Source organism: Mycobacterium sp. IDUB_21 (assembly GCF_055419425.1).
The window spans coordinates 168,772-222,049 of sequence record NZ_JBVAXQ010000005.1 but is presented as its reverse complement, the minus strand read 5'-3'; the positions used below and the strand labels follow the sequence as shown (position 1 = coordinate 222,049).

The window sequence follows — 53,278 nt, the reverse complement described above, 5'->3', positions numbered from 1 at the left end:
CCGCCACCCAATACGACTTTCGTCCTACCGTGATCCCGCGGTCACCGGCAGCGGGGTAGTAGCCGGGCGGGGGTGTGGGGTGAGCCGCACCCGTTGCGGCCACCAGAACCACCGGCCGAGCAGCGCGGCTATCGCGGGGGTCAGGAACGAGCGCACGATCAGCGTGTCGAACAGCAGACCGAGCCCGATCGTGGAGCCGGCCTGTCCAATCGAGTACAGGTCGCTGGCGGCCATCGACATCATGGTGAACGCGAACACCAGGCCCGCCGCGGTGACCACCGACCCGGTCCCTCCGATCGACCGGATGATCCCGGTCTTGATCCCGGCACCGATCTCCTCCTGGAATCGCGAGACCAGCAGCAGGTTGTAGTCGGATCCCACCGCCAGCAAGATGATCACGCCGAAGACCGGCGCGATCCAGTTCAGTTCCAGCCCGAGGAGGTGCTGCCAGACCAGCACCGTCAGCCCGAACGCCGCGCCCAGCGACAACAGCACGGTCCCGACGATCACCGCCGAGGCCACCAGTGCCCTGGTGATCAACAGCATCACGATGAAGATCAGCGTCACCGCCGCCACCCCGACGATCAGAATGTCGTAGCGCGACCCGGTCTGGATGTCGTGGTACACCGCCGCCGTTCCGGTGAGATAGAACGTGGCGCCGGTCAGCGGCGTGCCCTTCACCGCGTCGTGTGCGGCGGTCAGCATCGGTTCGACGAAGGAAATCCCTTTGGGCGTAGCCGGATCCGCGTCGTAGGTGACGATGAAACGCGCCGCGGTGCCGTCCGGGGACAAGAACAACTTCAGGCCTTTTTGGAAATCCGGATTGTCGAACGCCTCCGGCGGCAGGTAGAAGTAGTCGTCGGCCTTGGAGGCATCGAACGCCCGGCCCATCTCGGCGGCGGTGTCGGTCATCCGCGCCATCTGGTTGATCAGTCCCGAGAAACTCGCATGCATCGAGAGCAGGCTGCCCCGCATGGACTGCGCGACTGCGATCATCGGGTCGAACTGCCCGACGAGCTGCGGCATCACCGCGTTCATCTCGGCCATGTCGGCCAGTAGTGGCTGCATGTTCTCGCTGAACTTGTCCATCCCGTCGTAGGCGTCGAAGACCGACCGGACGGCATGGCAGACCGGGATGCTCGCGCAGTGCTGCTCCCAGTAGAAGTAGTTGCGGACCGGCCGGGCGACATCGTCGAAATCGGCGATGTGGTCCCGGATCTCGTCGACGGTCTGCTGGATTGTCACCATGTCGGCGGTCATCTTGGCGGTGGTGGCGTCCATGTGGCCGACCAGGTCCCGCAGCCGCACCATGGAGTCGATGGTGGCGCCGAGGTCGTCGCTCATCCTGATCATGTCCGACATCCGATCGGTCATGAACTGCAGATTCTCGGTGATCGGGACGGCCTGCATGCTGAGCTGGAAGGGAATCGAGGTGTGGTCGATGGGGCTGCCCAACGGCCGGGTGATGCTCTGCACCCGTTCCACGCCGTGGGAGCGGAACATGTTCTTGGCGATCCGGTCCAAGATGATCATGTCGGCGGGATTGCGCAGGTCGTGGTCGGCTTCGACCATCAGCACGTCGGGGTTCATCCGCGCGGCGCTGAAATGGCGTTCGGCGGCGTCGTAGCCGACGTTCGCCGGCAGGCCGGCCGGGATGTAGTGGCGGTCGTTGTAGCTGATCTTCATGGTGGGCAGCACGAGCATGCCGGCCAGCGTGACCAGCAGCGCCGCAACGAACACCGGTCCCGGCCAGCGGACGTTGGTGGTGCCGATGCGCCGCCAGCCGCGTCCTTCCACTCGTTTGGGATCGAGGGCGGGGGCGGCGACCGCGACAACGGCCGGAGCGACGGTGAGCGCGCCGGCGATCACCACCAGCAGGCCCAGGGCCGAGGGGATGCCAAGTGCCTTGAAATAGGACAGCCGGGCGAAATGCAGGCACAGGGAGGCCCCGGCGATGGTCAGTCCCGAGCCCAAGATCACATGCCAGGTGCCGCGGAACATGGAGTACCAAGCGGTTTCGCGGTCTTCGCCGGCGTTGCGGGCTTCGTGGTAGCGACCGATCAGGAAGATGGCGTAGTCGGTCCCGGCGGCGATCGCCAGCGAGGACAGCATCGCGACCACGAACGTCGAGAATCCCAGCAGCCCCGCATCGCCGAGTAGCGCGACGAGGCCTCGTGCGGTGCCCATCTCGAAGCCGACCATCACCAGGGCCAGCGCCACGGTGGCCGCCGAGCGGTAGACGATCGCCAGCATGACGATGATGACCAGACCGGTGACGGCCATCATTTTGAGCATGCTCTTGTCGGCGGCTTCGGTCATGTCGGTGGTGAGCGCGGCCTGTCCGGTGACGTAGGCCCGCACACCGGCCGGCGGTGGCACCGCGGCGACGATGGTGCGCACCGCGTCGACCGATTCGTTGCCCAGGGTGCTGCCCTGGTCGCCGGAGGTGTTGATCTGCGCGTAGGCGGCGCGCCCGTCGCTGCTCTGCACACCGGCCGCGGTGATCGGGTCGCCCCACAGGTCGGCGATGTGCTGGACGTGGTCGTGATCGGCGGAGAGTTTCGCGACCAGGCCGTCGTAGTAGCGGTGCGCATCCGGGCCGAGTTCGGTGTCGCCCTCGAGGACCAGCATCACCATGGAGTCGGAGTCGAATTCGTCGAACGTCTTGCCGATGTGTTTGGCGGCGATCATCGACGGGGCGTCCTGCGGAGACATCGTGACCGCATGGTCGCGGGCGACCGATTCGATCGGCGGGACCAGCACATTGAGGCCCACGGTCAGTAGCAGCCAGCCGATGATCAGCGGCCACGCCAGCCGGCGGACCAACCGCATGTACACCGGGCGGGGGTTGCCGTGGCCGCTCATGCCGCTTTCACCAGACAGAAGACCTGGGCATGATGCCCGGTCGCGACCTGCTCATCTTTGATCTCACCGTTGACCGTGATCCGGCAGCCGATCCGGTCGCCGTCGCCCTGAGCCACCACGTTGCCGATCACGGCCGGGCTCGTGGTGGTGATCATGTAGCTCCACGGCAATCCGGTGAACGAGGCCCCCTCGGGCTGGGTCTGCTCGTTGAGGTAGCTCACACCGCCGGTGGCGCCCTCGGGTCCGAAAACCTGGTACACGACCTGCTTTTCGTTGATCGATTCGATCACCTGGGAACCGCTGCCGTCCCAGCCGAAGATCTCATCGGAGCCGAATGCGCCGCGCAGGTTGACCACGGCCACGGTTCCGGCAACCGCCGCCGACGCCACGGTCAGAGGCACCCAGGCCCGTTTCAACGTCGCACGCATTGTGGCTTCCCTCTGTCGGAGTCTTTCGACCAATATATACCCCGGGGGGTATAAAAATATTCCGACAGAACTTCCGGGGTGTGCCCGAGGGCTGGTTGACCTAGTTGACGGAGTGTTGCTGCTGGGCCGCGACGGCTTCGCCCAGCCAGCGCCGCAGAAACCGGCGCAGGCCGTCGGCGGGGCGATCGGGATCGTTGGGTGCCACGACGAACGACAGCATGACCCGCAAGGTGAACTCGACGAGTTCGCGCAGGCTCGCCTCGTCGTAGCCGTGCAATTCCCAGTCGACGTCGAAACGCTCGATCATCCGCATCCCGAAAGCCCGGGCCTCCTCGGAGGCCATCTCCTGGGCGTGCGGCGACGAGGAGGACAGCATCGCGCCCAGATGGGGGGAGTGAGCCACCGCGTCCAGGGTGTAGAGGGTGCCTTCGGTGAGTGCGTCGGCCGGATCATGAATGCCCCGCACGTGTTCGGTAAGCCGGTTGAGGAAGCCGTCGACCGAGGCGATGGCCACGGCGCGCATCAGGGCGTCGGCGGTGGGGAAGTAGCGATACACCGTCTGTCGGATGACGCCCAGTGAGCTGGCGACGTCGGCGAGCGACACCGCCGATCCCGTCTCGGCGACCAGGTCGACGGCCGCGGCGATGATCCGCCGGCCGGCCTCTTCGTCGCTGTGGGGCGGGTTGCCGCCCCAGCCACGTCGGCGTGCCATCAGTGCTCTTCTTGACAACCGTGACGCATCGAACAATCATACGCGAAGACGTTCCTTTGTATGTTGATAGTCGAGGTGGCCATGACCGACCTGATCGTGCGCAAGTTGCGGTTCGCATTCGCCGAACATCCCGTTCCCTTCCTGTGGAACGAGGCCAACCCGGCGTTCTCGTCGATGGCCAATGCGGTGTCGCTTCTGGCCATCGGGTTCGAGAAGATGATCGGCAGCATGATCGCCGAGGCCATGCCGCTGATCACCGACCCGGTGGTCGCCGAGGAGGCCGACGCCTTCGTCCGCCAGGAGGGCCAGCATTCGATGGCCCACCGCGGCCATGCGCGGGCGCTGCTCAAGGCCTACCCGGCGCTGAAGGAGACCGTCGACGAGTGCAATGCGATGTTCGACGCCATGACCGCCGAGAAGTCATTGGACTATCGGCTGGCCTACACCGCCGACCTGGAAGCGACGTTCACCCCGGTCTTCAAACTGATGCTCGACCACGACGACACGCTGTTCGCCCCGGGGGACGACCGGGTCGCGTCACTGTTCCTGTGGCACTTCGTCGAAGAGGTCGAGCACCGCAGCTCCGCGTTGATCATCTACGACCACGTCATCAACGATCCGTGGTACCGGATGCGGATGGCGCCGTCGATCTTCAAACACGTGATGAGCGTGATCAAGGTGGCGTGCCTGGGATTCAACAAGCACATCCCGCTGGAGGACCGCAAAGTCGATGCGCTGTCCATGTTCACCACCTACCGGGGCAAGCAGTCGTGGCGACGACGCCTTCCGTTCGGCTGGCCGGCCGATCAAGGGCCGGTAGTGGACGCCTTCAAACATCTGCCCAAAGGTGAGCTGCTCACCGCCGTGAACGGGATCGTGCGCAGTCAGCTGCCCAATCACAAACCGGCGCACGAGAAGATCCCCACCTTGGCGCAGGAGTGGTTCGCCCGATACGACCAGGGCTACGACGTGACCAAGTGGTACACCGCCGAGGAGAAGAGCGCCTGATGTCGTGTGCACCGACTTTCGAGCGTCTCGCCGAGTCGCTGGGCTTCTCGTGTTCGGAGGCCGGCGGGCTGGTGGAGTTCCGCAACCCGCTGCACCTGGAGAACGCGACACTGCCGGTGCTGGAGATCACCGTGATCATCGGGGCGGTGCTGGCACTGGTCTACGCGATCAACCGGTTCCGGCGCCACGGGGATGCCACCAACCTCGCGCTGTGGTTCGGGGCGATCGCCTACCTGCTGATCATCGAGCCGCCGCTGTACTTCCCGGCCGCGTTCGGGATCGCCGAGCATGTCGACACCATGTTCGCGCACAACGTGTTCAGCGTCGCTTTCCTGTGGGGCCGGCTGCCGCTGTACATCATCGCGATCTACCCGATGATGGCGACCGTTGCCTTCGAGATCGTCCGGATCCTGGGGGTGTTCCGCCGCTACGGCGTCGTCGTCGGCGCCGTGTGCGTGGGCTTCGTCCACCACGCCTTCTACGAGATCTTCGATCACCTCGGTCCGCAGCTGCGCTGGTGGGAGTGGTCGGTGGACAACCCGCTGAACCAGCCGATGTTCACCTCGGTGCCGATGGGCAGCGTGGTGGTGTTCGCGGCGTTGTGGCCGGCGTCGCTGGCGTTCTGCGTGCAACTGCTGGTGGGGCGCCACGTCGACGCGGGAAGGCGATTCAGCGGGCCGCAGGTGGTGTGGCGGACCATCGTCATCGGAGTGTTGGCATCGCTGGGGACGGGCATCCTGCCGCTGCCGGCAACACTTCTCGGTGCCGCCACCAACGGCAGGCTGATGGGGATCGCCTATGTCGCAGAGCTTCTGGTCATCGTGGCGGTCGCCGTGCCGGTGCTGGTCATGCAGTGGCGGCGGCTGCGGTTGAACCTGATCATCGGCGACCGCCACGACAATCCGCTGATGGTCCGCTATGCGGCGGGTTATCTGTCGGTCATGGCGGTGCTGTGGCTGACGGCGCTGCCGGCCCACCTCGATGCGGTGGGAGGGCTGACCGCCAACGGCGACCCGGTGGGAAGTCTGTGGTACACGGTCGCCTGCTTCACGGTGGCCTACCTATGTGTCGCGGCCGCGGCGACGGTCCCGCCGATCCTGCCGGAGGCACCCGAGCCGGCGGCGCAGGTACCCGCCGCGTTCTGAGGTCAGCGGCCTTGCCAGCGCGGCGGTCGCTTCTGGCGCCAGGACTGCAGTCCCTCGACGACGTCGTCGGTCGCCCCGGTCACTTTGCGCATGGTCTCGCCGAATCGGACGGCGTCGATCCAGCTCATGTCGGCGCTGCGCCACGCCACCTCTTTGGTGGCACGCTGGGCCAGGGGAGCGGCCTTGGTGAGCGTGCGCGCCCAGGACCGCGCCGTCTCCTGCAGGTCGGCCGGTTCGACCACCTTCCACACCAGCCCGATGTCCTTGGCCCGCTGCGCGGTCATCGGTTCGCCGGTCAACAGCAGCTCCATCGCGTTGGCCCAGCCGACCCGTTGCGGTAGCCGGATGGCGCCGACGATGGTCGGCACTCCGAGCAGGACCTCGGGGAAGCGGAACACCGCCTCGGTGCTGGCGATCACGAAGTCGCAGAACAACAATCCGGTCAGCCCGTAGCCGACGCACGGGCCGTGCACCGCGGCGATGGTCGGCTTGAAAAGCTCCATGCCGGACTCGAAGGAGTTGATGGTGGGCTTCTCCCAGAAGGTGCCGGCGAACGTGCCCACTGCGCCTTCGGAATCGGCGAGGTCGGCTCCGGCGCAGAAGACCTCCCCGTTGGCGGTCAGGATCCCCACCCAGGCGTCCTCCTCGGCACGGAACCGCTCCCAGGCCGCGTTGAGATCGGTGCGCATCGCCCCGTTGATGGCGTTGCGGGCTTCGGGCCGGTTCAGGGTGATCGTGGCGACGTGGTCGTTGCACTCATAGGTGACTGTGTTCATGGCGCCACTCCTCCTCATCGCTGGCGTCCCCCTCGCCGCTCCGCGGCTGGGGGTGCCCCCACTGCATCGTCGTGGCGCAGACTCATGGCTGCACCGTACCGTCGGAAGGATGCGGTGGGTCGTCGACGCGATGAACGTGATCGGTTCTCGCCCGGACGGCTGGTGGAAGGACCGCCACGCCGCGATGCTCCGGTTGACCCGACAGGTCGAACAGTGGGCGGCAGCGGAAGACCGGCGCGTCACCGTGGTGTTCGAAAGGCCGCCGTCCCCGCCGATCAGCTCGAAGATGATCGAGATCGCCGCGGCTGCGCGAGCCGGCGCGAACTCCGCCGACGACGAGATCATCCGGATAGTGCGCGCCGACCAGCAGCCGCAAGACGTCACCGTCGTGACGTCCGATATCGCCCTGCTCGGCCGGGTCCTTGACGCTGGAGCCAACACATACCCCGCCAGGCGATTTCGGGACCTGATCGACGAGACGCCGCGATAGCGCTCAGTCGGGAAGCTGACCGGCCGCGCTGGCTCCGGCGCGGCGACCGGCGAACACGCAGTCGGCGATCGACAACCCGCTGACATACGACCGCGACGCGATGCCGATGGCGGTGCGACCGGCGCTGTAGAGCCCGGGAATCGGTGTGCCGTCGGCGTCGACGACCGCTCCGGTGTCCTCGGCGACGCGCACCCCGCCCAGGGTCAGCATCGGGGTCGGCAGCAAGACGTTGGGCCGCACCGAGATGTCCAAGAGGGTGAACGGCGCCCGGTCGATACGACGGCGGAAGTCGGCCGGCTTGCCGACCGGATCCTCGGTTCCGGAGTCGATCGCGTCGTTGTGCGCGGCGACGGTGGCCTGCAGGCCGTCGGGGTCGATGCCGGCGGACCGGGCGACCTCCGCCAACGTCTTTCCGCGCGCCGCGCCGGTCAACATCAGTGCGGCGGCCTGGGCGCGCTGAAACCACAGGGTCTGGGTGAGCAGCTGGCGCCGGGCCTCCGACATCAGAGTGGCATCGGCCAGAATCCAGCCGTTGCTGCCGTGATCCTTCACCAACGCCTGACCCAGGGCCGCACCGTAGCGGGTCTCGTCGATCACCCTGCCGCCCTTCTCATCGACGACGATCGAGGAGATGAACGCGCTCGGTGGGGTGATGAACCGCCACGCCGAGACGTTGTCCATCCGGTCGGTCACCGCGCCGGCGCTCTGGGCCAGCGCAATACCGCTGCCATCGTCTCCGCTGGTGCCCAGCGGCAGCCCGCCGTTGAATTCCGGTGCGTAGCGCTTGCGCCACTCGGTGTTGGCGATGAAGCCGCCGGCGCAGATGATCACCCCGCGTCGCGCGATGATCTCGATGGGCCGGGCGTAACGGCGCTCCAACTTGTTCAGCCGACGATCCATCGCGGCGCGCAGTGGCGGGTAGTAGACGCCGGGCTTCGACGAGACCGCGGCCAGCCGCGCGTAACGCCGCTGGATGCGCCGCGGCGCCTGGCCCATTGTCAGGGCCCGCACCCCGATCACCCGCCCCGATGAGTCCTGCAGCAACTCGGTGACGCCTGTGTGCGGCCGGAAGTCCACGCCGAGCTTGCCTGCTGATTCAGCCAGCGGCGCATAGATCTTCTTCCCCGAGGTGCCCCGGCCGTAGGCCCGGTGGCCGCGTTGCACCGGTGGAGTGTGGGCGCGGAACGCCCCGGCGTTCTCGCTACCCGAGTGATACAGGTAGTAGCGGTTGTTCGGAAACGAGGTCTTGTACGGGCACAGACCCGCGTTGAACGGCACTCCGTGGCGTTGCAACCACTCGATCATCTCCGGGCTGGTGTCGACGAACCGCCGCAGCGTTTCCGGGCTGACCGCATCACCGACCTCCAGACGCAGATAGTCCAGCATCTGCTCGGGGGTGTCCTCGACGCCGGCGTCCTTTTGGACCGACGTCCCGCCTCCGGCGTAGATGATGCCTCCGGAGATCGCGGTGGCGCCGCCGCCATTGGCGCGATCCACGGCAATGACCTCGGCGCCCAGTTCGCTCGCCGTGATCGCGGCGGAGGTACCGGCTGCGCCGAATCCGACGACGATGATGTCGGTGGTCACACTGGTGGCAGTCACGCGCTGTCTCCTCGATGAAATGGGCTGATCGGCCCCCAATGTAACAGCACGTAGTTGGCTCCAGACGATGGTGACCAGCACGTATGACTTTCCGTCCGAGTAGGAGCGGAACGTGTTCTAGTCAGCCGGGAACGCTCCGGCCGGCCCGCTTGCGACGTTTCGACCGGCGCAGGGGCGAAGATGATCGGTATGGCTGTTCGGTTACTGCGCGTTGTCCTCGCCCCGGTGCTGGCCCTCGTCTTGGCGATGGCGGCGGGGGCTCCAGTCGGCGCGGCGCCGGGTGCCGATGCAGGCGCGCTGGCCACCGATCTGGTCTCCGCCGATCAGGCGCTGCGCAACCCGTCGTCGCCGGAGCAGGTGCTGGCGGCCGCGGCCCGACGCCAGCAGGTCGCCTACCGCACCCTGGGCGCGCACCCCGAGTGGGACGCGATCGCCCGCCCGCAGATCCCGCCGGCGCTGCTCGAGGTCTACGACCGCAACATCGACGCCCGCCGGCAACTCATGGCGCTCACCGACCCGAAAGACACCATGCCGCCCTGGCGGGTGGTGCCACCGGTACCGGCGAACGAGTTGGTGGCCAGCTACCGCGCCGCCGAGGCCGCATCCGGGGTGCCGTGGAACTACCTGGCGGCGATCAACTTCGTCGAGACCGGCTTCGGCCGCATCAACGGTGTCAGCGATGACGCCGCGCAGGGCCCGATGCAGTTCCTGCCCTCGACCTTTGCCGCCTACGGCAACGGGGGAGACATCCACTCACCGCGGGACAGCATCATGGCGGCCGGTCGACTGTTGGCCGCCAACGGTTTTGCCACCAATCGGGACAAGGCGATCTGGGGGTACAACCATTCCGACCACTACGTGCGGGCGGTCAACGACTACGCCGCGGTCATCGGAGGCGACCCGGCAGGGTTCGCCGGCTACTACCGCTGGGACACCTACTACCGCACCACCGCCGGGGATCTGCTGCTGCCGATCGGATATACCTCGAGCACACGGATCCCGGTCAGCGAATACCTGGCCACACATCCGCAGTGAGATGCCCCGGCTCGGCCGCGTCTGTGACGCGGCTCAGCGTGTCGCGTTGAGGATCTTGATCGCGAAGACGAGCGTGTCGCCGGGCTGGATGCCGGCGGCCGGCTGCCCTTCGGGATAGCCGTCGGCCGGGATCATCGCAACCGCTACCGTCGACCCGACCTTCTGGCCCGCAATGGCTTTCTGGAAGCCCGGCACGACCCGGTCGAGTCCGAACTCGACCGGTTCGCCTCGTTCGTAGCTGCTGTCGAACACCGACCCGTCACGTCCGTTAACGCCCATGTAGCAGACCGATACCGTCGCATTGTCGGCGACGACCCGCCCTTCGCCGGCGTGCAACGTGTGGACCTCGGTCTGGGCCACCTTGAACGGCGCTTGCACGGCGACGCGCGGCGCGGCGCTGTCGGTGGAGCCCGTCACCGCGACGCTGCCGGTGGCCCCGGTCAGGGTCCAGTCGGCGGCGGCGTCCTCAGCCGGGGCCGACGAGGGGCAGGCGGTTACCGTCTCGGCGGTGGGCGGCATGAACAGGTCGGTGACCGAGGACGTCTGCGTCGAGGATGTGTCGGTGTCGGAGCCACCACACCCGGCGAGCGTCATCGCCAACGACACGGCACCGGCGGCGAGCCCCACGACAAGCACACGGGAGGAATTCATCTGGGTCACGCTACCGTGTGGTCGTCGGCCTCAACCGGCGGTGGGTTTGCGATAGCTGACCAGGCTGACGTCGAGCATCTCGTCGGCGAAGTAGTGCTGGCAGCCCCGTAGGTACTTCATGTAGCGCGCGTAGACCTCTTCGGACTGGATCGCGATGGCCTTGTCCTTGTGGGCTTCGAGGGCGTCGCCCCAGATCTGCAGGGTCTTGATGTAGTGCGGCCGCAACGAGATGGCTTCCGGGACGACGAATCCGGCGTTCTCGCCGTGCTGAACCATCATGTCGGTGGTGGGCAGTCGGCCGCCGGGGAAGATCTCTGTGACCATGAACTTGATGAAACGCGCGGTTTCGAAGGTGATCTTCTTGCCGCGGGCGTTCAGGTCGTAGGGGTGGTAGCTGACGCTGCTCTGGATCGCCATCCGGCCGTCGTCGGGCAGGATGTCGAAGCATCTGGCGAAAAACTCGTTGTAGCGCTCATGCCCGAAGTGCTCGAACGCCTCGATGGACACGATGCGATCGACCGGGAGACTGAATTCCTCCCAGCCGTGCAGCAATACCTGGCGGTCGCGATCGGAGTCCACGGCGTCGACTACTTGCTGCGTATAGGCGCGCTGGTTTCTCGACAAGGTCAGGCCGATGACGTTGACGTCGTATTTCTCGACGGCACGTTTCATGGTGGCGCCCCAGCCGCAGCCGATGTCGAGCAGTGTCATCCCGGGCAGCAGGTTCAGCTTGTCGAGATTGAGGTCGATCTTGGCGATCTGCGCGTCCTCCAACGACAGGCCAGGTTCTTCGAAGTAGGCGCAGCTGTAGGTGCGGGTCGGGTCCTGGAACAGGCTGAAGAAGTCGTCGGACAAATCGTAGTGGGCCTGAATGTCTTCGAAGTGCGGCCGCATTCGCCCGGTGTCGCTCGGTGCCTCGGTCATGGTCAGTCCTATTTCTGCAGGGTGAACTGGTTGACGTCGATGTAGCCGTCGCGGAATGCGTTGGCGCAGCCGGTCAGGTAATGCATGTAGCGGGCATAGACCTCCTGGGACTGGATCGCGAGGGCCTCCTCGCGGTGAGCTTCCAACGCGCCTGACCAACAGTCGAGGGTTCGGGCGTAGTGCGGCTGCAGGGATTGGCGGCGGGTCAGCGTGAACCCCGCGCTCGCAGAGTGCTGTTGCACCATTTCGATGGTGGGTAGCCGCCCGCCCGGGAAGATCTCGGTGACAATGAATTTGATGAAGCGGGCTATTGAGAAGGTCAACGGCAGTCCGAGCTCCGTCATTTGCGGAAGCGTCAATCCGGAGATGGTGTGCAGCAGCATCACCCCTTCGGGCGGCAGGACCTCGTAGGCCATGGCGAAGAAGTCGTCGTAGCGCTCGTGGCCGAAATGCTCGAACGCGCCGATGGAGACGATCCGGTCGACAGGTTCGTCGAAGCCTTCCCAGCCCTCCAGCAGTACCTGCCGGCGGCGGGAAGTGTCCATCGCGTCCAGGGCCGCCTGGGCATGGACGGCCTGGTTCTTGCTCAGGGTCAGACCGATGACATGGACGTCGTATTTCTCGATGGCGCGGCGCATGGTGGCGCCCCAGCCGCACCCGATGTCGAGCAGCGTCATCCCCGGCCGCAAGCCCAGCTTGCCCAGTGACAGATCGATTTTGGCGAGCTGGGCCTGTTCGAGTGTCATGTCGTCGCGTTCGAAGTAGGCGCAGCTGTAGGTCTGGCTCGGATCCAAGAACAGCCGGAAGAACTCATCGGACAAGTCGTAGTGGGCTTGCACGTCATCGAAATGCGGTTCGAGATCTTTGGGCATAAGTCAGCTTCTTTCTCGTAGGTACCCAAGGCCAGCGCCACGTTGTGGCCGCCGAACCCGAACGAATTGCTGATCGCACAGCGGTAGCCGCCGGGCCGTGGCTGGCCGGCTACTACGTCCAATACGATTTCCGGGTCGATATGGTTCAAGTTCAGCGTGGGTGGGATCACCCCGTCGCGTGGTTGCAGCACCGTCAGGACCGCTTCGACCGCGCCCCAGCGCCGACGGAATGGTCCAGCGCAGTTTTCCCCGGTGAATTCCCGCTCAAACGCTGCGTCGAGGTTTTTCTTTGCGGCGAGACGGCGGATCGACGCCGTCTTGGCCGGTCAGCCGGGCACCGGTGCGTTGAGCACAGAAGATTGTGGGGTCTTCAACGCGGAGATCTCCGCAGCCATCGAGGCGAACCCTGCCGCGCGCGGCATCGCCACGGTCGCCCCTGACGACCTAGCCGGACGTCTTCACCACGAGCTTGCCGACGTTCTTCCCGTCGAACAGCATGTTGATCGCCGTCGGCAGCTGCTCGAAGCCCTCAACGACGGTCTCGAGCGGCGTGAGCTTGCCCGCGACGATCAGGTCGGAGATCTCGCTGTTCGCCTCCGGCGCACGCAGGAAGTGATCGAGCACAATGAAGCCCTGCAGGGTTGCGCGCTGGATGAGCAGGTTCCCGAATGCGCGCGGCCCGGGCGGTGGGTCGCTCAAGTTGTAGCCGGAGATCATCCCGCACAGCGGGATTCGCGCGCCGACATTAACGCGCGCAAAGATCGCATCCATGATGTCGCCGCCGACGTTCTCGAAGTCGACATCGATGCCGTCGGGGGTCGCGGCGGCAAGCTGGGCGGCCCAGTCGTCGGCGCGGTAGTCCACGGCCGCGTCGAAGCCGAGCTGATCGGTCAGCAGTGCACACTTCTCCGGCCCGCCGGCAATTCCGACGACACGCGCGCCGTGGGCCTTGGCAAGCTGACCGGCGACCGAACCGACCGCGCCGGCCGCAGCTGAGACGACGACGGTCTCACCCGGCTGCGGCTTGCCGATGTCGCGGATCCCGATCCACGCGGTGAGCCCGGTCATTCCGAGCGCGCCCAGGTACACGCTCAGCGAGACACCCTCGGCGACGTCGACCGGGAACAACGGCATCGCGTCCGAGACGACCGCGTAATCCTGCCACCCGGTCAAGCCCTGCACGATCTGACCAACCGGATAGTTCGGGTTGTTCGACGCAACGACTTCCCCGAGTCCGGCGGCCCGCATGACCTCGCCGATGCCGACCGGCGGCAGGTAGGACGGAGTGTCGTTGATCCAGATCCGGTTGGTCGGGTCCAGTGAGATCCAGTCGACGCGCACCAACGCCTCGCCGTCCCCGATAGCCGGGACCGCCTGCTCGCTGAGTTCGAAGGTTTCCGGGCCGATGCGGCCGGTGGGGCGTTCGCGCAGGAGGAAGCGACGGTTTCGATCGGCCATGAGCGCACGCTACCGGATGTGGTGGGCCATGGCAATGGCCATTAAATCAATTGGCGGACAATGGTATTGAATGCCCTGAAGTGTCCGGGTCCAGAAACTGCCCTGCGGCGGCCCAATCTCACACGTGGCCCCCGAACGTGCGCAGCGCCTGCACGTGGGCATCGGGGCCCCTGATGGCGACATCGGCTCGCGCCCGTCGCCCAGCCAACCACCGCACCGCGTTCGCCGGTGTCCCCTGGACGATCACCTCGGGACCCGATTCGGGCCCGACCGAAGACTGAAGTCCGCCATCCTCGGTCCTGACGGTCACCCGGACGCCGGCGGGCAGTTTCTTGAGTTGATAGCGCAGCAGCAGGGGAATGACCTCGTTCAGGGTTGCCGGCACCGGATGGGTGACATCGGTGGCGCCGGTGAGATCGTCGTGGTGAGTCCAGTACTCGAACAACGTCAGCGGTGCCACCCGCGACCGGAGCAGCGACCGCGGCACCGGGCGACGCAACCGGTCGATCAGTGCCGCGAATCCGTGGCGGCGCTCAAGGCGAATCGCGGTGGCGACCAACGTCGGCGGGCCGGGCCAAGGAAACACCACGCACCACCAGGGACCGCGCGATGAAGGTCGTCAGACCACCGAGGCGTTCCTCGGCTACCAGATGCGACGCCAGGTCCAGCGCAGTCCACTCACCGCATCCGGCGGAAGCAGAAGCGCCTGCCGCGAGCAGCGGTTCCGCAAGCGCTGCCCGTTCAGCCTCGATGTCGGCGGTGAGCGGGTTGCGCACGACGTGAGATCAGCTTGAGGCGCTGAGGATCTTGATCGCGAAGACGAGGGTGTCGCCCGCGCGGATTCCCGCGCTGGGCTGACCATCGGGATACCCGTCCGCGGACGTCATTGCTACGCCGACCGTGGAGCCCACGTGCTGTCCCGCGATCGCCTTCTGGAATCCGGGCACGACTCCGTTGAGCGGGAAGTCAACCGGGGCGCCCCGCTTGTAGCTGCTGTCGAACACCGAGCCGTCACGCCCGTTGACGCCCATGTAGCAGACGGACACCGTGGCCGTGCCCGGGACCACCGGTCCATCGCCGGCCTGCAACGTATGCACCTGGGTCTCGGTCACGCTGAACGGTGTCGACACGTTGACCCGAGGTGCTGCCGCCTCGGTGGATCCTGTGACTGCGACGCTGCCGGTCGCCCCGTCCAGCGTCCACTCCGGCGCGCCGGCGTTCGCCGGTGCCGCGGTGGGGCACGAGGGGGCCGCCGTCGCCGTACCGGCTCCTGCCAGGGGGAGAACGACTGCGGCCGCACAGGCGGCAAGCGAAACCAAGGAATGCAAACGAGTGGAATTCACGCTCGTCACGCTACAGGTGATCGGAACAGTGGACGCCGATGCCGGCGATTTTCCCAGCCAACATCGACGCCGTGCGGATGCCCGATGCACCCAGGTCGATGACGACGCGACTGTCACTGCGCACGGCCGAGGAGACCATCTACCCGGCCGCTGCCGCGGTGGTCGCCATCGCCGGCTAGCTCGCCTGGCTCGAGGCCGCATGTCAGCTTGATGTTGCGCGTACGATTTCCCCGTGCAAGTTGACGTCATGACCATTCCGCAGCACTTAGGGCAGGTCGGCGAATTGGCCCGGCGCACCCAGGCTGCGGGTTTCTCCGGCCTGCTGTTCACCGAAGCCGCTCGCACGGCATATCTCAACGCGGCCATCGCATCTCAGTCCGCTCCCGGTCTCGAGTTGTCGACCGGAGTCGCGGTGGCCTTTCCGCGCAGTCCCTTCGTCACGGCGGCAACAGCCTGGGAACTGCAGGAGGCCACCGGCGGAAGATTCCGGCTCGGTCTCGGCACGCAGGTCCGTACCCATGTGGTGCGCCGCTACGGTGCGGCGTTCGAACATCCCGGTCCGCGTCTGCGCGACTACGTTCTCGCCGTGAAAGCGTGTTTCGCCGCATTCCGGACGGGGACGTTGGATCACCACGGACCGTTCTACGACCTCGACTTCATCACCCCACAGTGGAGCCCTGGACCGATCGACGCACCCGATCCCAAAGTCGATATCGCAGCGGTGAATCCATGGATGCTGCGCATGGCAGGCGAAGTGGCTGACGGCGTGCATGTCCATCCGCTCGGCGAGCCCGGCTATCTCGCGCGTCATGTTGTGCCGAAGGTGGCCGAAGGTGCCGCGAAGGCGGGCCGCTCACCGTCTGACATCGCCATCATCGTTCCCGCGATGACCATCGTCGGCGACAGCGACGAAGAGCGGCACAAGGAACGAGAGCTCGTGCGGGCCAGCATGAGCTTCTACGGGAGCACGCCGAACTACGCCTTCATTTGGGATGAGGCCGGCTTCGAGGGCACGACCGCGCGTATCCGCGAGAAACAGAAGGCCGGCGACTTCGCGGGCATGGCGGCGCAGATCACCGACGAGCACCTAGCCGTCTTTGCGACCGAATCGACGTGGGATGAGTTGGCAGACAATCTGATCAGCACATACGGGGGAGTGGCGACTCGCCTGGTCTTGTACAACGCCCTCGGCGACCCTGAACGCTTCGAGCGGTATGGCGAGATCGCGCGACGAATTTCGAGCGGGTAGAGCTACGGCCGGGATCTGTCATCGCGTGGGCGCGGAGCGTCGCCGCCGGCACGCGCTCCAGGCGCGGCGCAGACCGTAAACCGCGGCGCCGCAACCGATTACCGCGGCGCCTGCCACCGTGGAGGCCAGCGGGAGGGCGAACGCCAAAGCCATGCACCCCAACACTCCCAGAACCGGGATCGGGGGAGCCGGGCGCCCTTCCTCGGGGCGCAGCGTCAACGCTGATGCGTTCGCGATTGTGTAGTAGATCAGCACGGCAAAGGACGAGAAGCCGATCGCACTGCGCAGATCAGCGGTGGCCGCCAACACCGCTACTGTTACGCCCACCAACAGTTCGGCCCGGTGTGGTACCTGAAATCTCGGGTGCACCGCGGCCAATACGTGCGGCAGGTGGCGGTCACGTGCCATGGCCAACGTGGTGCGAGACACCCCCAACAACAGCGCCACCAGCGAACCCAGCGCCGCGACCGCCGCGCCCACACGTACCACCGGCACCAGCCAATTCGCCCCCGCGGCCTGCGCCGCCTCCGCCAAAGGGGCCACCGAATCCGCCAGGCGCAGCGGCCCCAATGCCGCCATCACGGCCACCGCCACGACGGCGTAGACCGCCAACGTGATACCCAAGGCGAGCGGGATCGCACGGGGGATGACGCGAGCGGGGTCGCGGACTTCCTCACCGAGGGTGGCGATGCGGGCGTATCCAGCGAAAGCGAAAAACAGCAGCCCCGCCGACTGCAGCACACCACCCACCGGGGCGTCCGTCAGATCGATGCGAGAGACGGCCGACCCGTCGGCGCACAACGATGTGCCGACCACCGCGCCCAGCACCACCATCACGAAGACGACGATCACGCGCGTGAGCCGCGCTGACTTCTGCACCCCGGTGTAGTTCACCGCCGTCACCGCAAGCACCGCCGCCACCGCGATCGCATGGGCGTGCGCCGGCCACACATACGCCCCGACCGCCAGCGCCATCGCCGCGCACGAGGCGGTTTTGCCCACCACGAAGGCCCATCCCGCCAGGTAGCCCCAGAAATCACCGAGGCGTTTTCGCCCGTAGAGGTAGCTGCCGCCCGAGGCCGGGTAGCGGGCCGCCAACCGCGCCGAAGACGTCGCGTTGCAGTAGGCCACCAATGCCGCCACCGCCAACCCGATCAACAGCCCGCCACCCGCCACCCGGGCAGCAGGGCCCAGCGTGACGAAGATCCCGGCGCCGATCATCGATCCCAGCCCGATCACGACCGCATCGCCGGTGCCGAGTCGGCGTGCCAACGTCTGATCGCTGCTTGTCATGTCTCTGCCGGTGGCTGCTCGACGCCTGGGTGATACTTCGGAATCGGCCGCTCGTCCGGTCCCGACCGGGCCGTCCGCCACGGCTGCTCGTTGCGGTGTTGCCGGTCCCGCTCGCGGGCCTGATCCTGGACCCAGAAATCCTCGAAGCGTTCTCCCGGATGCACGTTCGGCATCCTGTCCATCAGGGTGCTGAGCCAGCGCGGCGGACGATCCGGCTCCCATTGGGGAACCACGGCGCTGAGCGAGGCGAGCGTCTTGAGCACAACGAATACCCCGAACAGCGTGCTGGGAGCATCCGTTGCGGCGATCCCGGCTAAGCCGAGCAGCAACGTCAGATGGACGACCATGATCCGGCCCAGCCCGATATTGGCGGTGCGCTCGACGTCTCGGAAGGACCAGCGGCGCAGATCGACCAGATCGAGGATGAAATCCAGTGCCAGAAACAGCAATACGCACAGACATCCCCATCCGACGCTGTGCCAATCGAGCTTGAGGAGGGCAAACGCGGGCGCATCGTTGTGAGCAAGGAGAGCGAGAATGGCGCCGAGGAAGATCCCGTGCGCGGCGCAGAAGGCGAGGCTGACGGTGGCAAAGCCGGCTAAGAACGAAGAAGTGCCCAAGCCGCTGGCTTGAGCCGCCCGATAGCGGAAGTGGCCATACGTGGGGGTCCAGCGCCGGTGCACAGCGATGCGAGCCACCACGAACAGGCACATCGCGACGGTCTCGAACCAGTACACCACCAGGGTCGTCGCCCCGGACCAATCGCGAGCGAACCAGCCGAAGGCCGGGACTGCGATCACCCCGAGCGCAGTGAACAGCTGCACTCGGGAGATCGCGGTGCCGCGTCGCGAAGCCGGCGCGGTCACGATCCGGTCCGCGACCGCGCCTCGTTGAGCACAGCTTCGATTTCGTCCCATGTCCGGCGAATGATCTCGGCCACCGGCAACAGTTCGACAATCCGGGACGACACTTGACCCGTGTTGGCGACACTGGCGTCCATGTCGCCGCCGAAGTACAGCTCAGTGATCTTTCCCAGCAGCTGGGCGGCGGGATCGTGTGCCGCAACGCGGGCCGCCAGCCCGGTCCGCAATACCCGCATGGTCGGGTTGCCTGGAATATCGAGAAGTACTGTCCCGGAGTCGTTTGCGGCCACGATCGCATCCTTGAAATTCGTGTGCACTGCGGACTCATGGCTGGCCAGCATCCGGGTACCCATCTGCACTCCCTCGGCGCCCAACACCAGCGACGCCGCGGCCGACCGCGCATCGCACATGCCACCCGCGGCAATGATCGGCAGGTCCACATTCTCGGCCACCAGGGGGAGCAGCACCATCGTCGAGGCGCCGAGCAGTGACTTGAAACCGCCGCCCTCGACGCCCTCGACCACCAGCGCGTCGACACCGGCGTCGGCCGCTTTCTGCGCGCCCTTGAGTGATCCGACAACATGCACCACCGTCATGCCGGCGTCGTGCAACCGCGTAGTGAACAGCGCCGGGTCACCGGCTGAGGTGAAGACATGGCGCACACCGGCTTCGGCGAATGCCTCCACGATCGACGGGTCCTTCTTCCAGCCCTGGATCATGAGGTTGGCCGCCACCGGCTTGTCGGTGAGATCGCGCACCCGCTGCAGGTCGGTACGCCCCTCGGGAGTGAGGGTCTCGATCACGCCGAGCCCGCCTGCCTCCGACACCGCGGCGGCGAGTTCGGCGCGGGCGATGTAGGTCATCGGCGCCTGGACGACGGGGTACTCGACGCCGAGCAGGGACTGGATGCGGTTGGCCACGGCTCATTCAAGCACTCGCAGCGCGAACCGCGGGCCTGTCTCAGGGCATACCGGCGGCTGTTACGAGGCTTCGGCCTGGGTGCTGGGCGTGCTGCCGTCGAGCAGTACTCGTGCGACGAGCTCGGGATCATCGGCCATCGGCACGTGGCCACACCCGGGCAGCCGGATGTGGCGGGCCTGCGGGAGCCGCCGCTCGGCGATACGCGCTTGGTAGGGCAGCAGGATCCGGTCACGCGCGGCCCATGCGACGGTCACCGGGATCTCCACCGGAATCTCACGGCTGAACACTTCGGCAGCCGGGAAGATCTCCTTCATCGCGGGAATTGCCCGCCGCATACCGGTGAGGTCGGAGACGAACTCGTCGGCAGGGATCCGCTCCGGGTGGGCCGAGACCACCGCGCCCATCATCCGGCGGGCCCGCGCGGAACGTGCGAGCTTCGGCACCACGGGCGCCACCATTCGGGCGCTGGTGGTCAGACACCAGAAGACGAGACGGACATAGGCGAAATCGATGGAATTGTGCCAATACGCCGCGGGCGACAGCACGGTCGCGCTCGCGACCAGCTCATCCGCGGCGGCCTCCAGCGCGATCCGGCCGCCGAGAGAATTCCCGGCGATGTGCGGGCGCTCCAGACCCAGCTGGTCCAAGAGCTCCACCAGCTCGGTACGCAAGGTTGCTTGCACGTCGCCGTCACGGACCACCAGGTCGTGGGACTCGCCGTGCCCGGGCAGGTCGAACAGCAGCACGGTGCGATGGTCGGTCAGGTGCTCGAGCACCGGGTACCACGCCTGCCGGCGATGGGTGATGCCGTGGACGAGTACCAACGGTTCACCAGTGCCGTGGATCTCGTACTTCAGCATGTCGGTGCTCCCTCGTGGTCGGCGATGTGGTTTCGACGTGAGGCAACCGTAGCGTCTCCGATACCCGCGGGGCCGGGGGATCAGCGGGTCGCGCCGTGCAGATTCTTGGCCGTCGGGGACGTCGGCACCGCGGACTGATCCGGGTGCGTGCCGAGCAGGCGATCGGCGGTGCCGGTGGTGGTGATGGTGAACCAGTAGTTTTCGTTCTTGAAGTGGTGCCGCCGGTGATTGCGCCAAATCGCGCGATATGCAGTGGTTTTCGGCTTGTAGTCGGTGTGGATGAGGTAATGCGTCCACTCGTAGACCAATCCGACGCCGGCCAAGAAGACCACTGACGTCAGCCCGAGGCCGAGTCGGCCGAAGGTCAGCAACGGTACAGCGACAGCAGCCGGGATCAGCCAGCGCAATGTTTGTCGCGGTATGAAGATGAGCTCGATCTTCCGCGGGTCATGGTGATGCTCACGGTGTTTGCGCGCCAGCAACGGATCCAGGGTGAAGCGGCCGGCGGAGCGGGGCCGCCAATGCAGGATGACGACGTGGACGACCCACTCGAACACCGGAAAAGCGACGATCATGAGCGCTGGGAGAACGAGGTCGGTAAGCTGCCAGTCGCCGACGGCGACCCGGGCGGTCAGCGCCCCGATGAACGTCAGTGCCAGCCACCAGGGGGAGGGGTGACGCCAAAACTCCCGGCCCGCGTCGGGCAGCGAGAAGCCGCTGCGCAGCTGTGTCGTCATTGCTGTTCGTCCAAGCCGGCCAGCGCGCTGAGCAGGGCGTGGGTAGCCGGCTCGAGTAGTTCGATCGCAGCGCTCCTGGCCTTCATCGGGTCGCCGGCGGCGATCGCCTGCGCCACCTGCTGGTAGGGCTCCGGGCGACTGACCTCGGCGGCCATCACGGTGGCGAGGGCTTCCAGGGCCGGTTCGTAGGCGGCCCGCAGTGTGTTGAACATCAGCCGGAAGACGATGGAGTCGGCGGCATCGACGACGTGGTCCCAGAACGCCAGGGCCGCACGCTGACGCTGCACCGGGTCCTCTTCGGCGGCCAACGCGGCCACGGCACCGTCGAGTATCGCGGCCGCGTGCCGGCCGCTGCGTCCTGCAGCCAGTTCGGCGACCTTGGGGCCGTTGTGCAGCCGGGCCTCCAAGATGCTGCGCACGACCCTCAGGTCCAACTCATCGCCGCGGAGCAGCAAGCGGGGCAGTAGGTCCAGTCCCGCGTGACGGCGATAGTCCCGCACAGTGGTGGCATCGCCGTGCCGAATCTCGATCAGTCCGGCGGCGTTGAGGCGGCCGAGTGCCTCTCGCACCGCCGGCCGCGACACACCGAGAACCTCGGCAAGCCGGCGCTCATTGGGCAGCACTTCGCCGGGCGCCATTTCACCGCTGAGCACCTCGGACATGATCTGCTCGAAGACGTGCTCGGGGACCGAGCGTCGAGGCACCTGCCGCAGAGCCATACGGTCAACTTGCCAGATCGCTGGCCAGAGGTCAAGTGGTCAGACCAGTGTGCGATGGGCGTGCGGGCGGGGACGCCGTCGTTCCGGCGACCGAACGCCGGAGCACCGGGCGAAAATGTCATGACGATTTCGGTTGGGACAACGTCTGGCAGCGTCGCCGCGCGGCGACGGCCGAAATCGCCCGGGTGGTTTTAGTGTCGGCTGCTATGGCCGCACTGGACAGTTTCGTGAAGCGCGCCCCCACCGCGCTTCACCTCGCCGTGTCGGCATTGATGGTTGTCATCCTCGGACTGGCCACCACCGTCGTGGCTCATGCGGCCGCGGCCGGCGCGACGCTCTCGGTGACCTCGACGTGGCAGACCGGCTTCATCGCGCGCTTCGTCATCACCAATCGAAGTGCCGTTCCGCTGACCGATTGGCGGCTTGAATTCGACTTGCCGGTGGGGGAGTCCATCTCGCACAGCTGGAACAGCACCTTTGCGCGGTCGGGTACGCATTATGTCCTTGGACCCTCCAATTGGAATCGCATCATCGCGCCGGGTGGTTCAGCCAACGGCGGTTTCCGGGGCGTGCTGAACGGGCCGTACTCGCCACCGGTGAACTGCATGCTCAACCGGCAATACCTGTGCGCCTGATGGCGATTGCGCACTGACTGGACCGCTCTGAATCCTTTAGTTGACCGTTGGAGGCGCTTGCGGTTGATACGGCTGGTACCACCACCAGTCGGCTCGTTCACCGGTCGGTCCGGGGTAGGGCGCAACCGTGGGCGGCGGGCTGGTGGGTGGTCGGGCCAGTGATCCGGGATGCAGTTCCTTGCCATCGTCATCGGTCACGACGAGGTGACCGGCTGGGCCGGTGATGGTGATGATGCCGCGATGATGCAGCCGGTGATGATAGGGACACAGCAGCACCAGGTTGCTCAGCTCGGTCGCGCCGCCGTCTTCCCAGTGCTGGATGTGATGGGCGTGCAGTCCGCGGGTGGCTGCGCAGCCGGGAACCGCGCAGCTGGGGTGGCGGTGCTCGAGTGCGCGGCGGAGCCGACGTCCGATCGTGCGGGTCGATCGACCACAACCGATGACCTCACCTTGGCGCTCGAACCACACCTCACACGTGGCGTCGCAGGTCAGGTACTGCCGCTCGGCCTCTGACAGCAGGGGGCCCAGATGCAGGGCGCCGATCTGCTGCTCGACATCCACGTGCACGACCACGGTGGTGCGCTGGCCGTGCGGCCGACGCTGCACCTCGGCATCCCATGCGCTCTCTATCAGCCGCATGAACGCATCGGGGCGTGTCGGCAACGGGGGCTGTTGATCACGTGTGCCGCCGCTTTCGTCGCGGTCGTGTTTCCACTCGGTGATGAGGGCGTCGTGATGCGATTGCAGCGCGGCTTCGAACGTCGCCGATTCGGCGTGCGGGAGCGCGATGCGCCAGAAATCAAACTCGGCATTGCTGGTCTTGGTGATCGTGGGCTGTGGTTGGGGCCGCGGATCGGGTTCGGGACGTGGCTCCAGCTTGATCGCGGTGCGCAGCTGGCTGACGGTGGCAACACCGGCCAACTGCGCATAGTGCTCGTCGGATCCATCGGCTGCTCGCTGCGCGATAACTCCAACCTGATCCAGCGACAAGCGGCCCTCCCGCATCCCGTCGGCGCAGTGGGGAAACGACTCGAGCCGGTGTGCCACGGTCGCGATCGCGTGGGCGTTGCTCGGTGACGAACCGGTCTTCCAGGCCACCAGCGCAGCGACAGACCGGGCACCCGTAGCACCCCACAGTTGGTCGCGTTCGATCTCGGCAACGATCTCGACGACGCGGCCATCGATCGCGTTGCGCTGACCGGATAACTCGGAAAGTTCCTCGAAGAGCACATCGAGACGTGCGCCCGGACCCGCTGGGGTGCCGGCTGTGGTCGCGATCGAGGACATGACATCAGCATTGCACTGGGGTCTGACATTGATGATGGAAGAGCGTTACCGCGCAGGTCGTGACTCTGGGTAACCGTCAGGTCGACTCGTGATTGATGTTCAGGTGCTGCAGGACTCGTTCATTGAGGGTGGCGAGCATGTCGAGCTCAGCCGGGGTGAACAGGTCGACGAAGTTCCGGCGGACGTCCTCCACATGCCCGGGTGCGGCCCTCTCGATCGCGGCGCGGCCAGCCGGCAGCAGGCAGACCATGGTGCTTCGGGCGTCGTCGGGGTTGGGCTCGCGGCTGATCAGCCCGTCCTTCTGCATGCGCCGCACCTGATGGGAGAGACGACTCTTCTCCCAGCCCAGTGCGTGGCTCAGGTGGCGGGCGGACATGCGGTCTCCGTCGAGAGTCGAGAGCACCGCCAGGACCGAGTAGTCGGCCCCGGACAGGCCCGATTCCTGCAGTCGTCGACTCAGGTGGACTTCGATCTGTTGATGCGCGTCTATGAACGCTCGCCAGGCACGGTCTTCACGGGGGTTCAGCCAGTTCGGTTCCACCGACCTCATGTTACGCCAATTGGTTGACTCATCACCCAAATCAATCTAAGGTTGAGGCGTCAACCTTTTTGATTCACCAACCGAGACGGGATACCTCATGAGCAGCATCAGCATCATCGGCCTGGGGAACATGGCCAGCACGATGGCCGGCCGGGCGCTCGCCGGCGGCAACACCGTCGAGATCATCGGGCGCGACCTGGTCAAAGCCATGGAACTGGCCGCCGCGCTCGACGGCGCCACTGTCGGGACGGCCGGTATCGCCCCGGCCGGGGACATCGTGATCCTCGCCGTGCCGTACACCAGCGCAGCGGCGGTACTCAGCGAGTACGGGGAGACTTTGCGCGGCAAGATCGTCGTCGATATCACCAACCCGGTCAGCCCCGACTTGACGGGTTTTGTCACCCCCGAGGGCAGTTCCGGCGCCCAGGAGATCGCCAAGGCCGCCCCCGCCGGCGCGCATGTCGTCAAGGCGTTCAACACCTTGTTCGCCAATGTTCTGGCCGACGGTCGCCCGGTCGACGTGTTCATCGCCGGGGACGACGCGGCGGCCAAGGCAGACGTGTCGGAGTTCATCGAGAGCCTGGGACTGCGTCCGCTGGACGCCGGGCCGCTGCCGATGGCGCGGGCACTTGAGAACGCCGGCCTGCTGGAGATAAGCCTTATCAACCACTCCATCAAGCACACCGACTTCTTCCTCGGCGTCAACGTTCTCAGCTGAGCTCGCCTACCCTGAAAAGGACAGTCACATGCGCGTTTTCGTCACTGGCGGGACCGGCCATTCCGGTTCGTACATCATCCCCGAGCTCATCGCCGCCGGGCACGAGGTCACCGGCCTGGCCCGGTCGGACTCGGCAGCGGCGGCGGTGTCCGCGCTCGGCGCGAAGGTGCGTCGCGGCAGCCTCGAGGATCTCGACGGGCTCAAGGAGGCGGCCGCGGACTCCGACGGCGTCATCCACGTCGCCCACCGGCAAGACCTGCTTCCGACCGGCGGGATCGACGCCGTGACCGCCGCGGAGGTCCCGATTATTCTCGCGTACGGCGAGGCACTCGCCGGAACCGGAAAGCCGTTGGTCGCGGCGGGCAGTATGGCCTCGTCATCATTTGGCACCCTGGGCCGACCGGCCACCGAGGAGGACCCGGCGCTGCCCAGCGGCGATGAGTACCGGGGCACCCTGCGGTTCCGTAACGCCGTGGAGCTGGCCGTAATCGGCCTCGCCGAGCGGGGAGTGCGGTCTTCGATCGTGCGGTTTCCCACCATCGCGCACAGCGGGACCGATCGTGCCGGCTTCCTCCCGGGGTTGATCGCCCTGGCGAAGGAGAAGGGCTTCGCCGGGTACCCCGGCGACGGTGCGAACCTGTGGGGCGCCGTGCACATCCGGGATGTCGGTTCCTTGTTCCGCTTGGCGCTGGAGAAGGGGGCGGCCGGCAGATATTGGCACGCGATTGAAGACGGGGGTGTCCCGTTCCGCGAGATCGCCGAGGCCATTGGCAGCCGTCTGGGCCTGTCCGTGGTGAGCATTCCCACGGACGAACTGATGCTGCGGGGATACTTCGGCATGTTTACGAATCTGGTCACGATGGGCTTTCCGGCCTCCAACCTCATCACGCGCCGAACCCTCGGTTGGGAACCCACTCAGCCCAGACTCCTCGCCGATCTGGGCAACGGCAATTACTTCTCCGATCGGCTGACGGTCTAGCTGCGAACCGGCCGAATCTCTCCCACTACGAGGAGTACTCATGACCACGTTCGCCCCGCACCGCGAAACCTTGGAGTCCTTCGTCGACTGCATTAACGGTGGCGCAGACAAAGCCACCCTGACCCGGTTGCTCGCCGAGGACGTGGTTCTCTACGGCCCGTTCGGCGATGAGCCGATCACCGGCCGCGAGATCGCTGCGGAGACCATAAAGGCCGTCAACGGACTCTCTTCCGACGACACTTATTTGGAGGTTCTCAGCGGCGAGACTCACCACGCCGCACATTTCCGGCTGCAAGTCGGAGACGCCGCGGTCAACGGCATCTTCTTCGTCCTGCTCAACCCGGGCGGCAAGATCGTAGAGGTGAGCATCTTCTACCGCACACTGCCGGCCGGGGTTGCGCTGCAGCGCAACCTCGCCGATGTAATCGGCATGCAGCCCTGGGAGTTACGCACGAAGGGGGAGTGACTACCAAAGCCCGTCAACTCGTCGGGCGGCTACCCCATGTGGTGATCACCTGGCCGGCGAAGTCGAGCAGCTGCTCAAGGCTGGGGAACAGTGCGATGGCATCTACGACCGCCTCGTCGACACCGTCCGCCGCGAAGCGTTCGAACTTGTCGACCACCGCGTCAACGGACGTTCCGGGTTCGAGGCTGATTCGCATGGCCGTCTTCAGCGCGTCAGGATCGCGGCCGGCTTCTTGCGCCGCACGGCGCGCAATCGGCCACAGCCGGTCGGGATCCTGCAGACCCTCGACCCCGAGCCAGCCGGTGCCGATGCGGCCGACCCGACGCATCGCGGCCTCGCTGGCACCGCCGATCCAGATGGGCGGACCACCCGCCTGGACCGGGCGCAGGTCGACATGGACCGCCGGCAGCGAGAAGAACTCGCTGTCCCAGGACACCGGAGTGGTCGTCCACCATGCCTGCAGGAACGCCAGCACGTCGTCGAGCATCCGCCCGCGGCGGCGCCAGTCGGCACCGCGGGCGATGTCATGTTCGTCCTTCATCCAGCCGACTCCCACGCCAACGTCGAGGCGGCCGTCGCTGAGCACGTCGAGCGTAGTCAGCTGGCGGGCCAAATGTGTTGGCTCGTAGTAGAACGTGCTGAGCGTGCTGGCGTTGAGTCGCACCCGGCTGGTCGCCGTGGCGGCGACCGTCCACAGCAGCACCGGATCGAGATAGCGGGTCATCTGCGGCGGCGGCTTTTTACCCGGATAGGTGGACTGCATGTTCACCGGCGTGACCAGTCGATCGCCGACCCACAACGTGTCATAACCAAGGTCCTCGAGCCCTCGGCAGAATGCGCTCAGGCCAACAGCGCTGGTAATAGCTGGCCCGACAATGGGAATGACGAAACCAAGCTTCATGGCGTGAATCCTCTCCAGGCGCAAAATTATCGGTCTGCGTTGACATCTGACATAGCCATACCTCTCGGTGAGCCGACCCGGGTCTCAGCCGAGGTTCACGCCAAGAGAGAAGTTCAAGTTGAAAGCCCTGACGACGTGGGCGCTTTCGGGTCTTAGGTCTCGGGGTCAGATCACCGTGGTGCCGCCGTCGACCACCAGTTCCATGCCATTGACGTAGCTCGAGTCGTCGGAGGCGAGGAACAACGCGGCCGACGCGATCTCCTCGGGTTGGCCCATCTCGCGCCGCGGGATCACCGACTCGAACTGCGCCTTCATCTCCTCGTCCATCACCTTCGCCAGCATCGGCGAGGAGACCTGACCGGGGATCAGCACGTTCACCCGGATCTTGCGGTCGCGCAACTCCGACACCCACACCCGTGCGTAGGCAGACAGCGCAGCCTTGCTCGCTGCGTACACACTCCAGTCGGGGTAGCCCCGCAGCGATGCGTTCGACCCGGTCATGAAGATCGAGCCGCCATCGTTGAACAGCGGGAGCGCCTTCTGGACGGTGAACAGCGTGCCGCGTGCATTCAGCCCGAAAGTGGCATCGAAGTGCTCCTCGGTGATCTCGCCGAGCATGGCCTGCTCGCCGATCCCGGCACTTGCCCACAACACGTCGATCGAGCCCTTTTCCTGCTTGACCGTGTCGAACAAACGGTCCAGATCGTCGAGGTCGGCCGAATCGCCCTGCACGCCCGTCACGTTCCGGCCGATCAGCTCGACGGCCTCATCCAGCGCGTCTTTCTGTCGGCCCGAGATGAAGACGTGAGCTCCTTCCTCAACGAACAACTTGGCACCGGCCAGCGCCATACCACTCGTCCCGCCAGTGATCACCGCGACCTTGCCATCGAGCTTTCCCATGATCCGCTCCATTCATTTCGTTGAGACTATGTATACCGTTCTGTGTACGTACGGTATCGGAAGATGACGGCGATGACAAGCTATGCACACCGATCAGTACCCAATTGGGTTATGCTGGGCGTATGACGGAGCTCGAGAAGGGGCCGCAGGGTCTGCGCCGCGGCAGGGGTGCACGAGAGCGCATCCTGAGCGCTTCACGACAGCTGTTCCGCGATCAGGGCATCAACAGCACCGGCATGGACCAACTCTGCGCGGTGGCCCAGGTGTCCAAGCGCACGTTTTACCAGCACTTCAGTGGCAAGGACGAGCTGATCGCCGAGCACCTACGCCGATTCGATCCCGACGTGCTGCCCGAGGTGTTCGACCGCACCGACCTCACACCCCGCGAACGGCTCCTTGCCGCCTTCGATATACACGGGCCGCTGTGCCCGTTCATCGCGGCGGCCGTCGAGATCAACGACCCGGACCACCCAGCCCGCCTACACGCCCGCGACTACAAGAAGGCCTTTGCCGCGCGACTCAGCGCGACCGCACGCGAGGCCGGTGCCACCGACCCCGACCTGCTCGGCGAACAACTGGCGCTGCTGCTCGACGGTGCCTCGGCGCGCAACCGCGTCCTCAACGCCGAGGGCTTCGCCACCGCTGCCGCCATCGCCGCCGTCCTCATCGACAACGCCATCCCCGCGGCAGCGACCCGGCCGCCGCGTGGTGCCGCCGCAACACTGACTGACTGAACAAGGAGGCGACAATGCGCGTTGGGCGCTCGGTCGCTCGGTTCAATCGCCGGTTCACCAATCGGGCGGCGCTGCGTGTCGTAGGGCGCATGCCTGCCCTGGGAATACTGGAACATACCGGGCGCCGAACCGGAAACCGTTACCGCACACCGTTGCTCGTTTTCGATACTGTCGATGCAGGTCTGGGTGCCTGACGTGCGCACGGAGACTTTTGCCGCCGAGGCGCATCGTCAGGCTTCGTTGGTTGCACGAGCGGACGCAAGCGCCGATGACCAGGACTTCATTGACGCTATCTCGACGCCGTGGGAAGAGGAGTGAACAGAGGGGAGATCTGGACCGTAGCGGCGGGCGTCTACGCGACCGAACCGCGTCCAGCAGTCATTGTTCAAGACGATCTCTTTGATGCCACGAGTTCAGTGACTATTGCTCCGATGTCCAGCACGCTGTTGGATGCGCCGTTGATGCGCATCCGGATAGCTGGCGGCGACGGCCGGTTATCCGGACTTGATCACGACAGTGATGTGATGATCGACAAGCTCACAACAGTCAGCTGTCAACGGCAACCGAAAACTGACCAGCTGTCGGCAATTGAATATTGACCAGCTTGGGTTCATTGGTCGTCGGCCGTGACGGTGGGGACGCGGCCGAGGTCTCGGTCTTTGATGCGGTAGCTATCTCCTTTGAGCGCGATGACTTCGGCGTGGTGGACGAGGCGGTCGATCATGGCGGCCGCGACGACGTCATCGCCGAAGACTTCGCCCCAGCGTCCGAAGGGCTTGTTGGAGGTGACGATCAGGCTGGCGCGTTCGTAGCGGGAAGACACCAGCTGGAAGAACAGGTTGGCGGCTTCGGGTTCGAACGGGATGTAGCCCACTTCGTCGATGACCAGCAGTGGGTAGCGAGCGAGGCGGACAAGTTCGGTTTGCAGGGTGCCGCTGTGGTGAGCGGCGGCCAGGCGGTCGACCCATTGGCTGGCGGTGGCGAACAGGACCCGATGTCCGGCCTGACACGCCCGGATCGCAATGCCGATCGCCAGGTGGGTTTTGCCAGTTCCGGGTGGACCCAGGAACACCACGTTGTCTTTAGCGGTCACGAAATCCAGGGTTCCCAGGTGGGCGATAAGGTCACGCTTGAGGCCGCGAGCGTGGTCGAAGTCGAACTCCTCTAACGATTTGCGGGACGGAAACCGGGCGGCCCGGATGCGTCCCTCGCCGCCGTGGGACTCACGGGCAGACACTTCCCGCTGCAGACACGCTGCCAGGAATTCCTCGTAGCTCCACGTCTCGCTGCGGGCACGCTCGGCGAGCCGGTCGATCGCCTCACGCAGGGTCGGCGCTTTCAAGACCCGGGTCAGATAGGCCAGCTCCGCGGTCACGTCGCGACTGCCAATGGTCGTTTTGGTGGCCATCACGCCACCGGCCCATCAAGACCGAGGACGGCGTCGTAATCGGTGAGCCGGCGTTGTTCTACCTCAACGTGGGCTGGCACGGTAAGGACCTCGAAGCGGTTGCGGCGCAGCAGCTTGGCCGCATCGACGTGATCGGGATCGGAAATCGTCTGGTGTTTGGCCCAGACCCGAACATGGTCGGCGACCAGGGCGCCGTCGCACCAGACCCGGACCCGGGACAGATCGGCGGTGACCTCGATGCGCCGCCCGACCGCAGCTGGGTGCACCGAGTAGTCATTGCCGTCGAGTCGGACGTAGTGATCGCGCGGCAGCCGGCTCGAATGGCGCCACCCGAGGGCCGGAGGCACCGGCGGTAGGCTCAGCATCGCCGCCTTGTCGGCCTCGATCCGATCAGCCGGGCGACACCCCAGCGCCCGGTGCTGGCGGTGATTGGCCCGCACTAACCAATCCTGCAGTTGTGTGTTGAAGTCCGCCGGTGAGCTGAACACCCGGCCCGGTAGGAACGCGCGTTCGAGGTAGTCGTGGAACCGCTCGACGAGACCCTTGGCTTCGGGGTCGCGGGGTTTGCAGATCAGCACCTTGGTCGCCAGCGTGCCGCGAAACGCCTGGCATGCCGCGGTCAGTTCAGGTCGTCGTGCCCGCCACCGCCCGATCGCGCCTTCGCCGTCCCACACCAACACCCGCGGCACCGCTCCCAGCGTCCAAAGATGCTGCCACCAACCGGCATAGAGATCTTCAGCGGTCCGCGTAGGGATTAGGGCCCCTGACGCCCACCGTGAATATCCCGACACCATCGTCAACACCGGCAGCGCGGTGGCCGTGCGGACCTGGCCGTACCCGACCGGCACCGTCACATCGGGAAACCAGAAGTCGCATTGCGCGATCTCGCCCGCAACATAGGTCGTGCGTGATGCCGGGTCCGGCGGCAGATAGACCGGCCGCAACTCCCGCACCCGCTCACTTAATGTTCGGATCGAATACGACCAGCCGATCCGCTCGGCGATTACCGTCGCCGGCATCCGCGGAAAGGCCGCCAACAGCTCACGAATCCTGGGCTCGGCCTCGTCAGCCACCGACCCCGCCGGCGCCCGCTGATATTTCGGCGCACCGTCTGAGGCCAACGCCGTCTTCACCGTGTTCCGCGATATACCCATCACCCGTGCGATCTCCGCGATCGGCAACTGCTCCGACCGGCGCAGTCGCCGGATCTCTGCCCAGTCCTCCACGTTCAACACTCGCTTCCTCCCTTGGCCTATAGCCAAGGGTCTCTAGGAAGCTGGTCAATTTTCAGTTGCCGCGCAGTGGTCAGTATTCAGTTGCCGCCGACATCAGCAGGCCGAACTTCCACGCCCGAGTCGGTCGGCTGACAGCTGAGCAACTCGTCGAGGTCGAGCGAGCGATGATGGCATTCCTCGGTCTTGCGCGATAGGCGAGAGCCGTTGCCCGGCAGTGCAATACCGCGTATTTTACTGATAACCCGCCATATTCGATTCCGTCCTATTCCTCTCCGGACATAGACCGGAGGTGTGTCGTCGTCGAGTGCGTTCGCCGAAGAGACCTAGCGGCTGTCTTACAAAACGTCGTACACTGTCGCTATGGCCGACACGATCACCTTCCGTCCGGACGAAGACACCTCGAAGGCGTTGGAGGTCTTGACCAAGGATGGCACGGCCGTGTCTGCAGCTGTTCGATCTGCTCTCATCGATGCGGCACGACGGAAAGCCAACGCAGCGATTCGCGCCGAGGCGGAATCGCTTGCTGAAGACGAGTCCGATCGCGCCGAGGCCATGCGGGTACTGCGCGACATGGAGACGCTGCGTGCGTGGTGAGGTCTTTAAGTTGCCTGCCCGGCGGGGGAGCCGCGGTCATGAGCAGTCCGGCTCCCGATACGCCGTAGTCGTCCAGTCGGATCATCTGCCCCTGTCGACCTGGCTGGTTGCGCCAACGTCCACATCGGCTCGTGCCGCCAGCTTTCGCCCCGAGATTGAAATCGGGGGCGTGAACACCCGCGTGCTTGCCGAGCAGGCCTCAGCGGTCGACCCGGGACGGCTCGGCAAGAGCGTCGGGTTCCTCAGCTTCGATGAGATGCGCCGCGTTGATGCGGCGCTGCGCATCGTCTTGGATCTGTGAGCTTCCGGACCATCGTTCCTATTATCAATACGATTGGCGGGCTCAGACGTTCACGCCAATAGCTCGGGCGTGAAGGTGACGTCGACTCCGCCTACGGTCATCGTCACCTGACCTTCGATCACCATCACCTGTGCCGAGACCCGTCGATCGACAGTCCGGGCCAGTTGCTGCACCGATGCGTGCGGTATCTGCACCACCGACAGATTCTGCAGCCCCGCCACTTTGGGGCCGACGGTGCGCCACCAGGTGGGCACGCCGGCGGCGAACGGGAAGAGCAGCACCTGGTCGGCCTGGCTGGCCGCCTTGCCCAAGGCGCGTTCGTCGGGCTGGCCGACGTTGATCCACTCCAGGATCCGGCCCGTGTAGTCGGCGAACGCCAAGTCCGGTACGCCAGGGGTGGACAGGCCCGCCCCGAACGTCAACTCACCATCGATGTCGCTGAGTCGATGCGCGCGAAGCCCAAAAGCCAGCAACCGCACTATCATCCGCTCATCGGTCTCACTGGGATGACGGGCCACGGTCAGCGTGTGATCGGCGTAGTAACCGTGATCGATATCGGAGACGCCAAGTTCGACTTTGAATACTGTTGCAGAAAGGGCCACGTCCATAGTGTCCACTCAGGTGGTGCCTCCCGGGCAGTCGGGCCACGTTGAGTGCTCAGGCCGCCGAGCCGGCTGTCAGTTCGAGTCGCCACCGATAGGCCACCGACTGAGTACTGTCCGACGATGGTGGTCTATGCGAGAGCGATTGGGGCGCAGCGTAATCTGCTGCAAGATTACCGGAAACCCGCCATATTCGATTCCGCCGTATTCCTCTCCACATGGAGCAGCGCATCGAGCTGTCCTGCACAGAACATGCCTCGCCCGGCGCTGAGTCGCCCGTGGATGCGGACACACCGGCGAAGTACTCCCGACCGCGGTGTTTCCTGTCGACGCTGGGACTGATGAGCCTGTCTGGGAGGCCTGGGCTGGTGACCAGCGGACCCACCCCGCTTTCGTGGCTTCGAGGCGGCGGTTGAGACTTTTGGTTGCTTTTCGGTGGCTTTCTTGTACCCTTGACGGTGTAGACCCTGCAAAAAAGAGGTTCGAGACACCAGAATAAGTTGGGACGTGATCACGATGGCTGTAGCGAACGGAACGGCCATCCACGCCCGTGCGGTGCGCCTTGACCCGCCAGAATTGGTGCGTGAACTTCTGGACCACTTGGGGCCGACCGTGGTGGCCGTGTTGGCCGGAGTGCGTGATCGCAAGCAGCCCTACAAGTGGGCCATTGACGGCGGCGCTACGCCTCGCGATGAGTCGCTGTCTCGACTGCAAGTGGCGTATCGAGCCTGGTGGACGATCGCCGACGTCGATGGCGAGAAGATCGCCCGGTCGTGGTTCATCGGGGCTAACCCGCGCTTCGGTGAGAAGCCCCCGTACATGGCGATCCGCGAGGACCAGTTCACCGACGTCCTGGCGGCCGCCGAAGAGTTCGTCGACCACTAGAAGTTCCCGGAAATCACCTGTCTCCCTTCTCGGATACGATCAGGTCTCCAATCTGAGGTAACCGTGCAGGGGGTTTACCGGTCGTGGAGCGCGACGTGCTGATTTGCAGCACAACACAATTGGCATTGCTTCCAGCCAACGCACAGACGGTTTACCGCCTGGCGGATCCACAGTACGGGCCACTGAGGCCCAGGTTGCGGCCCACCGATGCATCCGACGATCGCTCCACCTGGCACCGGTAGGACCTGGCAGGGGAGCGCACCATCTACGCAGCCTCCAGCTTGGAAGGCATGTACGCCGAGATACTGCAGCCGTTGAAGAAGCCTGAGCCGATCCCGGCCCGCGAGTTGTTCGACGACGTCGGCGAAGGCGAAACCGTACAAGATCTCATCGCGCACGACTTTGCCGAGGACGGCAAGGAACCCCCGCACGAAATCGACCTGGACTGGCTGCTCAAGCGCCGCCTCTACACAATGCTGCTACCCACTGCTGCTACCCACTGCTAGCTGGTTCATCGATGCTGAGCACTCCAACACCATCGCCTACCTGAACCGCAACCGACCGGCGGTACTGCTCGAGGAGGGACTGCAGCAGGTGACCGTGGCCGAGCTGCGCGGCGAAGATCGCTTCGTGACTAGCCATCTGGCCGAAACGAAACGATGGCATGGCCGCGCCTACAGGATCAGAGCAGCCCGATCGGGCTGCTCTACGGCTCCAAACTCGGCAGTGACTGGGAGTGTTGGACCGTGTGGCTGCGCGACGGCGTGCAGGCTGCGATCAGCATCGATGCTGGCCAACCCGTCCTGCACCCAGGCAAAAACCCGGTACTGCTCAAGGTCCTCAAGAAATACGGACTTGCAGTACCAGACATGTGAGGCGAATCGACCCACGTTGATCTGCAAACTCTGGGCCATCGTGCCTGTTCTCAATGCAGCTGGGGCACAATGCAATAAGGCGAGGTTTACTGGTAACCCTGCATATTCGATTCCTGCATATTCGCGGCGCGGGTTGGGCAGCTACGCAACTCGCACCCTTGTCTCACCGGTGATACACTTGCTCCCATGGACACGGTGACGGTGCGCGACCTTCGGAACAACGGGGGAGAAGTCCTGCGCCGCGTTGAGCACGGCGAACGCATCGTCGTCACTCGCGACGGTGCGCCGGTGGCTGAGCTCCGCCCCCTGCCCCGATCCAGCGCCGGCCCAGCCGAACTCATTCGTCGCCGCAAGAATTTTCCGCAGGTGAGCCCAGATGCGCTCCGGCGCGACATCGACAATCTGATCGACCCGTCGCTGTGACAGAATCTTCGAGCCAGGGGATGCTGGACACCTCGACGGTGATCCTCCTCGGCCAGATCTCCGACCCATCCGAGCTTCCCGACGAATCGGTTATTAGCGCGATAACGCTCGCCGAGCTTTCCGTAGGTCCGCACGTAGCGCGCGACGATATCGAGCGCAGTGCCCGTCAGCAGCACCTGCAGCAGGCCGAGGCGGACTTTGATGTTCTTCCGTTCGATGGTGATTGTGCGCGGGCATTTGGCGCCGTCGCGGCGGCACTGCGCGCATCGGGGCGTAAGCCCGCGGCGCGCGCGTATGACGCACTCATCGCGGCGAGCGCGATCGCGCATGCGTTGCCGCTCTACACATGTAATCCAGCCGACTTCGCGCGAATCCCGCGACTTGAGCTCCGGTCGGTCACCCATCCTCATCACCGGTAGGGAGGACGCTACTCGGCTGTCCGGTACCGAAAAGCGTTGGGCAACAATATAATATGCAATGGCTTACTGGTAACCCTGCATATTCGACTACTGCATATTCGACGTCGCAAGGAAAGCAAGTGAGGTGAGCCCCCTGTAGTGGTCCAGTTGATCTATACCCGTGTTGTTGGTCCACTGTTATGAGAGTTGGGGGGCAGAGTGATCATCAGGAGGTCACATGCCCCCGTCGGTACTCCACATCGGTGCGTCGGCAAATCATTGCGCGGCTGAGGTCGGGTGAGCCGGTGGCGGCCGTTTCGGTCGACACCGGGATTTGTCAGGCGACCCTGTTCCGGTGGAAACACCAAGCCCTAGTCGACGCCGGCGTCATCGACGGCATCCCGAGCGTGGAGGCCGACGAGCTCGCCGCGGCGCGTAAACGCATCGCGGCACTGGAGGCCGAGCTGGCCTTGACCAGAGATGCCTGTGAGTTGTTCAACGAGCAGGCGGTGGTGCCCCCAAAACGCCGCCGCGCGATCACTGAACAGTTGATCGCGCGAGGGCATTCAGCTCGATCTGCATGTCGGGTAACTGGATTGACGCGGTCCTTGCTGCAGTATCACCGGCGCCGCCCAGTTCCAGATCGTGAGGTTCGCCGGCTGATTGTTGCCGATACGATCACCGAGATCCACCTGCGTTCTCGCGGGACCTACGGGCGCAAGAGAGTCCGCGCTGCGCTGCTGGCCGACTACGAGATGAACGTCAATCACAAGCTGGTCAACTCCATCATGTCCGAACGCGGTCTGTATGGGCTGCCGCGCCCAGGGCGGCGAAAACCGAATCTCATTGGGGTTGACACCCCCGTTGACCTGGTGAATCGGCGCTTCACCGCCGAGATGCCCAACCAACTGTGGTGTACCGACATCACCGAACATCCCGCTCGCGACGGGAAGGTTTACTGTTGCGCGATCCTGGACTGCTTCTCGCGCTTGATCGTGGCCCGTACGTTCTCGACGTCCGCTGACACCGCACTGGTCAACAACGCGGTCAACATGGCCGTCTCTAACAGGAATCGTTGGGGGCCAACAATTCTGCATGCAGATCACGGCACGCAGTTCACCTCCTGGAGCTTCGGGGAGAACATGCGGCGATGGGGCCTGCTCGGCTCTTTCGGGACCGTGGGCGACTGCTTCGATAACGCCGCTATGGAGTCATTCTGGGCACGGTTACAGGTCGAGTTGCTCAACACCCGCAAATGGGCCACCACCATCGAATTAGCAGCCGCCATGGCCGATTACATCGACAACTTCTACACCTCGAACGCCGCCATAGCTACCTCGGTAACATCAGCCCCACAGAGTTCGAAACGCTCTGGACATCAATCAGCTCGACCCCTCAACTCGCATGATCGTGGCTCGAAACAGCGGGGATAGATCAACTGGACCACCAAACGGGTCCCCCTCATGTGCACTGAAACCCGGCCGGCGTCGTGCACACCCCGTCATATCCGCGGACCCTCATAGCGCCCCGAATTCAATCACTGTTTCAATCAACGATTGATTCCGCGGTCGATCAGTGCTTTGATGAGCCCATGGCCAACGTTGACGCGGGCACCAGAGAACGGTTGTTGACAGTGGCGGAGCGGCTGCTGCTGGAGTCGGGATACGACGAGGTTTCGGTTCGGGCGGTCTGCACGGCAGCGAACGTGAACCCGGCTGCGGTGCATTACCACTTCGGCTCGAAGGTGGGACTGGTGTCGGCGCTGCTGGAGGACCGCCTCGGACCGCTGTGGAAGGTGACCTTGGCCGACCGCGACGACGCCGAACAGTTGACGGTCCCCGATGCGGTCCGGGTCGTCGTCGACCCGCTGGTGGTGCTGGCCGCCGACCCGGCCGGGCGCCTCTACCTGAACCTGCTGTCGCGACTGCTGCTGTCTCGGCGGGAGCTGAACTGGACACAACGATGGTTTTCCCTCACACCGTGGGCAGAGTTGTTGCAGCGCAACGTGCCCGGCCTGTCCCCTGCCGAGGCGAAACACCGCTGGATGCTCGCCTTCGAACTCATCTTCGTGCAGTTCGGTGATCCACTCGCCGGGGATAGGAGATTGACCGGCCGACAAGTGGACACGCTGTGCACGGTGGTCTCGGCAGGGCTGTCGGCACCGGCGGTGAACCGATGAGCGGCCCAGCCACCGACGTGTTCGCGCCCGCGACGCTCGGGCCGATCACGCTGCGCAACCGGGTGATCAAGGCGGCGACGTTCGAGGCGCGCAGTCCTGCAGGAGCAGTCACCGACGACTTGATCGCCTACCACCGCGCGCCGGCTGCCGGAGGGGTGGGCATGACCACCGTCGCGTACTGTGCGGTCGCCCCCGAGGGACGCACCGCACGCGATCAGATCGTGATGCGACCGGACATCGTCCCAGACCTGACCCGGCTCACCGACGCCATCCACGCCGAGGGCGCGAAAGTGTGCGCGCAGTTGGGTCACGCGGGACCCGTCGCCAACGCGGCCTCCAACGGCGTTGCCGCAATATCACCGAGCCGCATGTTCAGCCCGCTGGCCATGCGGGCCACCCGAAGGCCCGACTCCGCGGCACTGTCACGGGTGGTCGCCGACCATGCCCGAGCGGCGGCAGTGGCCGTCGAGGCCGGCTTCGACGGGGTCGAACTGCATTTCGCGCACAACTATCTGGTGAGTGCGTTCCTCAGTCCACTGCTCAACCGGCGCAGGGACGACTACGGCGGAAGTCTGGTCAACCGTGCCCGGCTGGCTCGGCGGATCGCGATCGCCGTGCGAGAAGCGGTGGGAGACCGAGTCGCGGTGATCGCCAAGCTCAGCATGGACGACGGTGTCGCCGGCGGGTTGCGGCTCGAGGAGAGTCTGCAGGTCGGGCGGTGGCTGCAGGACGACGGTGCCCTCGACGCGCTTGAGCTGACCGTGGGCAGTTCACTGCTCAACCCGATGTTCTACTTCCGCGGCGATGCGCCACGCAGCGAGTTCGCGCGGACCTTCCAGCCGCCGCTGAGCTGGGCGTTGAGGACCGCCGGGCGGCCCTTCCTACGGCGCTACCCGTACCAGGACGCCTATCTGCTCGACCACGCCCGCCAGTTCCGTCGCGAGCTGTCGATGCCGTTGATCCTGCTCGGCGGCATCACCACCAAAGCCACCATGGACATGGCGATGCGTGAAGGTTTCGAATTCGTGGCCATGGCACGTGCACTGCTGCGGGACCCATCGCTGCTCAACCGAATTCGGCAGGACCGGGATGCCGCTTCGCTGTGCACGCACTGCAACAAGTGCATGGTGACGATCTTCGAGCGGACCCACTGCGTGCTCACCACTGAACCGGTGACGCTTCCCGACCGGGAGTTCATCGGCGGGAGCAGCTGAGGGCCCCAACCTCAATCGCCAGCGTATGCGGAAACGTCCTGCCGAACCGTGGACGTTGACCTGACCCACCCGAGCGGCCCGAGGCTGGACTCCCTGGTTGACAGGCTCATAATTGTTGTCGCCTTGCGACTTCGGGTGAGGACTGGATGCGAAATCCTCTGCCGGTCGTACTCTGCGGCAACGTGGGTTGCGTCCAGTAGAGTGGGGTCAAGTCCAGGGACGTGGTGTACGACCTCGTCGTGTGATTCTTCGAGGTGATGGTTCAGGCGGTCAGTGCTGCGGGGGTGGCCTCCTGTTCGGTCGGGGTATTGTTGACGGTGCGTGATTTGCTCAGCACGTCGAGGCCGAGGTAACGCCGGGATTCGGCCCATTCGTCGTGTTGCTCGGCCAGCACGGCGCCGACGAGGCGGATGAGGGCGTCGCGGTCGGGGAAGATGCCGACGACGTCGGTGCGGCGGCGGATCTCCTTATTGAGGCGCTCCTGAGGATTGTTGGACCAGATCTGACGCCAGATCTGCTTGGGGAACGCGGTGAACGCGAGCAGGTCCGGGCGGGCCGCTTCGAGGTGCTCGGCCACCTTGGGAAGTTTGTCGGACAGCGCGTCGATGATCCGGTCATACTGGGCGGCAACAGATTCCGCGTCAGGTTGATCGAACACCGAATGCAACAGGGTGCGCACCCACGGCCATGACGCTTTCGGGGTCAGCGCCATCAGATTCGTTGTGTAGTGGGTTCTGCAGCGCTGCCAGGCCGCGCCGGGCAGGGTGGCGCCGATGGCGGCCACCAGCCCGGCGTGGGCGTCGCTGGTAACCAGTTTGACCCCCGATAGGCCCCGTGAGGTTCCCCCCGGGTGGTGGACATCGAGATAGCAGGTTGGATGATCCTGCTGGAAGGATGTCACCATGTCCCGAACCCGTCGGTCGTTTACGACCGAGTACAAGGTCGAGGCCGCTCATCGGGTGATCGATTCCGGGCGCACCATCGCCGAGGTCGCCCGCGAACTGGGTCTCAACGAGGCCCTGCTGGGGCGGTGGGTCGCCGACGAGCGGCGTCGCGTGGAGGCCGCGGCGGCCCGCAACGAGGAGCCGTTGACCCCGTCCGAGCGCACCGAGCTGGCGCGGTTACGAAAGCAGGTCGCCGAGCAGGAAAAGGACATCGTTATCTCCAGCCTTCTGACTGCATGTCGTTGATGTAGGCGACACACCCTTTGAGGCTCATCGTGTTTCGTCGTGGACCGGTTATCTTTAGTGTCTATGACACCCTCACCGGGTTATGTGGTCCAACGGGTGGTGATGCCGTTCGGCGATCCGGAGTCGTGGACTGTGGTGGGTGCCGATGCATGCGCTGTGGAGCCGGTTGAGGCGTTCTTGGCTCATCTGCATGCGGTGGAACGATCTGCCAACACCGTGCGTGCGTATGCCCATGATCTTCGGGACTGGTTCACGTTTTGCGCCCGGTCAGGTCTGGGGTGGTCGAATGTACGCCTGGAGGATGTGGGCCGGTTCGTCGCCTGGCTGAGGTTGGGGCCAGAGTCCAGGGATGCGCCGAATGTGGTGGCGTTTCCGACCATGGCGCCTGCGGGGTGCTCAGGGGCGACGGTGAATCGGAAGCTGTCGGCGGTGTCGGCGTTCTATGAGTTCCATCAGCGCCACGGTGTAGATCTGGGTGATCTGCTGGTGACGTGGCAGCGACGGGGATCCGGTGGTGGTTCGTGGCGGCCTTTGTTGGCGCACTTGGGTTCTCGACCGGAAAAGACGCGACGGATCCGGTTGCGTGCCGACAAGCGGCTGCCGTCGACTCTGGATGAACAGCAGGTCGCAGCGGTGTTGGGGTCGTGCCAGCGGTTGCGGGACCGGTTGTTGTTCACCTTGCTGGCCGAGACCGGATTGCGCATTGGCGAAGCTCTGGGATTGCGCCATGAGGACATCGACGCTGCGTCGTGCGTGGTGTCGGTGGTGGGCCGTAACAACGCTAACGGGGCGCGGGCGAAGTCTGGCTCCCGTCAAGTTCCGGCGCCGGGCCAACTGATCCGACTGTACTGCGATTATCTGCATACCGAGTATGGCGACCTGGATAGCGATTACGTGTTCGTGAATCTGTGGGCTGATCCGGTGGGGGTGCCGATGAGTTACCGCAGCGTTTACGATCTGGTGCTACGTCTTCGTGCTAGATCGGGAATCATGTTCTCACCGCATGTGTTTCGCCACACCTACGCAACTGATCTGCTGCGCCGCGGGGTCGCGGTAGAGGTGGTGAGCAAGTTGCTGGGACACGCCTCGATCAGCACAACCGGTGACACGTACTCCCACCTGAGTGTGGAGGACACCCGCCGGGCACTGCTGGCCGCAGGGGTTCTCAATCACGACGGCGCACTGTGATGAGCACACTGGCGGCACATTCCACGACCGCCGGTATGAGCGGATACGCGCAGAGATTGGCCGCCGCGGTGCGGCCTGAGTTCCGGGTCGAGGTGCTGGTTCCCGCGGTGGGGGATCCGATCCTCGGCACTCCGGCGTGCATCGTTGCCGGTTGTGTGCGATCGAGCCATTACGACCGTTTATGCCAGGCTCACCGGCACCGATGGAAGAAAGACGGCCGGCCCGAACTTACCAAGTGGGCCGCCCAGGCGAACCCGCAAGTGACCGGCCACAGGCCGCTGCACACCTGCGAGGTGACCGGCTGTGGGTTCGGGCAACATCGATATCGGTTGTGCTACCGGCATTCCCGACAATGGGATGCTGGCGGACATCCCGACCGGGCGCAATGGTTACCGCCGGTGGTGACCACAGCCGCGGTGTGCGGGGTGATCGGATGCCGGTTGTGGTCTGAACTCGACGCCGGTTGGTGCCGCGGCCACCACACCCGGTGGCGGATGCGGGGATATCCCTCACCCGAGGCGTTCGTCGCCTACTGCGCCAACTACGGGGAGGACCGCTTCGACTTCCGGGGGCTCTCACCGCAGGTTCGTTTGGAGATCCAATACGCGGTGCAGTGCCGGGTGGATGCCCAGCGTGCCCGCACCGTTCCCCGGGCGGTCAAACCGCTGCTCGATCACCTCGCTACTGCCGTGGATGTGTCGCTGTTGGACCTGCCATTGGACGCCTGGCTCGGTGAGCTGCCCCCGGCAGCCACCAGCACCGCACGGGCCTTCCTGGGGTTCGCCATTGACTGCCTGCTGGACCTGCGTGACGGCGGCGGCTGGGAGGCCGAATACGACCGCGATGTTTGGCTACTGCGGCGATTGTCGATACCCGGGGCCGGTCATGGCGCCCAGCTCGACTTCACCGCAGTGCAGCCGCCGTGGCTGCGAGAACTGGTTAAACGGTGGTGCCGGTGGCGGCTGTCATGCGGGATCGGACTCACGCAGGTCCGCCGAGACGTCGTTGCGCTGATCAGGCTGTCGCGGTTGACCCCAGAGCTTGCCAGCTCGCCGGGGCCCACCGGGTTGAGCCGTGTCAGCCTGGAGGGCTACCTGGCCGCATTGGCAGCTGAACTTGGCCCGCCCCAAGACACGCCGCGGTGATATCGGCGCGGTAAGCGGGTTCCTGCGAGCGGTCCGCCAGCACCGATGGGCGGTGCTGCCCGTCGATGCCGAGCTCTACCCCGAGGATTGTCCCCGCCCCGAACAAGCCACGTTGTCTCGAGCAATCCCCGAATTCGTCATGAGCCAGCTCGAAGACCCGGTCAACCTTGACCGCATCAGCGACTCCCGCATCCGCTTGTTAGTCGAAATCCTCAACGGTGCCGGGCTGCGCATCGGTGACGCCACCCACCTGAGCATCGATTGCCTCGTCCACGATCCGGCCGGCGCGACCTATCTGCGCTATCGCAACCACAAGATGCGCCGCGAAGCGATGGTGCCCATCGATGAACAGCTCGCCGCCATGATCGCTGACCAACAGCGTCGCACGACTGCAGCATTTCCCGAGACGGCGGTGTTGATCCCACGCTCGCATGCCAACCCCCACGGTCGTCATCCGATGGGGCCCAATACCTTTGACATGCACCTCAAGGGATGGCTGGCTGATGTTGGCGTTGTCGACGAGTTGGGCCGCCCGGCCAAAGTGACCCCGCACCAGTTCCGCCACACCTACGCCACCCGGCTGATCAACAACGACGTCTCTCAAGAAGTCGTGCGCAGACTGCTCGATCACACCAGCCACACCATGACCGCCCGCTATGCCCGCCTGGCCGACACGACAATCCGAACCCAGTGGGAACGTGCCCGCAAGATCGACATCCACGGCCAGCCCGTTGGTACCACCAGCGACGGACTGATCGGCGACGCCGAATGGATGAACCACAATCTTGCCCGCGCGAAAATGGCGCTACCCAACGGCTATTGCGGACTACCGCTGCAGAAGTCCTGCCCACACGCCAACGCGTGTCTGAGCTGCCCCGTATTCATTACGACACCAGAATTCCTGCCGCAGCACCACGCTCAGCGCAGCCAGACCCTGCAGTTGATCACCGCCGCCGAAGCCCGCGGCCAACAACGCCTGGCCGAATCCAACCGCACCGTGCTGGCCAATCTCGACACCATCATCACCGCACTCGAAGCCGACCCGGAGGACGCAGAACATGCGCGCTGACAACAGCTCTCACCTTGCCGCCGCAGCCAAGCAGCGCCACGAGCAGACCCGCGCCAAAGCGATCGCCGCCCGACACGACCTCGACCAGACCGGAGCCGCGATCAGCTTCCAAGCCGTAGCCGACCGCGCCGACGTTTCACGCTCCTGGCTCTACACCCAAACCGACCTCAAAGACGAAATCCGCAGGATCCGTGCCCTGCACCAACCCACGCCCGGCCACCGCACGCGCTCACCCCAACCCGCCAGCGACGCATCGCTGCGGCAACGGCTTACCCTCGCTCACCAACGGATCCGCGAACTCGATGAGGATAACCATCGACTCCGCAGTCAAATAGCCCATCTCCACGGCCAAAACCGCGCCAACCGCACCACTGCGTCGAAGACACTGTCCACGACACAAACACCGTAGTCACACCACAATCCCCTGGCACCGGCTGAAGATAACGTTGGCGTTCCTGAAAAAAGCCTCGGCGTACTTTGCGGCCAACGGACTGAAGTAGATCGGTTCGAGTTGATGGCGGCAGAGTGCGCGACCACGGAGATCACCCGAATGGCACGCTTGCTGGGGGTCTCGACTTCTGGCTACTACAAGCGTGTGAAGCGGTCGGATACAACGGAATTGACTAATCGAGAGCAACGGAAAGCCGATCTGACCGTGAAGGTCGTCGCACACCATCGCGACTCCGGTGGGACCTACGGGTCACCCCGGATCACCGCTGATCTGCGGGCTGCCGGTGAGCAGGTTTCGGAAAAGACTGTCGCCAAGATCATGGCCGAGATCGGTCTGGTCGGGATCAGTCCGCGCACGTTCAAGGTGCTGACCGCGTGGTCCAGTCGCTTTAGGTAGGTGCCGTGGTGCTTCTCCTCGTACTGAGGGCTCAGCGACTGGAGCGGCTTTTCAGCGAACTTCTCCGCAGTCACGTGTCCTTTGGTCGAGTCATCAAGTGCTTGGCCTAGATGCGGGTACGTACCTGCCCCATGGCTGCGCAGCGAGTTCCGCATGCCGATGTACCACTTGGTCGCTGTAGCCGAGCATTTCGGCCACGACCGGAGGAGGCACCTGGGTAACGAGTTCGCGCAACGCGATGTTTCGAGCGCCGAGCAGGTCGATGCCGAGGCGCCGCAGACGGTCCATGACGGTGTTGGGGTGCAGGTGTTCGCCGGGTCGGTTTCCCGGAAAGAGCCAAGGATTGTCTGCCCCAGCGGTTCGGAGGTTGGGCCGGCTATTGATGTGCCTCTTGAGCAGGTCAGCGAAGGGCTCGGGGACGGGCGACGGAGTAACACCGAGGACCAGCGAGAGTCCCTCGGGAGCGACGAGCACCTTGCTCATCGGGATGGCTGCGACCTTCACGAGTGGCTGGGCGTAGAGGAGTAGCAGGGTTCCGGCGACGCGGTAGGGGAGCGATTCGCTGTCGCCGGACAGGAGCTCGCGAATCCACTCAAGTCGCTGGTCTTGCGTGAGCGCTCGGACCGTCTTGGCCTGCCGATGCCCGAGGGTGATTGATCGGTTGACCCGCATTTTTTCGCACCAGATGATGAATGTCCGGATGAGGTGCCGCGTTGTCGGACCGGTTGTGACCCACTGGTCCACATCTTGCTGTGTGCAGTTGGCGATGGTCCGTCCGTGTTCGTCGCGAAGCCACTCAAGGAACTTCAGTGCTTCGGTGATGTCCTGCTTCGAGGCGTGAACGGGCCCACGGGTTGGCTTTCCGGCGAGCGCAATATCGTTGATTCGTTTGAGGTGGTGCCAGGTGGCGAACTGTCTGATCGGTCTGGCGATCTCGGGGTCTGATACTGGGTGGAGCTTGTCGTCGATCCACCGCTCGAAGTAGGCAAGGTACTTGTCACGGGCCTGCAACACCTCATGGTGCTGAAGGATGGCCCGAAGGTGCTCGACGTGCCGGCCCCTGGGCTCGTACTGGTCCAGTCCGTCGTGGGTGAGGGGAGTGGTGCCGCCTCCGAGGGAGCGAAGGAGTGCCTGAACCTTGTCCGATCGTTTCCAAGTGATTATGCTCTCGGCGCGATCGGCTGCGCACAGGGCGTCGATGAGATGTGTGAAGCTCGCGGGGGAGTCCGGGTGGAGGAACGCTCGCTCAAGGTCTTCGCGGAGGCTGCAACGTGCGCATACGTTGCCGCGGTAGGGTCGCCGCTCGTCGTTGCACGACGTGCAGTGGAAGTTCTGGCGGATACGTGCGCAGTCTCGACACACCGCTTGATCGCCGATGTCCAGTCGGCCGGGCAAAAGGCGGTGGAATCCGCAGCTGGGACAGTCGCCGTAGAGGCTGGTTGCTTCGTAGTAGCAGGAGTTGCAGATGCGGCCGTCTGGCCATGTTGCTGCCGTGCGCCGCATCTCGCGGTGACAGCGAGCGCACTCCATTGATCCGTCCGTGACCTTGGGTCCCCCGCGAACGGTGTTCCGGCGCTGCGGTTCAATCGTCATCGCTGAGGATCCGAGCACGCTTGGGGCGGATGGTCTTGTTCAGTTCTACGACGTTCTCTCGGCCGGCGCTGGCGGCCTTCCTTCGGGCGTCCGCGGCAGTAACGGTGACGAGATCGTCTGGGCCGCAGTCGAAGATGTCGCAGAGTGCGGCGATTAGCTTCAGAGAAACTCGTTCGGGTCTTTGGTGGACGAGTCGGTAGACCTGTGGCCGTGACAGCGTGATGCCGCGTTCATTCAGCCGTGGGATGAGGTCGGTGCTGTTGTGCATCTGGTTACCCGCCATAAGCTCGGCGAGCCGCCATTGGTAATCGACATCGCGTTTCATCCGGCGCCGCCGTTCTGCTTCGGCTGAAGCGCTGCGGCGATAGTGGCGTCGAGCGCATTTCGCAGCGTCCGGGTGCGGTAGTCGCTGCTGACACAGCTATAGATCGCTGTGGTCGACGCATGCTCATGGCCCATTTGGTGTTGGACGAACATCGCGTCCCAGCCGGCTTCGAGCAAGTGCGTTGCATAGGACCGTCGGAACGAGTGGAGGTCGAGGCCGGGCGAGAGGTCGAGATCGTCACAGTAGCGGCGGAACCGCCTGATGAGGGTGGTTTCCGAGACGAGATTTCCACGTTCGCTGGGGAACAGGTCGATCCCGTCGTCCATATGGGGCTGACCATTCTCCAGCCAGTCGACCAGTACTTCGGGTGTCCAGTCGAAGACTGTCAGGACGCTGCGCCGCTTCGGCGGGGAGCCCTTCTTCGCTTTGCCGTATCGCACATGAACCAGGCCGAACTTTCCGAACTCCTTAGCGTGGGGGTTCCTTGCGAAGTCGACCGTCTGCAAGTGGGCCAGTTCGTTGAACCGCAACCCATACGAGTAGGCGATCTTGAACATCACGGCGTCGCGGTATGCGGGCAGCCAACCCTTTCTGCCCGAAGCTACGACGGCAGATACCTGCTCGTCGGCATGATCGAAGAAGTCTTGAAGTTCGCGCTTGGTGAATGCGCGTTTCTCGGGTTGGGCCTCGTTCTCCTGGACGTGGCGAGCGGTGTTCCAGTCGAAGAAGACTTGGGATGGGTGGGTTCCGAACAGTGCTTCGCAGACGCGGTCCCAGCCGTAGTCCGGATTGCTGATATAGGAGCAGAACTGTCGTAGGCCGACCTGATACGAACGGATCGACGACTGGGCGAGTTTGTGGATACTTCGAAGATCGCCGAAGAACTCGTCGACCATGGCGACGGTCCAGGTCCATGGGAATTCGTTCGAGTGCTCGATGAAGCGCTGCACCTGCTTGATGCGGGCGTCGATAGTCTCGAACTGCAGATTGCGGCTGAGTTGCTGGTTGCGCCAGCCCTGGAGCATTTCGGCGACTGTCTGTTCTTCGGGGTGCAGGGGCCTGACCGCGTCAACGAGATATGCACGTCCGACGTCGTCGACTGCCACCTGAAACTCCTGCCAACTGGTATCAACAGATGAATCAATGATTCATCTGTTGCATCATCAAGTCAAGGCCCCAGGTCAGCGTGTCGCTGGAACGCCCCCGGGTGTGGCCGGCAGTGCGGCCGACACACGTCCGCGCTACAGGGACTGCGGGCGGAACGTCTTGCAACGCAACCGAAGGCGACGGGAGGAGCGGTGACCGGCATGAGGTCAGGCAGTGATTCATCTGATGCAATATGCAGTGGTTAACTTGACATAATGTAGGTTATCGGCGTTAGGGTTATCCGCTGGGTGTGGCCGGACGGGGCCGGCGTCGTCGTTGTCTTCACCTCAAAGCTGCCGGCCACCTTGCGTGACTGTGTGATGTGCAAGCCGTATGGGCACCGCGGCGGCCTGCCGCGCGATCAAGGATCCGGCGTCTATCCTTGGCCGCCTGGATGCGCCCGCGGCCATTCGCGCCCGCTCGACTCGGGCGGAGCTGTCCGTTGTCGTTCTATCTGAGGCAGGTGCGGGCGTCTGACCTGCGGTGCCTCAGATCAAATGGCGATCCTGTTGCGGGTGGTTTGTCATCTGATCTGAGGTAAATAGGCCGGATCCTGGCCGCCTACGGGGAGGCGTGTTCGTCGGCGGCTCGCTGGCGTGGGGTATGGCCCTCGAGGGGTTCCGACCCGGCCGCTGGGACGTGCTTGGCGCCCCTGGTTTTCCTGGCCGGCGTTGCCGTGAACATGTACGCTCCTCGCGGCCACTAGCTTTCGGCCGCAATCGCCCGTCGCAGCGCGGTCAGTATGACGTCACGGCTGGGCAGATCCAACCGACAGACGTCACCCGTCGGCGGCCGATCGGGACGCATCACATCGGTGCCGTCAATCAGTATCGACGGTGACGGAAAGGGTCCGACCCGCTCAACGATCGCCGTGTTGATCCCGACCACGGCCAAACAGTCGACCAGCATTTCATGGGCCGTTGCCGCGTTCGGACAGCCCGGGCTGCTCAGAATCTCAATCCGCATCCCACGGTCTCCCAACACCCATCATTAGCATCTCAGGTGGGTCAATTTTCGCGACCCGGTGACAGTTGCAGCCGGAGTTCGACGCGCCCGGTAGCTCGGCGATTTCGGGTACGCCGTGGCAGGCGCACTCCCTTGCGGCGAGTTCAAGCCGCGGCTCGCCGCTGCTGCGGTCGCAAAGTGTGCCGAGACGCGTCTATGCCGGCCATTTCTTGCGCCTGCTCGGCTGCGGTCTGCCCTAGCCGGACCAAATCCGCTCGCTCCTGGACCGAAAGCGGCTGTTCGCCAGCGACATCTGGCCGCTGGCCGTCACCGCTGCGGGCCTGGGACATCAGCCACCGCTCATCGCGCACCCATGTATGCAGCAGGCTCGTGTCCACGTTTAGCTGGCGGGCTACCTCAGCGACTCGCCGCTGCCCGTCGATCACCATGTGCGCGGCCGTGACTCGATACTGCGGGGTGAATGAGCGCCGATGTTGTGGCATACCTACTGGCTTCACGAATCCCACGTCGCGCTATCTGGGATGTCCACCATGTGGGCGGTCTGGGGCGATCCTTGTCGGGTGTGGCGGCCGAAGCGGCGTAGCCGCAGCGAGTTGGTGACCACGCTGACCGAGGAGAGCCCCATCGCCGCTCCCGCGATGATCGGGTTGAGCAGACCGAGTGCGGCTAGGGGGATCGCGGCGGTGTTGTAGCCGAAGGCCCAGCCAAGGTTCTGGTGGATCGTGCGCAGCGTCTGCCGCGAGAGCGCGATCGCCTCCACAACACCGTCGAGCCGGCCGGACATCAGCGTGATGTCGGAGGCCTCGATGGCCACGTCGGTGCCGGTGCCGATCGCAATGCCCAGATCGGCCTGCACCAGCGCGGGGGCGTCGTTGACGCCGTCGCCCACCATCGCGACCACCCGCCCCTGGTCTTGTAGCCGCTCGATCTCGGTGACCTTGTCCTGCGGCAGCACCTCAGCCAGGACGTGATCGATGCCGACCTGTGTGGCGATCGCGGCGGCGGTGCGCGCGTTGTCGCCGGTGATCATGGCGACCTGCAAGCCCATGGCGTGCAGTTGAGCGACCACGTCGGCGGCGTCGTCCTTGACCGTGTCAGCGACGGCGAGCACGCCCACAACGTGGTCGTCGCGGCCGACGAACACCGCGGTGCGGCCCTGCTCTTCGAGTTCGGCGGCCGCCGCCGCAAGGTGCTCAGGCAGCAGCAGCTCGTGGTCGTCGACAAGTGTGCGACGTCCGACCAGCACGGTGCGGCCGTCGATCTGGGCCTGCACCCCGTGGCCGGCGAGGCTGGCGAACGCCGTGGCGGCCGGAATCTGCAACCCCAGCTCGCGCGCGGCCGCGACGATCGCCGCGCCGATGGGGTGCTCGGAGCCCGACTCGACCGCGGCGGCGATCTGCAGCACCAGATTGGGCTGGCGCCGCTTGCCGGCAATCACATCGGTGACCCGCATCTGGGCGCGGGTCAGCGTGCCGGTTTTGTCGAACACCACGGTGTCGATCTTCTTCGACGCTTCCATCACCTCGCCGCCTTTGACCAGGATCCCCAGCTCCGCGCCGCGGCCGGTGCCGACCGTGATCGCCGTGGGAGTGGCCAGGCCCAGCGCACACGGGCACGCGATGATCAGCACCGCCACCGCGGCGGTCATACCGGCGACCGGGTTGGCGGCGATCAGCGTCCACCCGGCAAACGTCACCGCGGCAACCCCGACGACGGCCGGGACGAACACCGCCGAGACCCGGTCAGCCAGTCGCTGTACCGGCGCCTTGCCGCCCTGTGCCTGCTCGACCAGGCGCACAATCTGCGCCAGCGCGGTATCGGCGCCGACGGCGGTGGCGCGCACGGTCAGCAGCCCGTCGATGTTGACCGTCGCACCGGCAACACGGTCGCCCACCGATTTTTCGACCGGGACGGACTCGCCGGTCAGCATTGACTCATCGACGACGGCGCGCCCGTCGGTGATCTCGCCGTCGACCGGGATCTTCTCCCCAGGCCGTACCCGTACCAGGTCTCCGACTTGTACCTGATCAACCGGCACGAGAATTTCTTGCCCGCCGACGAGCAGGCAGGCTTCCTTGGCGCCCATCTCCAAAAGCTTGCCGATCGCCTCCGACGCCTTGCTCGTGGATCTGGCCTCGAAATAGCGACCCAGCACCACGAACGCAATGATCAGCGCCGCCGTCTCGAAGAACAGTGCGCCACCGGCGAACAACTCATACGTGGAGTAGCCGAATGCGGTCAATGTGCCCAGTGTGATCAGCGTGTCCATGTTGGCGCTTCCCGCCCGCGCCTGCTGCACCGCGCCGCGCAGGAACGGCCACCCGGCGACGAATTGCACCGGTACCGTCGCCGCGAACGCCAACCACCCCGCCCACGGATAGGCGCCGAACACCATCGTCGACACCGACGCCAGCAGCGCCAACGGCATGGCCAGCCACAACCGCCGCAACCAGTTCCGCTGCTCACGCCTGTTCAGTTCACCCGAGGACGCCGTGCCGCACGCACCGCCCTGTCCCTGCCCGCAGCCGCCACTACCCTCGGTGTCGCGCGGCGCGTCGCTATCGGGCCGGGCGCCCAGTAATCGGCGGAGTCCACCGATGGCCTTGCGCACCACCCCGGGGGTGCGCGCATCGCCGGAATGCGGGGCACGGGTGGGCACCAACTCTGCAGGGATGTGCTCGGCTACGCCGATCGCCGACAGCACCGCCGCGGTGTCGCAGCGCTGCGGCGAATACTGGATCACCACCGATGCCGTGCGCGGATAGGCCGTCACCGCCTGCACACCGGGCACCGTGGCCAGAGTCTCCTCGATCGCGACGGCCCGGACCGCATCGACATGAAATCCGGTGATGCGCAGCCGCATCCGCCCGGACGCGTCCGATACGACCGTCGCCGTGGCGTCGGCGGCCGGCAGGACCTCAGTCGTCATGGCCGTCGCCCGGGCTCGTCACGATCGCCGGTTCGGTGTCCTCTCCGGCGCGCTCTCGTGCCTCGGCAACCACGTCGGCGACCGTCAATCGGATCTGTTCCGTGTTCGTTTCGGCCGTGCGCTGCGCTTCGCGGGCGGCCCGGATGCCCCACGCGGTCACAGCAACGGTTGCCGTGCGCAACGGAACCTTCGCCACGGCCGTGCGCACTGCCTCATACGCCGCAACCCCCACCACCCCGGTTACCACCGTGGGCGCCGCCTTCATCAAGAACCCATGCCACGCCATACCAAGCACTCCCTTCCCGTCGTTGCACCGCCAAACGGTGACCAGTCGGCCACGGTCGCTGCGGAGCGACACGAACCCATCCTTGACCTTCCAGTACAGTGGAAGGTCAAGGATGGGTTCCATGCAGATCGGCGAACTAGCGAAACTCAGCAATACCAGCGCGAAAACCATTCGCTTCTACGAGAACGCGGGGCTGCTCCCGCCACCGGCACGCACGGCGTCGGGGTACCGCGACTACGGGCCCGAGGTCGTGGATCGGCTGCGGTTCATCCATCGGGGCCAAGCCGCCGGGCTGACCTTGCAGAAGGTGCGCCAAATCCTGGCGATCCACGACCGCGGTGAGGTGCCGTGCGGGCACGTGCAACAGGTCCTGCACACCCGTCTGGACCAAGTCCGCGCGCAGATCGCCGAACTGGTCGCCCTCGAAGGCCACCTGCAGACCCTTCTCGACCACGCGGCGCACGCCGCGCCCACCGAACATGACCAGTCCACGGTGTGCTGGATTCTGGAAAGCGACCTGGATGCCGACGCCACCGTCGGTCCCGGCCACTAGACCATGAACAGCACCGAAATGCGTGAGTGGTCATGGACTGATGCGTGGTTGCCGGCCGCCCTGCTGGGTGTGGCGGGGGTGGGCTGGTGGTGGTCAGTGGTCAGCATGACCGGCGACGCCATGTCTATGGACACCGAGCCAGGAATGCCCATGGAGACCGCGCCAATGATGTCGTTCGCCGGTTTCCTCATCGCGTGGGTGGCCATGATGGCCGCGATGATGCTTCCTGCGGTCCTGCCCGTCGTTCGCGCCTACGCCCGCGCCGCCACCGGCAGCGCCGCTCCAGCGATCGTCTTCGTCGCCGGATACCTGGCCCTGTGGAGCGCCACCGGGATCCCCGCCTTCTGGGCGTGGAGCCACCTCAACGGGCCACTGGCACACGGATCACCGTGGGTCGGCCGCCTGGCCGGCGCCATAGCGCTGGCCGCCGGGATCTATCAGCTCACGCCGCTGAAAGCAGCGTGCCTGCGGCACTGCTACTGGCCATTGTCGGTTTCCCCGCCGTGCGGCAAGTACCACGACAGCCCGGCCCGGGCGCTTCGTGCCGGTGGGCGCTACGGCGTCTTTTGTCTGGGCAGCTGCTGGATGCTGTTCGTAGTCATGATCGCCTTCGGCACCATGCAATTGGCGTGGATGCTGGCGCTCTCGGTGGTGATCTGGCTGGAGCGAGTCGCCTCCTTCGGCGATTGGCTCACGCGCGTCACGGGGGCGGTGCTCGTAATCCTTGGCGTTGTGCTGCTGGTGCACCCCGCGTTGGTCATCAACCTTGTCTAGCGAGGAGTTAAGTCATGACGACGACGACACAACCACGCACC

At 65.2% G+C, this 53,278-nt stretch carries 64 protein-coding genes and 3 pseudogenes (1 of these 67 cut by a window edge); 33 read left to right on the top strand and 34 right to left on the bottom strand.

The features are described from left to right. Positions 1-59, top strand: the final stretch of a protein-coding gene (locus ACZYY4_RS10240) for a PPE family protein (protein WP_463809857.1). Its footprint begins 1,099 nt before the window's first position; only the last 59 of its 1,158 coding nucleotides appear in the window; its start codon lies beyond the left edge, outside the window; it ends in the stop codon at positions 57-59. On the opposite strand, the gene ACZYY4_RS10235 is transcribed toward ACZYY4_RS10240, so the two are convergent. The 3 genes from ACZYY4_RS10235 to ACZYY4_RS10225 form a co-directional block, all read right to left on the bottom strand. Beyond that, complete coding sequence (locus tag ACZYY4_RS10235) at positions 25-2,865, bottom strand: MMPL/RND family transporter (protein ID WP_463809856.1); 2,841 nt, start codon at positions 2,863-2,865, stop codon at positions 25-27. The genes ACZYY4_RS10240 and ACZYY4_RS10235 overlap by 35 nt on opposite strands. After that, entirely contained in the window at positions 2,862-3,293 is a 432-nt protein-coding gene (locus tag ACZYY4_RS10230; RefSeq protein WP_463809855.1) for an MmpS family transport accessory protein, read from the bottom strand. Before ACZYY4_RS10230 ends, ACZYY4_RS10235 begins: the two co-directional genes overlap by 4 nt. Positions 3,294-3,393: 100 nt before the next feature. Next, positions 3,394-4,005, bottom strand: a complete 612-nt coding sequence (locus tag ACZYY4_RS10225) for a TetR/AcrR family transcriptional regulator (RefSeq protein ID WP_463809854.1) — start codon at positions 4,003-4,005, stop codon at positions 3,394-3,396. An 81-nt stretch (positions 4,006-4,086) separates the two neighbouring features. Here ACZYY4_RS10225 and ACZYY4_RS10220 point away from each other — a divergent pair, with 81 nt between their 5' ends. Beyond that, entirely contained in the window at positions 4,087-5,013 is a 927-nt protein-coding gene (locus tag ACZYY4_RS10220; protein ID WP_463809985.1) for a metal-dependent hydrolase, read from the top strand. Beyond that, positions 5,013-6,158: a DUF7802 domain-containing protein gene (locus ACZYY4_RS10215; protein WP_463809853.1), complete on the top strand. Its 1,146-nt coding sequence runs from the start codon at positions 5,013-5,015 to the stop codon at positions 6,156-6,158. Before ACZYY4_RS10220 ends, ACZYY4_RS10215 begins: the two co-directional genes overlap by 1 nt. A 2-nt stretch (positions 6,159-6,160) precedes the next feature. Here the strand turns inward: ACZYY4_RS10215 and ACZYY4_RS10210 are convergent, their stop codons facing one another. Beyond that, on the bottom strand, positions 6,161-6,934 hold the full coding sequence (locus tag ACZYY4_RS10210; RefSeq protein WP_463809852.1) for an enoyl-CoA hydratase/isomerase family protein: 774 nt from the start codon (positions 6,932-6,934) through the stop codon (positions 6,161-6,163). A 109-nt stretch (positions 6,935-7,043) separates the two neighbouring features. Here ACZYY4_RS10210 and ACZYY4_RS10205 point away from each other — a divergent pair, with 109 nt between their 5' ends. Further along, entirely contained in the window at positions 7,044-7,424 is a 381-nt protein-coding gene (locus ACZYY4_RS10205) for an NYN domain-containing protein (protein WP_463809851.1), read from the top strand. A 3-nt stretch (positions 7,425-7,427) separates the two neighbouring features. Here the strand turns inward: ACZYY4_RS10205 and ACZYY4_RS10200 are convergent, their stop codons facing one another. After that, positions 7,428-9,047 (bottom strand): FAD-binding protein, encoded by a 1,620-nt coding sequence (locus ACZYY4_RS10200; protein WP_463809984.1) that lies wholly within the window; start codon positions 9,045-9,047, stop codon positions 7,428-7,430. 168 nt (positions 9,048-9,215) lie between these two features. Between ACZYY4_RS10200 and ACZYY4_RS10195 the strand changes: the two genes are divergently transcribed. Next, positions 9,216-10,061: a lytic transglycosylase domain-containing protein gene (locus ACZYY4_RS10195; protein ID WP_463809850.1), complete on the top strand. Its 846-nt coding sequence runs from the start codon at positions 9,216-9,218 to the stop codon at positions 10,059-10,061. 33 nt (positions 10,062-10,094) lie between these two features. On the opposite strand, the gene ACZYY4_RS10190 is transcribed toward ACZYY4_RS10195, so the two are convergent. From ACZYY4_RS10190 to ACZYY4_RS10155, 8 genes and pseudogenes are all read right to left on the bottom strand, one after another. Beyond that, entirely contained in the window at positions 10,095-10,712 is a 618-nt protein-coding gene (locus tag ACZYY4_RS10190; RefSeq protein WP_463809849.1) for an FKBP-type peptidyl-prolyl cis-trans isomerase, read from the bottom strand. A 30-nt stretch (positions 10,713-10,742) separates the two neighbouring features. After that, entirely contained in the window at positions 10,743-11,636 is an 894-nt protein-coding gene (locus ACZYY4_RS10185; protein ID WP_463809848.1) for a cyclopropane mycolic acid synthase family methyltransferase, read from the bottom strand. An 8-nt stretch (positions 11,637-11,644) separates the two neighbouring features. Continuing rightward, complete coding sequence (locus ACZYY4_RS10180; RefSeq protein ID WP_463809847.1) at positions 11,645-12,508, bottom strand: cyclopropane mycolic acid synthase family methyltransferase; 864 nt, start codon at positions 12,506-12,508, stop codon at positions 11,645-11,647. Positions 12,509-12,525: 17 nt separating this feature from the next. Continuing rightward, positions 12,526-12,755: pseudogene (locus ACZYY4_RS10175) on the bottom strand (beta-ketoacyl-ACP synthase); the annotation flags it as partial. Positions 12,756-12,952: 197 nt separating this feature from the next. Further along, the gene (locus ACZYY4_RS10170) at positions 12,953-13,966 is read right to left on the bottom strand and encodes an NADP-dependent oxidoreductase (RefSeq protein ID WP_463809846.1); all 1,014 of its coding nucleotides are present in this window, start codon (positions 13,964-13,966) and stop codon (positions 12,953-12,955) included. 118 nt (positions 13,967-14,084) lie between these two features. Then, positions 14,085-14,552, bottom strand: a complete 468-nt coding sequence (locus ACZYY4_RS10165; protein WP_463809845.1) for a DinB family protein — start codon at positions 14,550-14,552, stop codon at positions 14,085-14,087. Continuing rightward, a complete protein-coding gene (locus tag ACZYY4_RS10160; RefSeq protein WP_463809844.1) occupies positions 14,500-14,742 on the bottom strand; it encodes a hypothetical protein in 243 nt (80 codons plus the stop codon). The genes ACZYY4_RS10165 and ACZYY4_RS10160 overlap by 53 nt, the downstream gene beginning before the upstream one ends. 9 nt (positions 14,743-14,751) lie before the next feature. Further along, the gene (locus ACZYY4_RS10155) at positions 14,752-15,318 is read right to left on the bottom strand and encodes an FKBP-type peptidyl-prolyl cis-trans isomerase (protein WP_463809843.1); all 567 of its coding nucleotides are present in this window, start codon (positions 15,316-15,318) and stop codon (positions 14,752-14,754) included. Between the two features lie 29 nt (positions 15,319-15,347). On the opposite strand from ACZYY4_RS10155, the gene ACZYY4_RS10150 reads away from it, so the two are divergent. Both ACZYY4_RS10150 and ACZYY4_RS10145 read left to right on the top strand, forming a co-directional pair. Then, entirely contained in the window at positions 15,348-15,488 is a 141-nt protein-coding gene (locus ACZYY4_RS10150; protein WP_463809842.1) for a hypothetical protein, read from the top strand. A 53-nt stretch (positions 15,489-15,541) separates the two neighbouring features. Next, a complete protein-coding gene (locus ACZYY4_RS10145) occupies positions 15,542-16,558 on the top strand; it encodes a TIGR03617 family F420-dependent LLM class oxidoreductase (protein WP_463809841.1) in 1,017 nt (338 codons plus the stop codon). An 18-nt stretch (positions 16,559-16,576) separates the two neighbouring features. On the opposite strand, the gene ACZYY4_RS10140 is transcribed toward ACZYY4_RS10145, so the two are convergent. From ACZYY4_RS10140 to ACZYY4_RS10115, 6 genes are all read right to left on the bottom strand, one after another. Next, entirely contained in the window at positions 16,577-17,851 is a 1,275-nt protein-coding gene (locus tag ACZYY4_RS10140; protein WP_463809840.1) for an APC family permease, read from the bottom strand. Then, positions 17,848-18,768 (bottom strand): DUF6498-containing protein, encoded by a 921-nt coding sequence (locus ACZYY4_RS10135; RefSeq protein WP_463809839.1) that lies wholly within the window; start codon positions 18,766-18,768, stop codon positions 17,848-17,850. Before ACZYY4_RS10135 ends, ACZYY4_RS10140 begins: the two co-directional genes overlap by 4 nt. Further along, positions 18,714-19,634: an NAD(P)H-dependent flavin oxidoreductase gene (locus ACZYY4_RS10130; protein ID WP_463809838.1), complete on the bottom strand. Its 921-nt coding sequence runs from the start codon at positions 19,632-19,634 to the stop codon at positions 18,714-18,716. Before ACZYY4_RS10130 ends, ACZYY4_RS10135 begins: the two co-directional genes overlap by 55 nt. Positions 19,635-19,694: 60 nt before the next feature. Beyond that, positions 19,695-20,495: an alpha/beta fold hydrolase gene (locus ACZYY4_RS10125; RefSeq protein ID WP_463809837.1), complete on the bottom strand. Its 801-nt coding sequence runs from the start codon at positions 20,493-20,495 to the stop codon at positions 19,695-19,697. Between the two features lie 80 nt (positions 20,496-20,575). Next, complete coding sequence (locus tag ACZYY4_RS10120) at positions 20,576-21,232, bottom strand: sterol desaturase family protein (protein WP_463809836.1); 657 nt, start codon at positions 21,230-21,232, stop codon at positions 20,576-20,578. Further along, on the bottom strand, positions 21,229-21,951 hold the full coding sequence (locus ACZYY4_RS10115; protein ID WP_463809835.1) for a FadR/GntR family transcriptional regulator: 723 nt from the start codon (positions 21,949-21,951) through the stop codon (positions 21,229-21,231). The genes ACZYY4_RS10120 and ACZYY4_RS10115 overlap by 4 nt, the downstream gene beginning before the upstream one ends. A 206-nt stretch (positions 21,952-22,157) precedes the next feature. Between ACZYY4_RS10115 and ACZYY4_RS10110 the strand changes: the two genes are divergently transcribed. Beyond that, the gene (locus tag ACZYY4_RS10110) at positions 22,158-22,586 is read left to right on the top strand and encodes a cellulose-binding domain-containing protein (RefSeq protein ID WP_463809833.1); all 429 of its coding nucleotides are present in this window, start codon (positions 22,158-22,160) and stop codon (positions 22,584-22,586) included. A 36-nt stretch (positions 22,587-22,622) separates the two neighbouring features. Here the strand turns inward: ACZYY4_RS10110 and ACZYY4_RS10105 are convergent, their stop codons facing one another. Further along, positions 22,623-23,873 (bottom strand): HNH endonuclease signature motif containing protein, encoded by a 1,251-nt coding sequence (locus tag ACZYY4_RS10105; protein WP_463809832.1) that lies wholly within the window; start codon positions 23,871-23,873, stop codon positions 22,623-22,625. 76 nt (positions 23,874-23,949) lie between these two features. Continuing rightward, positions 23,950-24,414 (bottom strand): MarR family winged helix-turn-helix transcriptional regulator, encoded by a 465-nt coding sequence (locus ACZYY4_RS10100; RefSeq protein WP_463809831.1) that lies wholly within the window; start codon positions 24,412-24,414, stop codon positions 23,950-23,952. 97 nt (positions 24,415-24,511) lie between these two features. On the opposite strand from ACZYY4_RS10100, the gene ACZYY4_RS10095 reads away from it, so the two are divergent. Genes ACZYY4_RS10095 through ACZYY4_RS10085 form a run of 3 tightly spaced genes read left to right on the top strand, consistent with a single transcriptional unit; the run spans position 24,512 to position 26,577 of the window. Continuing rightward, on the top strand, positions 24,512-25,132 hold the full coding sequence (locus tag ACZYY4_RS10095) for an NADPH-dependent F420 reductase (protein WP_463809830.1): 621 nt from the start codon (positions 24,512-24,514) through the stop codon (positions 25,130-25,132). Between the two features lie 28 nt (positions 25,133-25,160). After that, the gene (locus ACZYY4_RS10090; RefSeq protein ID WP_463809829.1) at positions 25,161-26,111 is read left to right on the top strand and encodes an SDR family oxidoreductase; all 951 of its coding nucleotides are present in this window, start codon (positions 25,161-25,163) and stop codon (positions 26,109-26,111) included. 40 nt (positions 26,112-26,151) lie between these two features. Beyond that, positions 26,152-26,577, top strand: a complete 426-nt coding sequence (locus tag ACZYY4_RS10085) for a nuclear transport factor 2-like protein (RefSeq protein WP_463809828.1) — start codon at positions 26,152-26,154, stop codon at positions 26,575-26,577. 13 nt (positions 26,578-26,590) lie between these two features. Here ACZYY4_RS10085 and ACZYY4_RS10080 read toward each other — a convergent pair whose 3' ends face one another. Together ACZYY4_RS10080 and ACZYY4_RS10075 are read right to left on the bottom strand one after the other, a co-directional pair. Next, positions 26,591-27,478: a TIGR03619 family F420-dependent LLM class oxidoreductase gene (locus ACZYY4_RS10080; protein ID WP_463809827.1), complete on the bottom strand. Its 888-nt coding sequence runs from the start codon at positions 27,476-27,478 to the stop codon at positions 26,591-26,593. Between the two features lie 165 nt (positions 27,479-27,643). After that, positions 27,644-28,378 (bottom strand): SDR family NAD(P)-dependent oxidoreductase, encoded by a 735-nt coding sequence (locus ACZYY4_RS10075; RefSeq protein ID WP_463809826.1) that lies wholly within the window; start codon positions 28,376-28,378, stop codon positions 27,644-27,646. A gap of 122 nt (positions 28,379-28,500) precedes the next feature. On the opposite strand from ACZYY4_RS10075, the gene ACZYY4_RS10070 reads away from it, so the two are divergent. The 3 genes from ACZYY4_RS10070 to ACZYY4_RS10060 all read left to right on the top strand — a co-directional run bounded on the left by ACZYY4_RS10070 (position 28,501) and on the right by ACZYY4_RS10060 (position 29,711). Further along, a complete protein-coding gene (locus ACZYY4_RS10070; RefSeq protein WP_463809825.1) occupies positions 28,501-29,112 on the top strand; it encodes a TetR/AcrR family transcriptional regulator in 612 nt (203 codons plus the stop codon). 174 nt (positions 29,113-29,286) lie between these two features. Then, the gene (locus ACZYY4_RS10065) at positions 29,287-29,430 is read left to right on the top strand and encodes an antitoxin MazE-like protein (RefSeq protein ID WP_463809824.1); all 144 of its coding nucleotides are present in this window, start codon (positions 29,287-29,289) and stop codon (positions 29,428-29,430) included. Continuing rightward, positions 29,427-29,711, top strand: a complete 285-nt coding sequence (locus ACZYY4_RS10060) for a type II toxin-antitoxin system PemK/MazF family toxin (RefSeq protein ID WP_463809823.1) — start codon at positions 29,427-29,429, stop codon at positions 29,709-29,711. The genes ACZYY4_RS10065 and ACZYY4_RS10060 overlap by 4 nt, the downstream gene beginning before the upstream one ends. Positions 29,712-29,722: 11 nt before the next feature. Here the strand turns inward: ACZYY4_RS10060 and istB are convergent, their stop codons facing one another. Both istB and istA read right to left on the bottom strand, forming a co-directional pair. Continuing rightward, entirely contained in the window at positions 29,723-30,520 is a 798-nt protein-coding gene (gene istB / locus ACZYY4_RS10055; protein WP_463809822.1) for an IS21-like element helper ATPase IstB, read from the bottom strand. Beyond that, a complete protein-coding gene (gene istA / locus ACZYY4_RS10050) occupies positions 30,520-31,755 on the bottom strand; it encodes an IS21 family transposase (protein ID WP_463809821.1) in 1,236 nt (411 codons plus the stop codon). The genes istB and istA overlap by 1 nt, the downstream gene beginning before the upstream one ends. A 360-nt stretch (positions 31,756-32,115) precedes the next feature. Between istA and ACZYY4_RS10045 the strand changes: the two genes are divergently transcribed. Further along, on the top strand, positions 32,116-32,349 hold the full coding sequence (locus ACZYY4_RS10045; protein ID WP_463809820.1) for a hypothetical protein: 234 nt from the start codon (positions 32,116-32,118) through the stop codon (positions 32,347-32,349). After that, positions 32,339-32,650 (top strand): type II toxin-antitoxin system PemK/MazF family toxin, encoded by a 312-nt coding sequence (locus ACZYY4_RS10040; protein ID WP_463809819.1) that lies wholly within the window; start codon positions 32,339-32,341, stop codon positions 32,648-32,650. The genes ACZYY4_RS10045 and ACZYY4_RS10040 overlap by 11 nt, the downstream gene beginning before the upstream one ends. 50 nt (positions 32,651-32,700) lie before the next feature. Here ACZYY4_RS10040 and ACZYY4_RS10035 read toward each other — a convergent pair whose 3' ends face one another. Then, on the bottom strand, positions 32,701-33,252 hold the full coding sequence (locus ACZYY4_RS10035; RefSeq protein WP_463809818.1) for a YaeQ family protein: 552 nt from the start codon (positions 33,250-33,252) through the stop codon (positions 32,701-32,703). A gap of 516 nt (positions 33,253-33,768) precedes the next feature. Between ACZYY4_RS10035 and ACZYY4_RS10030 the strand changes: the two genes are divergently transcribed. From ACZYY4_RS10030 to ACZYY4_RS09995, 8 genes are all read left to right on the top strand, one after another. After that, a complete protein-coding gene (locus ACZYY4_RS10030; RefSeq protein ID WP_463809817.1) occupies positions 33,769-34,137 on the top strand; it encodes a hypothetical protein in 369 nt (122 codons plus the stop codon). Between the two features lie 290 nt (positions 34,138-34,427). Continuing rightward, entirely contained in the window at positions 34,428-34,643 is a 216-nt protein-coding gene (locus tag ACZYY4_RS10025; RefSeq protein WP_463809816.1) for a hypothetical protein, read from the top strand. 153 nt (positions 34,644-34,796) lie between these two features. Then, positions 34,797-35,012, top strand: coding sequence for a hypothetical protein (locus ACZYY4_RS10020; protein ID WP_463809815.1), 216 nt, complete (start codon positions 34,797-34,799; stop codon positions 35,010-35,012). A 186-nt stretch (positions 35,013-35,198) separates the two neighbouring features. Continuing rightward, entirely contained in the window at positions 35,199-35,435 is a 237-nt protein-coding gene (locus ACZYY4_RS10015; RefSeq protein WP_463809814.1) for a type II toxin-antitoxin system Phd/YefM family antitoxin, read from the top strand. A 20-nt stretch (positions 35,436-35,455) separates the two neighbouring features. Continuing rightward, positions 35,456-35,854, top strand: a complete 399-nt coding sequence (locus ACZYY4_RS10010; protein ID WP_463809813.1) for a PIN domain-containing protein — start codon at positions 35,456-35,458, stop codon at positions 35,852-35,854. A 179-nt stretch (positions 35,855-36,033) separates the two neighbouring features. After that, positions 36,034-37,266 (top strand): IS3 family transposase, encoded by a 1,233-nt coding sequence (locus ACZYY4_RS10005; RefSeq protein WP_463809812.1) that lies wholly within the window; start codon positions 36,034-36,036, stop codon positions 37,264-37,266. A 158-nt stretch (positions 37,267-37,424) separates the two neighbouring features. Beyond that, the gene (locus tag ACZYY4_RS10000; RefSeq protein WP_020100383.1) at positions 37,425-38,012 is read left to right on the top strand and encodes a TetR/AcrR family transcriptional regulator; all 588 of its coding nucleotides are present in this window, start codon (positions 37,425-37,427) and stop codon (positions 38,010-38,012) included. Next, positions 38,009-39,226, top strand: coding sequence for an NADH:flavin oxidoreductase (locus tag ACZYY4_RS09995; protein WP_463809811.1), 1,218 nt, complete (start codon positions 38,009-38,011; stop codon positions 39,224-39,226). The genes ACZYY4_RS10000 and ACZYY4_RS09995 overlap by 4 nt, the downstream gene beginning before the upstream one ends. Positions 39,227-39,488: 262 nt before the next feature. On the opposite strand, the pseudogene ACZYY4_RS09990 reads toward ACZYY4_RS09995, so the two are convergent. Next, positions 39,489-40,064 (bottom strand): annotated as a pseudogene (locus ACZYY4_RS09990) (transposase); the annotation flags it as partial. Positions 40,065-40,128: 64 nt separating this feature from the next. On the opposite strand from ACZYY4_RS09990, the gene ACZYY4_RS09985 reads away from it, so the two are divergent. The 6 genes from ACZYY4_RS09985 to ACZYY4_RS09960 all read left to right on the top strand — a co-directional run bounded on the left by ACZYY4_RS09985 (position 40,129) and on the right by ACZYY4_RS09960 (position 44,665). Next, positions 40,129-40,416, top strand: a complete 288-nt coding sequence (locus ACZYY4_RS09985; protein ID WP_463809810.1) for a transposase — start codon at positions 40,129-40,131, stop codon at positions 40,414-40,416. Between the two features lie 63 nt (positions 40,417-40,479). Further along, positions 40,480-41,604, top strand: a complete 1,125-nt coding sequence (locus tag ACZYY4_RS09980; RefSeq protein ID WP_048896465.1) for a tyrosine-type recombinase/integrase — start codon at positions 40,480-40,482, stop codon at positions 41,602-41,604. A 398-nt stretch (positions 41,605-42,002) separates the two neighbouring features. Beyond that, entirely contained in the window at positions 42,003-42,749 is a 747-nt protein-coding gene (locus ACZYY4_RS09975) for a hypothetical protein (RefSeq protein WP_463809808.1), read from the top strand. Continuing rightward, positions 42,721-43,818 (top strand): tyrosine-type recombinase/integrase, encoded by a 1,098-nt coding sequence (locus ACZYY4_RS09970; protein ID WP_463809807.1) that lies wholly within the window; start codon positions 42,721-42,723, stop codon positions 43,816-43,818. The genes ACZYY4_RS09975 and ACZYY4_RS09970 overlap by 29 nt, the downstream gene beginning before the upstream one ends. Beyond that, a complete protein-coding gene (locus ACZYY4_RS09965; RefSeq protein ID WP_463809806.1) occupies positions 43,808-44,227 on the top strand; it encodes a DUF6262 family protein in 420 nt (139 codons plus the stop codon). The genes ACZYY4_RS09970 and ACZYY4_RS09965 overlap by 11 nt, the downstream gene beginning before the upstream one ends. A gap of 141 nt (positions 44,228-44,368) precedes the next feature. Then, a complete protein-coding gene (locus ACZYY4_RS09960) occupies positions 44,369-44,665 on the top strand; it encodes an IS3 family transposase (RefSeq protein WP_164673990.1) in 297 nt (98 codons plus the stop codon). Between the two features lie 93 nt (positions 44,666-44,758). On the opposite strand, the gene ACZYY4_RS09955 is transcribed toward ACZYY4_RS09960, so the two are convergent. The 3 genes from ACZYY4_RS09955 to ACZYY4_RS09945 are packed head-to-tail and all read right to left on the bottom strand — an operon-like array spanning position 44,759 to position 47,689. Beyond that, positions 44,759-46,258, bottom strand: a complete 1,500-nt coding sequence (locus ACZYY4_RS09955; protein ID WP_463809805.1) for a recombinase XerD — start codon at positions 46,256-46,258, stop codon at positions 44,759-44,761. Then, positions 46,248-46,583, bottom strand: a complete 336-nt coding sequence (locus ACZYY4_RS09950) for a helix-turn-helix domain-containing protein (RefSeq protein ID WP_020100387.1) — start codon at positions 46,581-46,583, stop codon at positions 46,248-46,250. The genes ACZYY4_RS09955 and ACZYY4_RS09950 overlap by 11 nt, the downstream gene beginning before the upstream one ends. Continuing rightward, a complete protein-coding gene (locus ACZYY4_RS09945) occupies positions 46,580-47,689 on the bottom strand; it encodes a tyrosine-type recombinase/integrase (RefSeq protein WP_064427848.1) in 1,110 nt (369 codons plus the stop codon). The genes ACZYY4_RS09950 and ACZYY4_RS09945 overlap by 4 nt, the downstream gene beginning before the upstream one ends. A gap of 584 nt (positions 47,690-48,273) precedes the next feature. On the opposite strand from ACZYY4_RS09945, the pseudogene ACZYY4_RS09940 reads away from it, so the two are divergent. Next, positions 48,274-48,435, top strand: a pseudogene (locus ACZYY4_RS09940) (YnfA family protein); the annotation flags it as partial. Here ACZYY4_RS09940 and ACZYY4_RS09935 read toward each other — a convergent pair. From ACZYY4_RS09935 to ACZYY4_RS09920, 4 genes are all read right to left on the bottom strand, one after another. Beyond that, complete coding sequence (locus ACZYY4_RS09935) at positions 48,432-48,695, bottom strand: hypothetical protein (RefSeq protein WP_007172605.1); 264 nt, start codon at positions 48,693-48,695, stop codon at positions 48,432-48,434. The pseudogene ACZYY4_RS09940 and the gene ACZYY4_RS09935 sit on opposite strands and share 4 nt — an antisense overlap. A 143-nt stretch (positions 48,696-48,838) precedes the next feature. Further along, positions 48,839-49,177 carry a transposase gene (locus tag ACZYY4_RS09930; protein ID WP_033718757.1) on the bottom strand — a complete coding sequence of 113 codons (339 nt, stop codon included), beginning with the start codon at positions 49,175-49,177 and terminating at the stop codon, positions 48,839-48,841. Positions 49,178-49,188: 11 nt separating this feature from the next. Beyond that, positions 49,189-51,558, bottom strand: a complete 2,370-nt coding sequence (locus ACZYY4_RS09925) for a copper-translocating P-type ATPase (protein WP_089150873.1) — start codon at positions 51,556-51,558, stop codon at positions 49,189-49,191. A 55-nt stretch (positions 51,559-51,613) separates the two neighbouring features. Further along, positions 51,614-51,910, bottom strand: a complete 297-nt coding sequence (locus tag ACZYY4_RS09920; RefSeq protein ID WP_033718771.1) for a DUF1490 family protein — start codon at positions 51,908-51,910, stop codon at positions 51,614-51,616. A gap of 121 nt (positions 51,911-52,031) precedes the next feature. On the opposite strand from ACZYY4_RS09920, the gene ACZYY4_RS09915 reads away from it, so the two are divergent. Together ACZYY4_RS09915 and ACZYY4_RS09910 are read left to right on the top strand one after the other, a co-directional pair. Continuing rightward, complete coding sequence (locus ACZYY4_RS09915) at positions 52,032-52,463, top strand: heavy metal-responsive transcriptional regulator (protein ID WP_007170246.1); 432 nt, start codon at positions 52,032-52,034, stop codon at positions 52,461-52,463. 3 nt (positions 52,464-52,466) lie between these two features. After that, a complete protein-coding gene (locus ACZYY4_RS09910; protein ID WP_007170247.1) occupies positions 52,467-53,237 on the top strand; it encodes a DUF2182 domain-containing protein in 771 nt (256 codons plus the stop codon). The last annotated feature ends 41 nt before the right edge of the window (positions 53,238-53,278 follow it).

Excerpts from the sequence above, each read along its gene's own strand:
- ACZYY4_RS10120 (WP_463809836.1), bottom strand. The coding sequence starts at position 21,232 with ATGACGACACAGCTGCGCAGCGGCTTCTCGCTGCCCGACGCGGGCCGG.
- ACZYY4_RS09965 (WP_463809806.1), top strand. The coding sequence starts at position 43,808 with ATGCGCGCTGACAACAGCTCTCACCTTGCCGCCGCAGCCAAGCAGCGC.
- ACZYY4_RS09935 (WP_007172605.1), bottom strand. The coding sequence starts at position 48,695 with ATGCGGATTGAGATTCTGAGCAGCCCGGGCTGTCCGAACGCGGCAACG.
- ACZYY4_RS10045 (WP_463809820.1), top strand. The coding sequence starts at position 32,116 with ATGGCCGACACGATCACCTTCCGTCCGGACGAAGACACCTCGAAGGCG.
- ACZYY4_RS10015 (WP_463809814.1), top strand. The coding sequence starts at position 35,199 with ATGGACACGGTGACGGTGCGCGACCTTCGGAACAACGGGGGAGAAGTC.
- ACZYY4_RS09925 (WP_089150873.1), bottom strand. The coding sequence starts at position 51,558 with ATGCGGCTGCGCATCACCGGATTTCATGTCGATGCGGTCCGGGCCGTC.
- ACZYY4_RS10235 (WP_463809856.1), bottom strand. The coding sequence starts at position 2,865 with ATGAGCGGCCACGGCAACCCCCGCCCGGTGTACATGCGGTTGGTCCGC.
- ACZYY4_RS10215 (WP_463809853.1), top strand. The coding sequence starts at position 5,013 with ATGTCGTGTGCACCGACTTTCGAGCGTCTCGCCGAGTCGCTGGGCTTC.
- ACZYY4_RS10190 (WP_463809849.1), bottom strand. The coding sequence starts at position 10,712 with ATGAATTCCTCCCGTGTGCTTGTCGTGGGGCTCGCCGCCGGTGCCGTG.
- ACZYY4_RS10115 (WP_463809835.1), bottom strand. The coding sequence starts at position 21,951 with ATGGCTCTGCGGCAGGTGCCTCGACGCTCGGTCCCCGAGCACGTCTTC.
- ACZYY4_RS10170 (WP_463809846.1), bottom strand. The coding sequence starts at position 13,966 with ATGGCCGATCGAAACCGTCGCTTCCTCCTGCGCGAACGCCCCACCGGC.
- ACZYY4_RS10110 (WP_463809833.1), top strand. The coding sequence starts at position 22,158 with ATGGCCGCACTGGACAGTTTCGTGAAGCGCGCCCCCACCGCGCTTCAC.
- ACZYY4_RS10205 (WP_463809851.1), top strand. The coding sequence starts at position 7,044 with ATGCGGTGGGTCGTCGACGCGATGAACGTGATCGGTTCTCGCCCGGAC.
- ACZYY4_RS10135 (WP_463809839.1), bottom strand. The coding sequence starts at position 18,768 with ATGGGACGAAATCGAAGCTGTGCTCAACGAGGCGCGGTCGCGGACCGG.
- ACZYY4_RS10210 (WP_463809852.1), bottom strand. The coding sequence starts at position 6,934 with ATGAACACAGTCACCTATGAGTGCAACGACCACGTCGCCACGATCACC.
- ACZYY4_RS09910 (WP_007170247.1), top strand. The coding sequence starts at position 52,467 with ATGAACAGCACCGAAATGCGTGAGTGGTCATGGACTGATGCGTGGTTG.
- ACZYY4_RS10075 (WP_463809826.1), bottom strand. The coding sequence starts at position 28,378 with ATGGGAAAGCTCGATGGCAAGGTCGCGGTGATCACTGGCGGGACGAGT.
- ACZYY4_RS09985 (WP_463809810.1), top strand. The coding sequence starts at position 40,129 with ATGTCCCGAACCCGTCGGTCGTTTACGACCGAGTACAAGGTCGAGGCC.
- ACZYY4_RS10195 (WP_463809850.1), top strand. The coding sequence starts at position 9,216 with ATGGCTGTTCGGTTACTGCGCGTTGTCCTCGCCCCGGTGCTGGCCCTC.
- ACZYY4_RS10090 (WP_463809829.1), top strand. The coding sequence starts at position 25,161 with ATGCGCGTTTTCGTCACTGGCGGGACCGGCCATTCCGGTTCGTACATC.
- ACZYY4_RS10085 (WP_463809828.1), top strand. The coding sequence starts at position 26,152 with ATGACCACGTTCGCCCCGCACCGCGAAACCTTGGAGTCCTTCGTCGAC.
- ACZYY4_RS10095 (WP_463809830.1), top strand. The coding sequence starts at position 24,512 with ATGAGCAGCATCAGCATCATCGGCCTGGGGAACATGGCCAGCACGATG.
- ACZYY4_RS10140 (WP_463809840.1), bottom strand. The coding sequence starts at position 17,851 with ATGACAAGCAGCGATCAGACGTTGGCACGCCGACTCGGCACCGGCGAT.
- ACZYY4_RS10220 (WP_463809985.1), top strand. The coding sequence starts at position 4,087 with ATGACCGACCTGATCGTGCGCAAGTTGCGGTTCGCATTCGCCGAACAT.
- ACZYY4_RS10180 (WP_463809847.1), bottom strand. The coding sequence starts at position 12,508 with ATGCCCAAAGATCTCGAACCGCATTTCGATGACGTGCAAGCCCACTAC.
- ACZYY4_RS10150 (WP_463809842.1), top strand. The coding sequence starts at position 15,348 with ATGCCGGCGATTTTCCCAGCCAACATCGACGCCGTGCGGATGCCCGAT.
- ACZYY4_RS10010 (WP_463809813.1), top strand. The coding sequence starts at position 35,456 with ATGCTGGACACCTCGACGGTGATCCTCCTCGGCCAGATCTCCGACCCA.
- ACZYY4_RS10030 (WP_463809817.1), top strand. The coding sequence starts at position 33,769 with ATGGCTGTAGCGAACGGAACGGCCATCCACGCCCGTGCGGTGCGCCTT.
- istB (WP_463809822.1), bottom strand. The coding sequence starts at position 30,520 with ATGGCCACCAAAACGACCATTGGCAGTCGCGACGTGACCGCGGAGCTG.
- ACZYY4_RS10230 (WP_463809855.1), bottom strand. The coding sequence starts at position 3,293 with ATGCGTGCGACGTTGAAACGGGCCTGGGTGCCTCTGACCGTGGCGTCG.
- ACZYY4_RS09955 (WP_463809805.1), bottom strand. The coding sequence starts at position 46,258 with ATGACGATTGAACCGCAGCGCCGGAACACCGTTCGCGGGGGACCCAAG.
- ACZYY4_RS10070 (WP_463809825.1), top strand. The coding sequence starts at position 28,501 with ATGACGGAGCTCGAGAAGGGGCCGCAGGGTCTGCGCCGCGGCAGGGGT.
- ACZYY4_RS10105 (WP_463809832.1), bottom strand. The coding sequence starts at position 23,873 with ATGTCCTCGATCGCGACCACAGCCGGCACCCCAGCGGGTCCGGGCGCA.
- ACZYY4_RS09980 (WP_048896465.1), top strand. The coding sequence starts at position 40,480 with ATGACACCCTCACCGGGTTATGTGGTCCAACGGGTGGTGATGCCGTTC.
- ACZYY4_RS10000 (WP_020100383.1), top strand. The coding sequence starts at position 37,425 with ATGGCCAACGTTGACGCGGGCACCAGAGAACGGTTGTTGACAGTGGCG.
- ACZYY4_RS09960 (WP_164673990.1), top strand. The coding sequence starts at position 44,369 with ATGGCACGCTTGCTGGGGGTCTCGACTTCTGGCTACTACAAGCGTGTG.
- ACZYY4_RS10005 (WP_463809812.1), top strand. The coding sequence starts at position 36,034 with ATGAGAGTTGGGGGGCAGAGTGATCATCAGGAGGTCACATGCCCCCGT.
- ACZYY4_RS10065 (WP_463809824.1), top strand. The coding sequence starts at position 29,287 with ATGCAGGTCTGGGTGCCTGACGTGCGCACGGAGACTTTTGCCGCCGAG.
- ACZYY4_RS10080 (WP_463809827.1), bottom strand. The coding sequence starts at position 27,478 with ATGAAGCTTGGTTTCGTCATTCCCATTGTCGGGCCAGCTATTACCAGC.
- ACZYY4_RS10185 (WP_463809848.1), bottom strand. The coding sequence starts at position 11,636 with ATGACCGAGGCACCGAGCGACACCGGGCGAATGCGGCCGCACTTCGAA.
- ACZYY4_RS10125 (WP_463809837.1), bottom strand. The coding sequence starts at position 20,495 with ATGCTGAAGTACGAGATCCACGGCACTGGTGAACCGTTGGTACTCGTC.
- ACZYY4_RS10225 (WP_463809854.1), bottom strand. The coding sequence starts at position 4,005 with ATGGCACGCCGACGTGGCTGGGGCGGCAACCCGCCCCACAGCGACGAA.
- ACZYY4_RS10020 (WP_463809815.1), top strand. The coding sequence starts at position 34,797 with ATGGCATGGCCGCGCCTACAGGATCAGAGCAGCCCGATCGGGCTGCTC.
- ACZYY4_RS09950 (WP_020100387.1), bottom strand. The coding sequence starts at position 46,583 with ATGAAACGCGATGTCGATTACCAATGGCGGCTCGCCGAGCTTATGGCG.
- ACZYY4_RS09995 (WP_463809811.1), top strand. The coding sequence starts at position 38,009 with ATGAGCGGCCCAGCCACCGACGTGTTCGCGCCCGCGACGCTCGGGCCG.
- ACZYY4_RS09930 (WP_033718757.1), bottom strand. The coding sequence starts at position 49,177 with ATGCCACAACATCGGCGCTCATTCACCCCGCAGTATCGAGTCACGGCC.
- ACZYY4_RS09920 (WP_033718771.1), bottom strand. The coding sequence starts at position 51,910 with ATGGCGTGGCATGGGTTCTTGATGAAGGCGGCGCCCACGGTGGTAACC.
- ACZYY4_RS10025 (WP_463809816.1), top strand. The coding sequence starts at position 34,428 with ATGTACGCCGAGATACTGCAGCCGTTGAAGAAGCCTGAGCCGATCCCG.
- ACZYY4_RS09915 (WP_007170246.1), top strand. The coding sequence starts at position 52,032 with ATGCAGATCGGCGAACTAGCGAAACTCAGCAATACCAGCGCGAAAACC.